The sequence below is a fragment of the Deltaproteobacteria bacterium genome (assembly GCA_019308995.1).
Classification (GTDB): Bacteria; Desulfobacterota; Desulfarculia; order Adiutricales; family JAFDHD01; genus JAFDHD01.
Genome location: JAFDHD010000030.1, coordinates 1 through 42,886, shown reverse-complemented (window position 1 = coordinate 42,886; position 42,886 = coordinate 1). Strand labels below are relative to the sequence as shown.

At 50.8% G+C, this 42,886-nt stretch carries 33 protein-coding genes, 1 tRNA gene and 2 pseudogenes; 27 read left to right on the top strand and 9 right to left on the bottom strand.

The features are described 5' to 3' along the window. Positions 1 to 234 precede the first annotated feature (234 nt). A complete protein-coding gene (locus JRI95_07330) occupies positions 235 to 684 on the top strand; it encodes a tyrosine-type recombinase/integrase (GenBank protein ID MBW2061362.1) in 450 nt (149 codons plus the stop codon). Between the two features lie 48 nt (positions 685 to 732). Continuing rightward, positions 733 to 1,104 (top strand): tyrosine-type recombinase/integrase, encoded by a 372-nt coding sequence (locus JRI95_07325; protein MBW2061361.1) that lies wholly within the window; start codon positions 733 to 735, stop codon positions 1,102 to 1,104. 14 nt (positions 1,105 to 1,118) lie between these two features. Here the strand turns inward: JRI95_07325 and JRI95_07320 are convergent. Continuing rightward, positions 1,119 to 1,194, bottom strand: a tRNA-Phe gene (locus tag JRI95_07320). 546 nt (positions 1,195 to 1,740) lie between these two features. On the opposite strand from JRI95_07320, the gene JRI95_07315 reads away from it, so the two are divergent. Continuing rightward, the gene (locus tag JRI95_07315; GenBank protein ID MBW2061360.1) at positions 1,741 to 2,070 is read left to right on the top strand and encodes a hypothetical protein; all 330 of its coding nucleotides are present in this window, start codon (positions 1,741 to 1,743) and stop codon (positions 2,068 to 2,070) included. A gap of 216 nt (positions 2,071 to 2,286) precedes the next feature. Here JRI95_07315 and JRI95_07310 read toward each other — a convergent pair whose 3' ends face one another. Next, on the bottom strand, positions 2,287 to 3,027 hold the full coding sequence (locus JRI95_07310; GenBank protein ID MBW2061359.1) for a lytic transglycosylase domain-containing protein: 741 nt from the start codon (positions 3,025 to 3,027) through the stop codon (positions 2,287 to 2,289). Between the two features lie 295 nt (positions 3,028 to 3,322). On the opposite strand from JRI95_07310, the gene JRI95_07305 reads away from it, so the two are divergent. The 3 genes from JRI95_07305 (at position 3,323) to JRI95_07295 (ending at position 8,636) form a co-directional block, all read left to right on the top strand. Next, a complete protein-coding gene (locus JRI95_07305; protein MBW2061358.1) occupies positions 3,323 to 3,823 on the top strand; it encodes a plasmid pRiA4b ORF-3 family protein in 501 nt (166 codons plus the stop codon). 261 nt (positions 3,824 to 4,084) lie between these two features. Next, positions 4,085 to 6,922 (top strand): excinuclease ABC subunit UvrA, encoded by a 2,838-nt coding sequence (gene uvrA / locus JRI95_07300; protein MBW2061357.1) that lies wholly within the window; start codon positions 4,085 to 4,087, stop codon positions 6,920 to 6,922. A gap of 421 nt (positions 6,923 to 7,343) precedes the next feature. Further along, positions 7,344 to 8,636, top strand: coding sequence for an MFS transporter (locus tag JRI95_07295; GenBank protein ID MBW2061356.1), 1,293 nt, complete (start codon positions 7,344 to 7,346; stop codon positions 8,634 to 8,636). A gap of 104 nt (positions 8,637 to 8,740) precedes the next feature. On the opposite strand, the gene JRI95_07290 is transcribed toward JRI95_07295, so the two are convergent. Beyond that, on the bottom strand, positions 8,741 to 9,349 hold the full coding sequence (locus tag JRI95_07290) for a tetratricopeptide repeat protein (GenBank protein ID MBW2061355.1): 609 nt from the start codon (positions 9,347 to 9,349) through the stop codon (positions 8,741 to 8,743). Positions 9,350 to 9,574: 225 nt separating this feature from the next. Here JRI95_07290 and JRI95_07285 point away from each other — a divergent pair, with 225 nt between their 5' ends. Continuing rightward, entirely contained in the window at positions 9,575 to 11,224 is a 1,650-nt protein-coding gene (locus JRI95_07285; GenBank protein MBW2061354.1) for an NAD+ synthase, read from the top strand. 30 nt (positions 11,225 to 11,254) lie between these two features. After that, the gene (locus JRI95_07280; GenBank protein ID MBW2061353.1) at positions 11,255 to 13,021 is read left to right on the top strand and encodes a M3 family oligoendopeptidase; all 1,767 of its coding nucleotides are present in this window, start codon (positions 11,255 to 11,257) and stop codon (positions 13,019 to 13,021) included. Positions 13,022 to 13,656: 635 nt separating this feature from the next. Here JRI95_07280 and JRI95_07275 read toward each other — a convergent pair. From JRI95_07275 to JRI95_07265, 3 genes are read right to left on the bottom strand one after another with little or no spacing between them, the layout of a single operon-like run. Continuing rightward, positions 13,657 to 16,698 carry a CoB--CoM heterodisulfide reductase iron-sulfur subunit A family protein gene (locus tag JRI95_07275; GenBank protein MBW2061352.1) on the bottom strand — a complete coding sequence of 1,014 codons (3,042 nt, stop codon included), beginning with the start codon at positions 16,696 to 16,698 and terminating at the stop codon, positions 13,657 to 13,659. Further along, positions 16,695 to 17,549 (bottom strand): disulfide reductase, encoded by an 855-nt coding sequence (locus tag JRI95_07270; protein MBW2061351.1) that lies wholly within the window; start codon positions 17,547 to 17,549, stop codon positions 16,695 to 16,697. The genes JRI95_07275 and JRI95_07270 overlap by 4 nt, the downstream gene beginning before the upstream one ends. Positions 17,550 to 17,581: 32 nt before the next feature. Continuing rightward, entirely contained in the window at positions 17,582 to 18,208 is a 627-nt protein-coding gene (locus JRI95_07265) for a 4Fe-4S dicluster domain-containing protein (GenBank protein MBW2061350.1), read from the bottom strand. A gap of 842 nt (positions 18,209 to 19,050) precedes the next feature. Here JRI95_07265 and JRI95_07260 point away from each other — a divergent pair. From JRI95_07260 to JRI95_07180, 17 genes and pseudogenes are all read left to right on the top strand, one after another. Further along, positions 19,051 to 20,442 carry an aspartate aminotransferase family protein gene (locus tag JRI95_07260; GenBank protein MBW2061349.1) on the top strand — a complete coding sequence of 464 codons (1,392 nt, stop codon included), beginning with the start codon at positions 19,051 to 19,053 and terminating at the stop codon, positions 20,440 to 20,442. A 218-nt stretch (positions 20,443 to 20,660) separates the two neighbouring features. Then, on the top strand, positions 20,661 to 21,437 hold the full coding sequence (locus JRI95_07255; protein MBW2061348.1) for an SDR family NAD(P)-dependent oxidoreductase: 777 nt from the start codon (positions 20,661 to 20,663) through the stop codon (positions 21,435 to 21,437). Between the two features lie 89 nt (positions 21,438 to 21,526). Beyond that, positions 21,527 to 22,387 carry a 3-keto-5-aminohexanoate cleavage protein gene (locus tag JRI95_07250; GenBank protein MBW2061347.1) on the top strand — a complete coding sequence of 287 codons (861 nt, stop codon included), beginning with the start codon at positions 21,527 to 21,529 and terminating at the stop codon, positions 22,385 to 22,387. Between the two features lie 197 nt (positions 22,388 to 22,584). Beyond that, positions 22,585 to 24,159 carry an ABC transporter substrate-binding protein gene (locus JRI95_07245; protein MBW2061346.1) on the top strand — a complete coding sequence of 525 codons (1,575 nt, stop codon included), beginning with the start codon at positions 22,585 to 22,587 and terminating at the stop codon, positions 24,157 to 24,159. A 67-nt stretch (positions 24,160 to 24,226) separates the two neighbouring features. Then, on the top strand, positions 24,227 to 25,171 hold the full coding sequence (locus JRI95_07240; GenBank protein MBW2061345.1) for an ABC transporter permease: 945 nt from the start codon (positions 24,227 to 24,229) through the stop codon (positions 25,169 to 25,171). A gap of 27 nt (positions 25,172 to 25,198) precedes the next feature. Continuing rightward, a complete protein-coding gene (locus tag JRI95_07235; protein MBW2061344.1) occupies positions 25,199 to 25,348 on the top strand; it encodes a hypothetical protein in 150 nt (49 codons plus the stop codon). Between the two features lie 463 nt (positions 25,349 to 25,811). Next, positions 25,812 to 26,366, top strand: a complete 555-nt coding sequence (locus tag JRI95_07230; protein MBW2061343.1) for a PadR family transcriptional regulator — start codon at positions 25,812 to 25,814, stop codon at positions 26,364 to 26,366. Between the two features lie 286 nt (positions 26,367 to 26,652). Continuing rightward, complete coding sequence (gene oah, locus JRI95_07225) at positions 26,653 to 27,789, top strand: 6-oxocyclohex-1-ene-1-carbonyl-CoA hydratase (protein MBW2061342.1); 1,137 nt, start codon at positions 26,653 to 26,655, stop codon at positions 27,787 to 27,789. 70 nt (positions 27,790 to 27,859) lie between these two features. Next, positions 27,860 to 28,633 (top strand): enoyl-CoA hydratase/isomerase family protein, encoded by a 774-nt coding sequence (locus JRI95_07220; protein MBW2061341.1) that lies wholly within the window; start codon positions 27,860 to 27,862, stop codon positions 28,631 to 28,633. A 71-nt stretch (positions 28,634 to 28,704) separates the two neighbouring features. Next, a complete protein-coding gene (gene bzdN, locus JRI95_07215) occupies positions 28,705 to 29,820 on the top strand; it encodes a benzoyl-CoA reductase, bzd-type, subunit N (protein ID MBW2061340.1) in 1,116 nt (371 codons plus the stop codon). 49 nt (positions 29,821 to 29,869) lie between these two features. Further along, a pseudogene (bzdO, locus tag JRI95_07210) lies at positions 29,870 to 31,177 on the top strand (benzoyl-CoA reductase, bzd-type, subunit O). A 101-nt stretch (positions 31,178 to 31,278) separates the two neighbouring features. Continuing rightward, positions 31,279 to 32,046 (top strand): CoA activase, encoded by a 768-nt coding sequence (locus JRI95_07205; protein ID MBW2061339.1) that lies wholly within the window; start codon positions 31,279 to 31,281, stop codon positions 32,044 to 32,046. A 55-nt stretch (positions 32,047 to 32,101) separates the two neighbouring features. Then, positions 32,102 to 32,971: pseudogene (bzdQ, locus tag JRI95_07200) on the top strand (benzoyl-CoA reductase, bzd-type, subunit Q). 33 nt (positions 32,972 to 33,004) lie between these two features. Next, positions 33,005 to 33,292: a 4Fe-4S binding protein gene (locus JRI95_07195; GenBank protein MBW2061338.1), complete on the top strand. Its 288-nt coding sequence runs from the start codon at positions 33,005 to 33,007 to the stop codon at positions 33,290 to 33,292. A gap of 24 nt (positions 33,293 to 33,316) precedes the next feature. Then, positions 33,317 to 35,824: an FAD-dependent oxidoreductase gene (locus tag JRI95_07190; protein ID MBW2061337.1), complete on the top strand. Its 2,508-nt coding sequence runs from the start codon at positions 33,317 to 33,319 to the stop codon at positions 35,822 to 35,824. 28 nt (positions 35,825 to 35,852) lie between these two features. Further along, entirely contained in the window at positions 35,853 to 36,962 is a 1,110-nt protein-coding gene (gene had / locus JRI95_07185; protein ID MBW2061336.1) for a 6-hydroxycyclohex-1-ene-1-carbonyl-CoA dehydrogenase, read from the top strand. A gap of 362 nt (positions 36,963 to 37,324) precedes the next feature. Beyond that, positions 37,325 to 37,837, top strand: coding sequence for a transposase (locus tag JRI95_07180; protein ID MBW2061335.1), 513 nt, complete (start codon positions 37,325 to 37,327; stop codon positions 37,835 to 37,837). A 207-nt stretch (positions 37,838 to 38,044) separates the two neighbouring features. Here the strand turns inward: JRI95_07180 and JRI95_07175 are convergent, their stop codons facing one another. From JRI95_07175 to JRI95_07165, 3 genes are read right to left on the bottom strand one after another with little or no spacing between them, the layout of a single operon-like run. Then, entirely contained in the window at positions 38,045 to 39,598 is a 1,554-nt protein-coding gene (locus tag JRI95_07175; GenBank protein ID MBW2061334.1) for a polyamine aminopropyltransferase, read from the bottom strand. Next, positions 39,591 to 40,436 (bottom strand): DUF350 domain-containing protein, encoded by an 846-nt coding sequence (locus JRI95_07170; GenBank protein ID MBW2061333.1) that lies wholly within the window; start codon positions 40,434 to 40,436, stop codon positions 39,591 to 39,593. Before JRI95_07170 ends, JRI95_07175 begins: the two co-directional genes overlap by 8 nt. 3 nt (positions 40,437 to 40,439) lie before the next feature. Beyond that, a complete protein-coding gene (locus JRI95_07165; GenBank protein MBW2061332.1) occupies positions 40,440 to 41,126 on the bottom strand; it encodes a hypothetical protein in 687 nt (228 codons plus the stop codon). Between the two features lie 425 nt (positions 41,127 to 41,551). On the opposite strand from JRI95_07165, the gene speD reads away from it, so the two are divergent. Together speD and JRI95_07155 are read left to right on the top strand one after the other, a co-directional pair. Continuing rightward, a complete protein-coding gene (gene speD, locus JRI95_07160) occupies positions 41,552 to 41,932 on the top strand; it encodes an adenosylmethionine decarboxylase (protein MBW2061331.1) in 381 nt (126 codons plus the stop codon). Between the two features lie 25 nt (positions 41,933 to 41,957). Next, positions 41,958 to 42,509, top strand: a complete 552-nt coding sequence (locus JRI95_07155) for a rhomboid family intramembrane serine protease (protein MBW2061330.1) — start codon at positions 41,958 to 41,960, stop codon at positions 42,507 to 42,509. The last annotated feature ends 377 nt before the right edge of the window (positions 42,510 to 42,886 follow it).

The window sequence follows — 42,886 nt, the reverse complement described above, 5'->3', positions numbered from 1 at the left end:
AAGCTTATTGTGTGATGTAATCATTTATTACATGCCTACAATTATCAGGCCATTTCGGCACTAATTATCCGTTATTATTAGCTTTATTCAATTTGATCGGGGTGAACTTCCGTTAGAGACTATGCGTCACTTTGGCTAAATGGATATGTTGCAGCGGCCCTGAAATACTCTACCTGCAATGGCTACAAAGGAATATTGAATCGCTATTTATTGCCTCAGTTCGGGAATAGAGCCTTGAAGTCGATTACGCGAGAAGAAGTAAAGAATTTTCTCTTCAAGAAAATTAATGAGGGATTAAGCCCTGGCACAGTAAGGAACATCAAGGCTGCTATTTCCGGGCTTTTCACTCAGGCCTTGGAAGATGGTCATGTTGATTCAAACCCTGCATCTAGGTTGGGCAGAATATTTAAATCCAAGGACCAATTGCTCGACAAGGGTATTTCTCCGTTCTCGGCACAAGAACTCGAAGTCTACTTAAAAACATGTCATGAGAATAACCCTGAGTATTATCCTCTTTTCTTAACCTTAGCCAGGACAGGAATGAGGCTTGGTGAGGTCTTAGGCTTACAGTGGAGGGATATTGATTTCGCTGGAAAGTTCATAGAAGTCAGAAGGGGATGGGTTGAAAACCGGCTTACTACACCTAAAAGCGGTAAAACCAGGCGTGTTGAAATGACACCGTAACTCTCTCAAGTTTTAAAAGCTCTTCGTGTTCAGAGAAAAAAGCAAGCTTTGGGCAAGGGATGGAAAGAAGTTCCTGAATGGGTTTTTATCAATCAAGATGGGCATCCCCTGGATGGTGGAAATCTCAGGGGCCGAATTCATTACAAGGTCTGTGAAAAGGCTGGCCTTCGCAGGGTTAGGATACATGATTTAAGGCATTCCTATGCGACCATCAGGATCACCGCCGGTCACAACATAGCGGATATATCACGTCAACTTGGATATTCTTCAATAAAAATAACCGTGGATACATACTACCATTGGCTGCCAAATCAGACGAGAAACGAGGTCGCCGAACTGGACAGATTAGGTGCAGAATCCGCAACAATCCGCAACCTATCCGCAACCGAACAAAACAAGGAGCCAGCCAATGTCAGCTAACTCCTTGAAATTACTGGTGCCGAGGGACGGAATTGAACCGCCGACACAGGGATTTTCAGTCCCCTGCTCTACCGACTGAGCTACCTCGGCGCCTGAGGATTTCAACGTCGCTCAATTTATTTTAAGTCCTGCTATTTGTCAAGAAAAGAATCTGTTCCCCATCTCATTTGCTTTGCATTTCACCTCTTATATTCAAGCCTTGGATGGAGACGGGCTTGATAAAGGTTTCTTGCTCCTTAGTGTAATTTTTTTTAAGCGCGGGCCGTCCTGAGAGCTGGTCCATGTTTTAGGTCTGCTCCTTGGCGGCTGCTTTTTATTCTTGCGTTTTTTCCCTGATAGGGCTTTTATAAGTAATACTGGGTAATCAATCGGTTCCCAAAATAGCTTGATAATTAAAGCTGATTGTTTTAAGCCTGATTGAAAAATCTCGAGGCGGTGTGTATAATCGGTGCAACTACTAAAAGAAATGGTGTGATAGTTCTCAAGGTGTTTCATTAGCCATTGAGGTGTCTTACCTGTTAAAAACTCATGTTACAGAAATTGAGAGCACTGGATGCACGAGTTGGAAACAGAGTAAAAGGTTTAAACCTAGCAGGCGGGCAGACAATGAAGGGAGCCGCATAAAGGGAGAAAGAAATGCCAAAACGAAGGATTGTGGATTCATCGAAGCTGATTGAGGCTGTGGAAACAGGTCAACTTGATAAGAAGATTATCTCCAAGTTTGGCCTTAAGACCTCCAGACGACCCAGGTCTCATTCAAAAAACGATCTTACAAAAAAAGGAAAGGCCAGGGGCGGCTATACACGGCGGAAAAAAACGGCTTCCGAAATAAGCGAAACAATCAAGATCAATAAGCGCAACAGCCTTATTGTTCCGCGAGAAATAGTTCAGGGTTTAGGCTATGTCGAAGGTGACGTGTTTTATGTTCGGAAGACCAAATCTGGAATTCACTTTAAAAAGGCATAAATCTTGTGATCCGGACGCCACCCTTAAACCCGCATCCTGCCATGATCGCCTTCCCCATGGAGTTTTTTGATTGAGGAAGGAGTTATCTACAAACCTTCTTTGCCTCTTATAAAAACCATCCTTAGCCTGCGCCGGCTAGAGCAGATGCAGTGCTAATATTTATAGTTAATGATGCGGAGGAATCCGTTTCATAAAATAAGCGGTCACTAAAAAAAACTAGGCTTTGGCCACAGCGGTGAATTGTCGGAAGAAGCGTTGGACGCGCTTGAGGTAGGTCCGGGTTTCTTCAGGCAGGGAGCCTTGCGAGCGATCCAGATTGCCGGGTCCCCAGTTATAGGCGGCCAGGGCTTGGCTCAGATCTCCGGAGTATCGGTCGAGCATCTGTCTCAGGTAACGGCACCCGCCCTCAATATTCTGGACTGGATCAAAGGTATCCATCACGCCCAGCTCCCTGGCGGTGCCGGGCATGAGTTGCATCAGCCCCCTGGCGCCTTTCTTTGACTCGGTCATGGGATTAAAATCAGACTCAGCCTTTATAACAGCCCTGACCAGGTTGGAATCCAGATCGTTTCTCCTGGCCGCCTGTTCGATCAGGGCGTCAAAATCCTGTCCTGAAAGCTTAAGAACTGACGCCTGGGACTCAGTCAGTGAAGTCTCGCCTTTAACAGAGGCTGTATCCTCCGGACTCATGGAAGCCGAGGCCTCCTCCAAAGGCTTGATAAGTTCGACCAGATGGAGCCACCATGCTGAACCGACCCAATTTAAGGGGATTAAACCCGAGGCATCTCTGGTAGAAGTGTCGCTCAAGTCCTGAAGAAGGGTCAGGTTCATCTGGAGGCGATGAATCGCCGCCAGGGTCCTGATTGCTTCTAATTCCTGCTTTTTTTGTGGAGATGAGGGCTTGGTTTTCCCCTCAAGCAGCCTGATCCGGGCCAATACCTCCTCAAACGAGGTCATTTTTAAGGCAGAGGAGTGCGTCTTGATCTTATCCTGGCCTTTGAAAGGCCAGAAAAGTCCCAGATGGTGGATATCGGAAAGAGACATAACTTATGGCTTAAAAATTTCCTTAAAGATCTCTTCCAAATATACATGCAAGAGCTTTGCCAGGACGCCTGCAGGGTTTCTTGACCAGCCAGCCATGTTTGTATATTCTTATAACGGTTGGCCTTCTTGTTCAAATTGAATAATAGAAATAATGAAGCGGGTACAAATATGAGCCTGACTCATTGCTTTTTTCCAGGAGGACTTTGACATGAAGCGTGAGATTTTTACTTTTAAAGTGGCATTACAAGACGAGAAGAGAATCTGGCGAAGGATCGCCGTGGGCTCTGACCAAACACTAGACCATCTGCACCAGGCCATTTTCGAGGCCTTTGACCGATTCGATCCTCATCTCTATTCCTTTTACTTCCCCAAGCCTGGAGCCAAGGGGCGGGCGAGAATCCGCGATGCTTCCGAGTATACCTCTCCCGATGGCCCAGAAGAACTTGCCTCTTGGGGTGGTAAACCGATTAAGAACGCGGCCAAGACTCGGATCAGCAGTCTTGATTTGAAACCTGGTCAGACCTTTCATTATTTGTTCGATTTCGGGGACAGTTGGTGGCATGAAATCAAGGTTGAGCAGACCGACGAGACTCCGGAAAAAAGCCGCCGCTACCCCCATATGCTTGAAAAACGTGGCGATTCTCCGCCTCAGTATGTGTATCCAGATGACGACTATGAAGATGATTACGAAGACGAGGACGAAGAATAGGACGTGGCCCGCGTCTAAACCGGCTCCGCCGGCTAAATAAAACTGTTCAACTCCTACATAGGCTTGAACCCCAAAAAAAATATTTAAAGTCATACCTCCATTTACTTGAAACCATAGATTTGGAAGCTCGCGCTTTCCTAAATAATCTAATTCGGCCTCATTCATTTGCCTTGAAATAGACCCATTGGGGTGGCATACTTAAAAATTCGATTGGGGTTAAGTAAAGGAGGTTTGAAAAACCGGGTGCCTCGAACTGGTTCCATACAAGCTGAGCCGCAGGATCAGATTATTATCCGCGGCGCCAGGGAGCACAACCTCAAGAATATTAATGTGGATATCCCCAGGAATGCCCTGGTCGTTATCACTGGATTGTCCGGCTCTGGTAAATCTACCCTGGCCTTTGACACCATTTACGCCGAAGGCCAGCGCCGCTATGTGGAATCCCTTTCGGCCTATGCCCGGCAGTTTTTGGAACAGATGGACAAACCGGATGTGGACTTCATCGAGGGCCTCTCCCCGGCCATCTCCATCGAACAGAAGACAGCCAGCAAGAACCCGCGCTCGACCGTGGGCACGGTCACCGAAATTTACGACTACCTGCGTCTGCTTTTCGCCCGGGTCGGTCATCCCCATTGTTATAACTGCGGCCGCGAGATCACCTCGCAGACCGTTCAAGAAATCGTGGACCAGGTTTCAACCTTGAAAGAGGGCTCCAGGGTGATGATCATGGCGCCTCTGGTCGCGGGACGCAAGGGTGAGCATGCCAAGCTACTGGATCAGCTCCGTAAGGATGGATTCCTTCGGGTTCGTGTCAATGGGGAGATTCGTGACCTGAGCGAAGAGATCAAGCTGGACAAAAAGAAAAAGCATAACCTGGAGCTGGTTGTGGACCGGCTGGTAGTTAAAGAAGGGGTGAGCCGGCGGCTGACCGATTCGGTCGAGCTGGCGCTACGCACCTCAGGAGGCACGGTGCTGGCTGCCGTTGTCGGTCAGGAGGAGCTTTTTTTTAGCGAGCATCTGGCCTGTGATGTTTGCGGCATCAGCTACCCTGAAGTGACACCCCAGATGTTCTCCTTTAACAATCCCCAGGGGGCCTGCCCGACCTGTGACGGGTTAGGCACAAAGATGTATTTCGATCCGGAACTGATTGTCCCCAATCCGGAGTTATCCGTGCGAGAAGGGGCGTTAGCGCCCCATTCTAATACCTCTTCGGTTTACTTCTTTCAGCTCATGGACGCTCTGGCCGATCATTACTCATTTGATATCTATACTCCCTTTAAGAAGCTTCCGAATCAGGTCAAGAAGGTTTTACTTTACGGCTCAGACGATGAAGAAATCCGTTTTTACTTCGAGAGGGATGACCGCCGCTATTTTTTCCGGCGTCCTTTTGAAGGGATTATCACCAGGCTGGAAAGGCGTTACCGCGAGACGAGTTCAGCCCGCATCCGCGAGGAGATTGAGCAATACATGAACTATCAGCCCTGTCCGAAATGCAAGGGGGCCAGGCTGCGCCGGGAAAGTCTGGCCATAAAGGTTGGCGGGCTGAACATCAGCCAGGTCACCGGCTTCTCGGTGACTGAGGCACGTAAGTTCTTTGAAGAACTGATACTTTCAGACCGGGAAATGGAGATTGCACGCCGCGTCATAAAAGAGATCCGGGAACGCCTGGAGTTCCTGACCAATGTCGGCCTGGATTATTTGACCATTGACCGCGCCTCAGCCAGCCTGTCCGGCGGTGAAGGGCAACGCATCCGCCTGGCGACGCAGATCGGCTCCCGGCTGGTCGGGGTGATCTATATCCTGGACGAACCATCCATCGGCCTGCATCAGCGCGATAACATGCGCCTGCTGAGCACCTTGAAAAGGATGCGTGACCTGGGCAACACCGTCCTGATCGTTGAGCATGACGCTGAAACCATCCTGGCGGCTGACCATGTCCTGGATATGGGGCCCGGGGCCGGGATAAAGGGCGGTGAGATTGTTTTTACCGGTTCACCAAAAAAGCTGCTTAAAAGTAAAGAATCCCTGACCGGACAGTATCTTTCAGGACGTCAAAAAATCATGATCCCGGCAAAAAGACGCCAGTCAGATAACGGTGAAATCATCCTCAAGAAAGCCTCGGAACACAACCTCCAGAATATTGACGTTCATATACCCCTGGGCACCTTGACCTGTGTCACCGGTGTCTCCGGTTCAGGCAAATCCACCCTGGTCGTCGAAACCCTATACAAAACCCTGGCCCAGCACCTTTACCGCTCCAAGGACAGAGCCGGGAAGGTCGAAAAAATTAGGGGTCTTGAGTATATTGACAAGGTTATTGATATTGATCAGAGCCCCATCGGTCGAACTCCTCGCTCCAACCCGGCAACCTATACCGGTGTCTTTACTTTTATCCGTGATCTCTTCGCCCGGCTTCCCACCGCAAAGGCTAGAGGGTACAAACCCGGGAGATTCTCTTTCAATGTTAAGGGCGGGCGGTGTGAAGCCTGTCAGGGCGATGGGATCATCAAGATCGAGATGCATTTCCTGCCCGATGTTTATGTCACCTGCGAGGTCTGTAAGGGAAGCCGATACAACCGCGATACCCTGGAAATCCTTTACCGTGGCGCCTCCATCGCTGATGTCCTGGATATGACCGTTAACGAGGCCTGGGAGTTTTTCAAAAACATCCCGGCCGTCAAGAACAAGCTGACCACTATCAGAGATGTGGGGCTGGGTTATATCAAATTAGGGCAGCCGGCCACAACGCTTTCCGGCGGCGAGGCTCAGCGCATCAAGCTCAGCCGGGAGCTTTCCAAGCGCAGCACCGGCCGGACCCTGTACATTCTGGACGAACCGACCACCGGCCTGCATTTTGATGACATTAAAAAACTCCTTAATGTTCTTAACCGGCTGGTGGATCAAGGCAATACCGTCGTCATTATAGAACACAACCTGGACGTGATTAAATGCGCTGACCATATCATTGACCTCGGACCCGAGGGAGGGGATTTAGGCGGCCGGGTCATTGCCTTCGGCACGCCAGAGGAGGTGGCCTGCATGAACCAGTCCTATACCGGCCAGTTCCTGAAGAAGGTTTTAAAGATTGCCGAGAAATAACTTGTAACTTTAAAACAGAAAATCAGGAAGTCAACCAGGATTAAAAAATTGGTTCTTTGAAAAAATCTGTGGGTTGTCAAACCATGTTTTTATCTCCGGAGCGCCGGCCGGTCTGTGGCGGCGCAATTCCGACGAGCTTTTTAGAGCGGATGGCAAAAATACGTTCCGATTGAAAAGGTCTGAGATTGATAATCATATAAGAGGCACCTCCTGTGCATACCAAACTGGTATCTATAATGGTCCGAATGTCGGGAAGTTGTAGGGAAACCAGACGACCTGATTGACCCTGGATTCTGATACCAGGAACCCAAAAGGAAAATAATTATGACAATCGCTATGAATTTAATGAATGAAGGATAATCCCCTGACTCAGGCTGGTTTAAAAAGCAGGTCAGGCTGCCAAGCATGAAGGAAGGCGCATATGACTGGAAACACTGAGGCTGCTCATAAGAACCCCGGTTTTTACGGCTGGGTGGCGCTGGCCGGGGCGACGCTGGTGTACTTCACCGCCAGCGGCACCTTCTTTTACTCATACGGGGTTTTTCTTCCAGCCATGTGTCATGAGTACGGCTGGAGCCGAGCCGTGGTCGGAGGCGCGCTCTCTGTGGCGATGCTGGCTTTTGGGCTGCCCGGTCCAATCATCGGGGCCTCGATCGCCAGATTCGGACCCAGGACGAACATTGTCTGCGGCAATCTGCTTGCCGCCTTCGGCCTGTTCGGAATGTCCATGGCAACACGAGTATGGCAGATCTACCTGTTTTACGGGGTCCTGACAGGCCTGGGAGCCGGTTTTGGACTGTATTTGGCCTGTACCACGGTCGTCAACAACTGGTTCGTCCGGAGGCGATCACTAGGCATGGGGATTGTCACATCTGCCGGAGGTTTAGGCGGCTTTGCCTTCCCGCCCCTGACGGCCTGGCTGATTGCCAGTTTCGGTTTGCAGATGGCCTGGCTGATCCTGGCAATGATACAACTCATTGGCGCGGCACTCATCGGGGGCCTGATTCTGATCAGGAACAGGCCGGAGGACATGGGACAGGCGGCGGACGGTATATCGAACGTATCGGCCAGTGAGATCCAAGAGGAGGCCGGTCATGTCTCCCGGGTTTATCAAAGCCCTGTGGACTGGCGAATCGGGCAGGCCGTACGAAACCACGTCTTCTGGTTAATCACAATCTGGTGTGCCGCCAACTTCCTGGCCATCGGCACGGTGGCAGCCCACCAGGCGGCTTATCTCAAGGATATTGGTTTTTCACCCATGATAGCGGCCACGGCTCTGGCCCTTGTTCCGGGAATGAGTATCTTCGGGCGGCTGGCCTTTGGCCTGTTAGGGGTTAGATTTGAAGTGAGGCTTTTAGCGGTTGTCTGCTTTGTGGTACAGGCGATAGCGCTGTTTATTCTGCTTTCCGCCAGGAGCTTGTTCCTAATCTATATCTACTCTGCGCTCTTTGGCGTCAGCTATGGGGCATTGGTTACAGCCCTGCCGACCTTCATCGGCGCATACTATGGACGTCTTCATTATACCCAGATCCTGGGCCTGATGTTTCCCCTGGCCATTATCGCTCAGGCCCTGGGCCCGGTCATGGCCGGGGCGATCAATGATGCCATGGGAACCTACTTCCCGGCCTTTGCGATCATAACCGGCTTCAGTGTCGTGGGGCTTGTCTGCGCCGTCCTGGCTTCTCCCCCCAGACACCCTGACCTGGTTAGGTGAGTTAACTAGAGTCGGAAACCGGCGTTTCAGGCGTGGGCCGAGGTCCTGACCCGATTTTTTTCTTCAAAGGCCTTCCTGTCTCGCACCCCCATGCCTCAGGGGTTTTATTCCCTGCTTCGTTGCTGCCTGATTGTTTTTATATATGACCAGGGGGAGCGAAAAAAATCGGGGATGGCTGACTTCCAGCTCGATCTGGCTTTAGCTGGAATTTTCAATGATTTTCGAGCTGGCGCGAATGGGGCCGCCGCCATGAACTCCTCTTCCTCCTTGCCCATTAAAGAGGCCAGTAAGGTCCAGGTCTCCCGGTACAGCTCCTTATCCGGTCTTATGTGGATGGCTTTTTCGATATCGCGCCACGCCTTTTTATACTCACCCTTATATGTGTGACAATCACCCCGGAAATAGTAGGCATGGGCATACTCCGGTCTCAGCCTGATCGCTTCTGTGAAATCCTCGATGGCATGATTGCAGTCACCCTGTTCGGCCCAGGCCTCTCCTCTCAGGAGATACAGAACTGATAAGTTCTTGCGGTTCAGGGTATCTGTTTCGATGATTTTGGTGTAAAGCTTGATGGCCTCATCGAAATCGTTGCTGACATGCGCTTCGAAGGCGACCTCTAGGTCATCAAGAACCTCATAGGCCCAGGTTGGCCCGGCCAAAAAAAGAAGAATTATCCATGGCAAAAGGAAATGTATTTTTCTTGAGTCACGCATCTGAGAGTCATTCCCCACTTTAATTGAGACATATCACAAATGAAGTCTGCTTTCAATACGAGGTCTCTTTAAGGAATTTTCCCAATAATTTAATTTATAAAAACTATTCATGAGCATTGCCAGCGCAGCAGGGGGGTTGTAACTTCTCTCAAAAGAAAACTCGACAACAGACGGCAATGTGGATAATATTTCAAGATCAAAATATATTGAAAGGGAAGCAGCGCCATGAAAGTTTCTTTGGCCCAGCTGAACCCGATTGTCGGAGATATCACGGGTAATCTCGCCAAGGCGAAAAAGGCATTATCTCAATCCAAACAGGATCACCCGGATTTACTGATCTTTCCTGAATTATTCCTGGTGGGCTATCCGCCTCAGGATTTGGTGGAGCGTGACTGGTTTATTGGGCAGGAACAAAAGGCCGTGGCTGAACTGATAAGGGTTTCCGGTCAGTACCCTGAAACGGGTATCCTGATCGGATCGGCTCAACCCTGGGAAGGGGAGGCCGGGAAAGGGCTTTACAATTCCGCCTTACTGATTCATCGGGGAAAGATCGTTTTTCAGCAGCCCAAGAGCCTGCTGCCGACTTATGATGTTTTTGATGAGGCGCGGTACTTTGATCCAGCAAAGGAGATCGAACCTGTTACTTTCAAGGATGAAAGACTTGGTATAACTGTTTGCGAAGATGCGTGGACTGACCCTGAATTATGGGCGCCGGGAAAATTCTATTCTTTAAATCCAGTTGAGGTTCTGATTCAGAAAGGCGCCACCCTGCTGATCAATATCTCGGCCTCACCGTTTGAGCTAGGTAAAGAAGAAGTCAGGTACCGTGTTATGCGCAACCATGTCCTCAAACTGAAGGTTCCGCTTGTTTATGTTAACCAGGTCGGCGGGAATGACGAACTCATCTTTGACGGCCGCAGCTTCTGCCTTAACCATGAAGGAGAGCCCCTGAGCGTCTTTCCTGCTTTTAAAGAGCATGTGGAGACGATAGACATGAATGGTGAGGCCATGACCAGGGGATTTGCGCCCCTGGATAGAATCCAGTCTGTATATGAGGCCCTGGCCTTGGGTACGCGGGACTATGTAATAAAAAGCGGATTTTCCAAGGCCATTGTCGGCCTTTCCGGTGGTATTGACTCAGCGGTCACGCTGTGTCTGGCCGCAGAGGCGCTGGGGCCGGAAAACGTCCTCAGTCTGTCCATGCCTTCTCAGTATTCCTCCAGGGAGAGTATGGAGGATGCAGAGCAACTGGCCGCCAACCTGGGAGTGGAAATCAAGATCATTCCGATTGGTAGTATATTTGAATCCTATCTCGATAGCTGGGAAGAACATTTCTCAGGCAGGGCACCGGACGTGACTGAAGAGAACATCCAGGCCAGAATACGAGGCAATATCCTGATGGCCTTTTCCAACAAGTTTGGCTACTTCGTGCTTGCGACCGGAAATAAAAGCGAACTGGCTCTGGGCTACTGCACCCTGTACGGCGATATGTGCGGCGGGCTGGGAGTTATTTCCGACGTTCCTAAAACCATGGTCTATGAGCTGGCGCACTTTATTAACCAAAAGTCCGAGGTCATTCCCCGCCGGTGCATTGAAAAAGCGCCCTCCGCAGAATTGAAGCCCAATCAGCGGGACGAGGATACCCTTCCGCCTTATGAACTCCTGGATCAGATGTTGTTTTATTACATCGAGGAAGGATATTCCATCGAGCGCATCGTTGATCAGGGCCTTGACCTCGACATGGTAAAGTGGGTTATCAAAACCATGAACCGCAACGAGTTCAAACGAAAGCAGGCCGCCCCTGGCCTGAAGGTCACATCAAAGGCCTTCGGGATTGGCCGGAAGATGCCGATTGTGGCCAGGCATGATCTTTAGGCTGTGAGCACAAATGAAAGAAGGTAAGCCATGGGAAAAGTTTCTACGAACAAGGTTTCTGAGATAAAAAGGCCCGCCTCGGAATTTCCACGCCGTTTTCTGCCCGAGGAGATTGATCTGGCGGATTGGGGGAAAATCGAGCCTTTCTACCAGGACCTTCTTGACCGGGAGCCGGGCTCGGTTTCAGAACTGGTAAAATGGCTGCTTGACTTAAGTGAACTCCAGGCCGCTCTGGGTGAAGAAGGCTCCAGGCGGTACATCGCCATGACATGCGCCACGGATGACGAAGAGATCAAGAAGGCATACATGCACTTCGTGGAACATATCGAGCCTGGGATGAAGACGCGGGGGAATGAACTCGATAATAAATTTATAAACAACCCTCATCTGAGAGAGCTGGACCAATTCAAATACGAGATATTGATCCGGGATATTAGAAATCATCTCGAGATCTTCCGTGAAGAAAACGTACCGCTCCAGACCGAACTGGCCAAGTTATCTCAGGAATATATGAGTATTCAGGGAGCCATGACGGTTGAATTTCAAGATCAGGAAAGGACCCTGCAGCAGATGCTCGTCTTTCTTGAGGAGCCGGACCGGGATATCCGCAGGCAGTCGTGGGAACTGGTGAGCGAAAGAAGGCTTCAGGATGCAGATAAACTGAACAACCTTTACGACAAAATGCTCGGGCTCCGACAGCAGGCGGCTGAAAACGCCGGCTTTGACAATTACATTGAATTTCGTTTCAAAGAATTGGAACGCTTTGATTACACGCCTCAAGATTGTTTAAGGTTCCATGACGCCGTGGAGAAGTGCGTCATGCCCGCGTATAATGAATCGCTCGGGAGGCAGAGGAAGACCCTGGGCCTGAGTACGCTCCGCCCTTACGACCTCGCGGTTGACCCTTACAGCCGCCCTCCTCTCAAGCCATTTTCCAATCCAGAAGAGCTGTCCTCAGGCTGCGTGAAGATATTTGAAAAGGTTGATCCTGACCTCGGAAAGATCTTTGAAAAGATGAAAGATGACGGCCTACTGGACCTTGCCAGCCATAAAGGCAAGGCGCCGGGGGGGTATCAGTCCGCGCTGGAGGAGGTTCGGCTGCCTTTTATCTTCATGAACGCCGCCGGACTCAACCGGGACGTGTACACCCTGCTGCATGAAGGCGGGCATGCCTTCCATTCATTTGCGTCACGGGAGGAGCCGCTTCTCCATTACAGGCACGCGCCCATGGAATTCTGCGAGGTGGCCTCCATGGGTATGGAATTGATTGCCTCGAACTACCTGGAGGAGTTTTACAACCAGGCCGAGGCCGCCCGGGCGCGCAAAAAAAATCTCGAAGACCTGCTCTTCCTCTTCCCCTGGATTGCAACCATTGACGCCTTTCAGCACTGGCTTTATTCACATCCAGGACATTCGACTCAAGAACGGACCGACTGCTGGCTGGCCCTGATGGAGAGATTCGGGGGCGATGTGGACTATTCCGGCTATGAGGAGGGCTTGAAAACCGCCTGGCAGCGCCAGCTGCATCTCTTCGAGGTTCCATTTTATTATATCGAGTATGGCATCGCCCAACTGGGGGCCTTGCAAATCTGGCGAAAGGCCAAGTCAGACCTGAAGAAGACCATTGCTGATTATAAGGCCGGACTGGCCCTGGGCGGGAGCAGGCCGCTTCTGGAACTTTTCACGGCCGCTGGAATCAAGTTTGATTTTTCAGAGGAGACACTTGGCCCACTTATTGACGATGTGGTGGCTGAAATCGAGGAGCTGGCCAGGTTGGAGAAGAAAGAAGGGCCGTGATCGACGGCTTCGGTTGGGTTTGCATCGCTGTAACCTTAGCCACGTGGAGTGCACTTTGCGTATCGAATAGAATCCATGCCCTTAATTAATGGTGCCAGCACATTCTGCATTCTGCTACTAATTTTTTGACATTTAAAAACAACAGAAAATTAGTATAGCGCCCCCTTGATTCAACTTAAGGCCATTTGTTCAGGGAAAGATTAGAGATAGAACCAAATTTAACCCTCTTTACCTCCTTATCTTAATGATCCGGTGCCTCTTCAGGTTTTGTGGATGGGTTGATAAACTGCCCCCAGCCAGTCTTTATGGTCCTTGTCCTGGGACTCACCATCGCTGTAACTTGCGGTTAAATAAAAACCCCTATTTTCTGGTCCTTTGGCAAATCCTTAATTTTTATTCTGGCCATTTTCGCTCCCTCTTGTTTTAGATTAGTGCTGTAATTTTTGGATGACCTAAAATATAACTACCTTAATTAATATGATCTATTTTGGACTGTTTTGTCAAAGATTATTTTATCGGGAATGTACTTTCAAAACCGGCCTATTTTTAAAGGAGCCTCAACTAAAGAGGGCGGAGGAACAGATATAGATGTCCCCTGATTTTTGAAAGGGGGCTTAGGGGGAATTACAGGGCAATCAGGCGGTCAAGACGTGGGTCTTGGCCAAAATCTGTTCATCGGTCGCATGCTGAAGGCTGATGGCCTTGCCTGGGCATTCGGAGACGCAGGCCCCGCAGCCCTGGCACAGGGCGGGCTCGATCTCGGCGTGATCGTGAGGCCCGATGCGCGGCACGCCGTAAGGACAGGTGCGCACGCAGGTGAGGCAGACGGCGCACTTACTCGGGTCCACCACGGCCACCATCCCCCCAACCTCAATCGTGGCTTTAGCCAAAACGATGGCCGCCTTGGCCGCGGCCGCTTTGGCCTGGGCCACAGACTCCTCCAGGAACTTGGGGCCGTGAGCCAGCCCGGCCATGAAAAAGCCGCTGTTGGTAAAGTCCACCGGCCTTAACTTGAGATGGGCCTCCATAAAAAAGCCATCAGTGTCAAGATCAACTTTCAAGGTCTCGGTCAGGCGATGCGCATCCTCCTGGGGTCTAACCGCGGCCGAGAGCACGAGCCGGTCGGCGCGCAAGGCAATCGGCGCCCTCAAAATTTGGTCAAACACCATGATCTTAAGACCGTGGCTCCCGGAAGCAACCTCCGGGGGCTGATCCGGTTCATAACGAATAAAACGGACGCCCTTATCCCGGGCCTCCCGGTAATAGAGCTCCTTGAGGGAGAAGGTGCGCATGTCCCGAAAGAGGATCGTCACCTCGACTTCAGGGTTGAGTTCTTTGATTCGCAGGGCGTTGGCCACGGCGGCGGAGCAGCAGATGCGGCTGCAGTATGGATGCTCATCGTCACGGGAACCCACACACTGGATCATCACCACATCTGACACCCCGGCCAGGGCATCCGGGTCATTATAAAGGGCTTCATTAAGAGCCAGCTGCGTCAGAACGCGGTCATCCTGTCCGGCCAGGTATTCTGTCGGCTGGTACTCCTGACCGCCGGTGGTTACGATAAAAGCGCCGTGCTGAACCGTCACCGCATCGCCTTTGGTTTTCAGCTCCGAGGCAAATTGACCGACGTGGCCGGAGATCGAGGCGACTTCGGCGCCGAGGTGAACCTCTATCAGGTTGTGTTTCAGAACCTTTTCCTTAAGCTCCGCCAGAAAGGATGGCACATCGAAGCCTTCCAGGGTTCGGGTCAGCCTTCTGGCAATACCCCCGAGTTCGTCGGTTCTTTCGACCAGGTGCGCCGGGAACCCCTGCTCGGCCAGGCTTAAGGCCGCTGTCATGCCAGCCACGCCGCCGCCGATAATCAGGGCGGATTGTTTCACCTCCACTGGAAGCTTATGCAGGGGCTGGAGCAGGGCCGCCCGGGCCACCGACATCTTGATCAACTCTTTGGCCTTGGCCGTGGCGGCTTCTGGATCCTGAGCGTGGACCCAGGAGCATTGATCGCGAATATTAGCCAGTTCGAAAAGGTAGGGATTAAGTCCTGCCTGACGCAGGGTATGTTGAAAAAGGGCCTCATGAGTCCGGGGCGAGCAGGAGGCGACCACGACCCGATTCAGGTTATGTTCCTTGATGAGGCTGGCAATCTTTTCATGAGAGTCCGTGGCGCACGCAAAGAGGAGGTTCTCAGCATATTCGACATAAGGCAGCTCCTTGGCAAACTCGACCGCGTCCGGAACATCTACCACCCCGGCAATGTTGGTCCCGCAGTGGCAGATAAAGACCCCAATCCGCGGCGGCTCACCTGAAACGTCCCGCTCCTGAGGCATCTCAGGCAGAATGACTTCAGAGCCGCGGGCTTCTGCCAGAACGGCGGCCACCTCGGCCGCGGCCCCGCTCGCCTGCATCACCGTATCGGGTATGTCACGGGGAGCCTGAAAGACACCGCAGGCGAAAACGCCTTCACGGCTGGTTCGTAAAGGGTTGAGTCCTTGCATGGCCGCGAAACCGAACCGATCCGTCTCCACGCCTAGGGCCTCAACTAGGTCCCGGGCGGCGGCCCTGGGTTCCATGCCCAGAGAAAGAATGACCATGTCAAAGGTCTCTTTTACTTCCCGGTCGGTCTCATCCAAATACTGAATCTTAAGATTCTGGGTGGCCGGGTCCTCGATAACGCGCGAGATCATGGACCGGACATACCGTACCCCGTGCTGATCCTTGGCCCGTTCGTAATACCGGTCAAAGCCTTTACCTTGAGCACGGACGTCCATGTGGAAGATGGTTACATCCAGCCCTTCCACATGCTCTTTAGCCAGGATAGCCTGCTTGGCGGCGTACATACAGCAGACATAAGAGCAGTAGTCACGTCCCAGGGAAGGGTCCCTGGAACCGACGCACTGTATCCAGGCTATTCTTTTGGGGATACCGTCATCCGAAGGCCTCTCGATTTTCCCGGTCGTGGGACCGGTGGCGGAGAGGACGCGTTCGAATTCCAGACTGCTCAGGACATTGGCATAGCGGCCGTAACCCAATTCCGGGCGAACACTGCCATGAACCACGTCATAACCCGGCGCCAGGATTACAGCGCCTATGTCCAGGGTTATGATTCGTTCCTTTTGATTGAAGTCAATGGCGTCGCTCTGGCAGAATTTTTCGCACGCCCGGCATCGTCCCTTAAGAAAATAGATGCAATTATCCTCGTCTATGGAATAGATTAAAGGAACGGCCTGGGGATATCGAAGAAAGGCTGCTTTGCGTAGAGATAGACCCTGGTTGAATTCATCCGGAACCTTTTTAGGACACTTATCGGCACATATCCCGCAGCCAACACATTTACTCGGGTCAACATACCGCGGCTCTATCCTCACCGTAGCCTGAAACCGGCCTGGCTCTCCGGTCAGCTCGGTCAGTTTGGCCAGGGTCAGGATTTCGATATTATTATGACGAGCTATCTCAACCAGCTTGGGTGAAATCATGCAGGTGGAACAGTCATTGGTCGGGAAGGTTTTGTCCAGCATGGACATCCGGCCGCCGATGGAAGGTGAACCTTCGACTAGGTAAACGTAAAAACCCTGTTCACCCAGGTCCAAGGCGGCCTGTATTCCCGCAATCCCGCCACCGACCACCATGACGGCTCCGGAAAGTTTTTCCTCTGTTTTATCTATGTGCTCAGTCATAAACGTTCCTGAATGTCTTTGGACAAATTTATCTCACTCAACAAAGCCTTGGGACTGACCATGTGCCGCCGCAGCCAGACAGGCGCATCATTTTTGCCCAGAGCCAATCCCATAAGCTCGGTGAAGTAGAAGACCGGCAGGTAAATCTCCTGGCCCATCTCGGCCGCTATCTCTTTCTGATTCAGGTCCAGGTTGCTCTGACACATCTGGCAGCCGGTGACAAAGCAGTTGGCCCCGGCCTCAATAGCCCGGCGATACAAGTCGGTGACCATTTCGAAATGGATATCCGGTCGGGCTATGGCATGGGAAGCCCCGCAGCAGTCGGTCTTAAAGGACCAATCCTTAACATCGGCTCCAAGGGCGGCCAGAAGATTATCCAGCCCCATGGGGTTCTCATAGTCCGGATGCCCGGTTATCTTGGGCGGTCTTTGACCCTGACAGCCGTAATAGCAGACCGGTTTAAGCCCTTCCAGATCAAGGACCTTTTTTGCTTCAGCCAGTTCAATAAATTCCGGGCTGGTAAGATAGGTATTCAGTTCCACCACCTCCACACGCTCGTAATCGGTCCCGAGACGGGCGATTTCAGGAATAACGAGACTGTGGCCCTTGATCAACTCGGCCTGGGCGACCTTGAGACGGTTATAGCAGAGCGCGCAAGGCACAACCAGGGGCTGAGGCAAGTCTAGGCTCAGGCCCAGGTTCCTGGCGGCCAGGTTGAGGGTAATGCGGTGATTGAGGCTGTGGCCGGACGAGGCCCCGCAGCAGTTCCAGTCCGGGAGCTCGACGAGCTTAATATCAAGGAGGTCGGCCGCTACGGCTATGGAGTCAAAGTAATCCCGGGCCGATCCCATCAAAGAGCAACCGGGATAGTAACTGACTTCTTTCACGACGATTTCCCTTCTTCTCGAAATAACTCTTTGAGCCACTTCCGGTCTTTGTTTCTGTCTGGCAGAAGCCTTAACCGCCCCCGCTTGAACATGGCCCAGCCTAACCGGGCGTCCTTGACGGCCTTTTTCGGATCGGTAAAATCACCGCTTTTGAACATATAACGGGTCATGAGTGAACCTTCAAAAACCCGGCCCCAGGTCTTGATCTCGCTCATAAAAATCTGGTGAAACTGAAGGACCCTCTTCTGACTGACCGGACGCCTCTCACGGGCCACGGTTTCCTTAAGATAGTCCATCATCCTGGGCAGGTCTACATCATTGGGACAGCGAGTGACACAAGTCTGGCAGGAGGAGCAGACCCAAATCGTTTCACAGTCTTTGAGCTGATCCACCATGCCAAGCTGGACATAGCGCACCACCTGATAGGGATGCAGGTCCATAGCAAAGGCGACCGGGCATCCGTTGCTGCATTTTTTACACCCGTAACAGGCAGATATATTTACACCGCTTTCGGCCTCAGCTTTCTTAAGGAAATCACTACTAGGTTCGATAGGCTTGGAGTCCAGGGCCTCAACCTGGCCGTCATCCAGGCTCTCAGCAGATGCCATTGGTTTATGTGCCATATTTCTTCCTTCAAAACACTTTACGTCCGGCCTATCCTTAACCTTGGATATGGATTAAGCCAGCAGGGTCTGGTTACCAGGTCTGTTTAAATCAATGACCATTAAATTTCTTTTCCCCTTCTGTGTTTCCCTTCTAATGTTAAATTTCCATATTTTTTTATACCTTGCAAGTCAATTTTCATAGTAAGCGGTCAATATTCCCAGCGGGATAATGGTAAAGACGATCTGAACTCCGATTTGAAGCGACAACAAGCCTTTACAAGCGCAGTATCCAAATTTCATAGAAAATTCACGCTGATTCCCCTGTGATTTATCATTAATCACCATTACCTTTCAATCTTTGGCTTTATTTTTTAGAGGTCCGCCCCGGCGACTATTCCGAATTCCGTTATGGGATATGCACTGTGAACGTGCGGCGATATTGCTTTTTCCAGGGAGTGTTTTTATTCTTCATTTATCTGATCGGCGTTTAATTTTTCCATTTTCTTTATTTTCGGCCTGGCGGCGATTGCATTCACCGCCCGACCGTACAAAACGATATTTTCAGGCGTACTTAAATAAAAACATACAACACTTAATTTATGCCCATCATGTCCAAGTTGTCAAGTGGGGACCAAATTTACCTGTGTAGTTTAAAACATGAGTAACACCAATGATTTTACAAAAGGCGGGATTTCGAGAAAAATTTCTTTTGACACTCTATAAACTTATAGAGTATGGTACTTCTTACTCCCTAGCTTAATTGGCACATAAAGTATCCCGGCCTAGAACCACTTTCAGACCGGGATTATGAAAAGGGATTTTTTTATTTTACTATTACAGCCTAAAAGAGGAGGTTTATCATGAAGAAGCAAGGAGCTGAAAAAATTAAAAAGGACATCCTGGCCCGGTTTGCCAGGATCACCAAACAGGCTAAGAAGCATGACGCTAGAGCCAAAAGACGTCTTCCCGGGGGGGACACCAGAAATGCAAGTTACTATACGCCGTATCCCGCTTATATGGAGAGAGGAAAGGGCTGTTATCTCTATGATTGCGACGGGAATCGGTACATTGATTTTGTTAACAATTACACCTCACTCATACACGGTCACGGCCATGCGGACATCATCAAAGCCACTCAGGCGCAGCTGAAAAAGGGGACCGTACTCTGTTCGCCCGCCGTGGTCACATACCAGCACGCCGAACTTTTATGCAAACGTATTCCATCCGTGGATATGGTGCGTTATGGCAATTCCGGAACAGAGGCCACTCTTTTCGCCACAAGGGCGGCCAGGGCTTTTACCCAAAAAGACATGATCATAAAAATGGATGGGGGTTACCACGGATCACATGACCTGGTCGAGGTCAATATCCGGCCCGGTACACCGGCCAAAGGGATGCCTATAAGGCATTTAGAAGGACCTGGCATACCGAAAAGCGTCTTAAAAGATATCCTGGTGGCGCCCTTCAACGATCTCAACGCCCTTGAAACCCTGCTCAAAAAGTATAAGGAGAAGATCGCCGCGATCATCATGGAGCCGATGATCGGCAGCCTGGGTATGATACCGCCTCAACCCGGGTACCTGAAAGGGGTTAGAAACCTTTGCAACCGATATAACGCTCTTCTTATCTTTGATGAGGTTATGACCTTTCGCCTCAGTACCGGCGGGCTTCAGGCTATTTCCGATGTCGAGCCGGACCTGACCGCCCTGGCAAAGATTATTGGCGGCGGGTTCCCGGTCGGGGCCTTCGGCGGCAGAGCGGAGATCATGGCGCTGTTCGATCCGACTTTTCCCGAGGGTCCCAGGCGCATGGGACATTCAGGCACGTTCAACGGGAATAATATAACCATGGCCGCCGGTATAGCCGCCTTGAAAGCCTATAACAAAAACGCAGTCAATAAAATCAACAGACTGGGAGACAAATTGCGAAAGGGCTTCAACAAGGCCTTTAAAACCGTCGGCATAAAGGGGCAGTGCACCGGTCTCGGGTCTATGACCCAGGTGCACTGGGGGGACAGAAATATTATTACCGCGCAGGACACCTTCAAGGGCATGATTGAATCTCAGGATCTCCAGACATTACTCCACCTTGACATGATGTGCCGCGGTATATTTTCGGCCCCAAGAGGCATGTTTGTTATATCCACCCCTATGACCGAAAAAGAGATAGACAAGGCGGTCAAGGCCTTTGAATTAAGCCTCAAAGTCTTGAAACCTTATGCCGCTGATGTGGCTCCGGGTTTGATTGCTTAAGTAGGATATCCCGGAAAAGAAGATCACCCTTAATGTCAGTGATGATGAACTTAATCCTAGAAAGCAGGAGCCTTTTCGCCATGATCTTCGATTCATGAATTTATATGAAGCAGAAAACCCAAATTGATACCAGGCCGGGCAAACGGCTTTCGGTCTCAAAAAAATTTCGTTTACCGCCTAGTTCGCCTTAAAAACGAATTTTATATAAGGAAAGAGGCGTGATCCAGGAAAACGCAGAAAATGAGGGTCTTCCGCCCCTAAACGCAGTCATAACCGGAGGGACGCGCGGCATCGGCCTGGCCCTGGCCAAGGTCTTGGTCAGACGCGGGGCTGCTGTGGCATTAACTTATCGCAGCAACGAAGCTGCCGCTAATGACGCTTTTAAACGGCTGGAAAAAATCGGGCGGAAAGACAAGAAGATACTCCTAGTTAAAGGCAACGCTGGTGATCCGGACCAGGTTTCCAATAACTACCAGGATATAAAAGAAGAACTCGGGCCGGTTAACGTCCTGGTTAACAACGCTGGGATTATGCCTCCAAAGTCCTTTTTAGAGCTTTCGAATGAGGACTGGGAAGAAACAATTAGGGTTAACTTAAGCGGCGCCTTTTACTGGAGCAAAGAGGTGATTCCGGATATGGTTGAATCCAGTTTCGGACGGATCGTGAATATGGCCTCCATAGCCGCCCGTGGTGGAGGCGTGGTTGGGCCGCATTACGCGGCCTCAAAGGCTGGTCTGGTCGGAATGACTCGGTACGCGGCCCGGGAATTGGGAATTAACGGCATTACAGTGAACGCCATTGCACCGGCTTTCATCGAAGACGCCGGGATTTTCGTGGACATTTCCGAGGCGCGAAGGGCTGAGCTTCTGGCTAAGGTTGAGGTGTCTCGTATTGGCCGTGTAGAGGATGTGGCCCGCGCCTTCGAATACTTGCTCGATTCGCCTTTCGTGACAGGGGTGACCTTGGATGTAAACGGCGGGGCCTTTATGCTGTGAGTTAGAAGTGGGACCTGTAAAACAGAACTGCTAACAAGGCAAACACCACCCTCAAACATTGGGAGTAACCTTCAAATAAGGAGATGTTGATGAGCGACAAGCTAATTATTACTGCTGCTTTGGCCGGAGGAGCCACAACTAAGGAGAACAACCCCAATACACCCTATACACCAGAGGAATTTGCCGAGGAGTCCTATCGCTGTTACCAGGAGGGGGTTAGCATTGTTCACATTCACGCCAAGAACCCAGACACCGGAATGGCTACGGCCGACCTTAAAATCGTCAGGCCGGTCATCGAGGCCATCCGGGACCGTTGTCCGGAAATGGTCATAAATATTTCCACCGGCTCCGGCACAGACCCTGACGAAAGAATCGCCCCCGTCCTTGATCTCAAGCCCGATATGGCCAGCTTGAACGTGAATAGTATGAACTTTGCCTTTGGCAATTATAAAACAGGGGAACTGGCCTTCGAGTTCATTTACCAAAATCCGGTTAAAAAAATTGAGGAATACGGGAAGGCCATGAAAGAGATCGGCGTAAAACCCGAGATAGAGGTGTTCGAGCCGGGTGGCCTGAATAACACCCTTTTTATAAGGAAACAGGGGGACGTCTTTGTAGAACCCATGCACTTTCAGCTGGTATATGGCGTGCTGGGCGGTATGGTCTTCGATCCACTCTTACAGCTCAGCTTGGTGGGCCTCCTGCCGGAGAAGGCCACTTATAGTGTCTGCGGCGTCGGGCCACACCAGATTCCGGCCGCCTTCCAGAGCATCATCAGCGGCGGACATATCCGGATAGGCCTGGAGGACAATACTCGCGTACCCGGCGGAGAGTTAGCCAAGGGAAGCTGGGAACAGGCCGTTTGGGTTAAGGAAATCGCGAGGATCATCGGACGCGAGCTAGCTACTTGCGATGACACCCGAGAACTTTTAGAATTAAGAAAAAAATAAGATGAAAATAGCCATGTTAGGAGCGGGGTCTCTGTTAAGGCCATCACCCCGGATTAGATGCAAGGTATTTACGACCTAATCATTACCTGATTACCGTCTGCCAGCAAAGGGTGATTTCTACGCCTAATCACTGACAGTTTTAGCAGTGATTTTTATATAACTTTTTAACCACATTATCTTCCTAGGGAGGTGGAAAGATGAAAGCATTTAAGTCCGTGGGTTTATTGACGATTTGTTTATTATTGACCTTGATTCTCAGTCTTGGAGTCTGTATGGCGGCCGAGCCGCAATACGGAGGAACATTTCGCTGGCCCATTGTTCAAGAACCTAAATTTTTAGACCCTCCTATGTATGCCATGTCATCTGTTCAACAAATCACATGTAACCTCTACAGCGGCCTCCTGCGCTTCAATGAAGATATGAGCGACGTTCTGCCTGACCTGGCGGAGAGTTGGAGGCAGGTAGATCCTCTCACCTACGAGTTCAAAATTCGCAAGGGCGCTCACTTTCATAACATCCCCCCGGTCAACGGCCGCGAATGCACAGCAGCGGACGTGAAGTACAGCATCGAACGGACCGGCGGGATGTATGGCAAGAAGGCCGAATTCAAACAACGCCACTATTTTGAAGGCAAGTTAACCTCCATTGAAACACCGGACAAATATACGGTCATTTTCAAGACCAAGGACCCCTACCCGGCTTTTATTCAATACCTAGCTTCCCCCATGACCAAGATCGTACCCAAGGAGGCGGTGGATAAATTCGGAGACCTGAAAAGGAAGGCCATCGGGACCGGCCCGTTCATACTCAAGGAATTTGTGCGCGGCTCTCATTTGACCATGGTAAAAAATCCAAACTATTTCAAGAAAGGACTTCCTTATTTGGATGCGATCCATATGAAGGTCCTGCCGGATCCCACGACCGTTATGGCCCAGTTTATCGCTGGAGATCAGGACGTAATAAGCTTATATTACTGGCAGATTCCAACAATCAAAAAGGAGGTCCCCAACGTTATTATTACCAAAAAGGCGGGGGTGAATTCATGGATGCTAAGAACGCCCCCACAGGTTGACTGTGACAAGCCTCTCGCCCCGCCTTTTAATGATATCAGGGTCAAGCAAGCCATCTCTCATGCCATTGATAAAAAGAAATTGTTGAAGCTGGCTCTCGACAATCACGGTGATATCTTGATTTCCCACATCGCCAACTTTCCGCCTTATCACCTGGGTTTGGAAGATCAAATTGAATACAACCCTGAAAAGTCTAAAAAGCTCCTGGCCCAGGCTGGCTATCCTAAGGGATTCTCAGTCGAGATGCTCACCTGGAACGCGCCCTATATGCTCAAACCAGCTCAGGTCCTCATTGAAATGCTCAAAGAGGTCGGGATTAAAGTCAACCTGAAGGTCCTCGAGATGGCGCAATACTTCACCCGGGCCTACCATTTTAAATACGACATGGCACTGCACGTAGGTTCCAGCGGGATTGACCCGGAAGAAGCGCTCGTCCCCTATTACGGGAGAGACGCCACCTACTACAAGATGTGCGACAAGGAAATCTGGGATTTAATTGATCAACAGAACAAAGAAGTTGACAAAAAGAAACGCACAGCCCTAATTCATAAAATTCAGCGCAAGCTTCTGGAAGACGCCAATGTCACATTCCTGTATTCGATGAATCGGTATGTTGCTCAGCAGCCCTATGTGCACATGAAGCACTATTACCAGGAATATCAAGTGCTGATTGCAGAGGATCTCTGGATGGAGAAACATTAATTACGGGGTGAGGCCGCTGACTTCAATCGGGGAGGCGGCCTCTCTCTCAACCAGATAGAACATCAATATGAGAAGATACATCATCAAAAGGCTCATTCTGGTTTTGCCCACCCTTTTCATAGTTTTTTCCCTGATTTTTTTAATCATACGTCTCATACCAGGAGACGTGGTGGAGATGATGGTCTTCGAGCAAGGGTTTGCTGACGATACGGAAGAGATCAGAGCCATGCTCGGGCTGGACCAGCCGCTCTACAAACAGTACTACAAGTACATAAAAGGCATCTTTAGCCTGGACCTGGGGACCTCCCTTTGGAGTGGGGAGCCTGTTATCAATGAACTTTCCAGACGGCTGCCCGTCAGCTTTCAGTTGGCCTGCATGGCCATTTTCTGGGCCTTTGTGACAGGCATCCTTTTCGGCGTGATTTCTGCCTTGAAACAAGATAAGCCCTTGGATTATATCGTACGAACCATCGGAATCGGTGGTCTGTCCATACCCGACTTCTGGCTCGCCATCCTCATTGTGGTTTTTGGCGCCATCTTGTTTAAATGGGTGCCGCCAACAAACTATATTCCTTTCACCCGGAATCCGCTGGGTAATATTTCCCAATTCATCGTGCCATCCCTGGTCCTGTCGCTGTATATGTCGGCCAGCATCATGCGAATGACTCGAACGATGATGCTGGAGGTCATGCGGGAGGATTACATCCGAACAGCCATCGCCAAGGGGCTCTCGGTCAGAGTTATGATCATCCGTCACGCCCTGAAGAATGCGCTGATACCGGTCGTAAGCATCATGGGTCTCCAGCTTGCCTTTTTAATCGGAGGCACCATCATTATGGAGCAAATCTTTGTCCTGCCTGGTATGGGGAAGTATCTTCTAAACGCCATCACCTGGCGTGATTATCCTGTGATCCAGGGAATCAACCTCTTCATCTCCACACTGATTATCACGATCAATCTCATCGTGGATTTGATCTATGGACTCTTAGACCCGAGGATTCGTTACCAGTAGGATTGAAGATATAGCAAACATACTATAATGCGGCATGATGGTGTCAGAGGCATGTTTGTTATATCCACCCCGATGACCGAAAAAGAGATAGACAAGGCGGTCAAGGCCTTTGAGTCAAGCCTCGAAGTTCTGAAGCCTTATGCCGCTGAGGCGGCTCCGGGTTTGATTGCAGGTTGAGATCAGGTTTAAACTTAATCGTCAGCGACTGTCAGAAGTCTTTGCCATCTGCCCATGTGCTTTGATTTGGAAAAATTAGAGGCGGATGTAGCTCTGCGGTCTTAGCGATCTCCGCGGTAAGAAGCAGAGCTCGTGCATGCGAGGATACAGCTTCACCGCAAAGAACACAGAGGACGCAGAGAAAGCAGAACCCGCTTTCCTGGCGTGAGAAGTATCTTCACCCTTCCAGAAAAAGGACTTGACAAAGCCAGGGATTGTAGTTAAAAGGATATTAGTCGCAAAGAAACTAGTTAGTGATGGTCAGACTGCTTCTTCACAGATGGTATCCCGATTTAAAGTCAGCGATCATGAGCCTGACCGGATGGTTGGCGATCTGCCTTGCCTCTTAACCTAGAATAAAAATTTGAAATTAGAAGATTAATCTTCTCCTGGGAATAATCAGTCAGCCATAGGACAGATTTGAATGAAATATGAACTCATGGTCATGGGATTTCTTATGGACCGGCCTATGTATGGTTATCAGCTTATCCAGGAAGTGAAGATTCATCGTATGGATTCCTGGGCTAAGATCAGCCCACCCATGGTTTACAAAACCTTGGCCAAACTCCACCAAAATAAAATGATTAAATCTCACACCGAAAGAGAAGGCCTGATGCCTGAGCGGAAGGTTTACAGGATGACTTCCCGGGGAAGTGAGCGGCTGGCCTCTCTGGTGGAGAGGTCCCTCATGGATAAAAACCTGACCCACGACCTGTCCAACCTTGGTTATTTTTTCATTTTTGCCTTGTCCAGAGATAAGGCCCTCGAATGTTTGAAACAAAAACAGATTCTTCTGGAGAGGGCTATCAAGAGCATGGAGAGAAGGCTGGAGGACTTCAAAGGCAAGACGCCGCTGAACCGGTTAATGGTCATCGAGAAGGACCTGGATCGTTTTAAAAGCGAGTTGTCTCAGTTAAAACAAATGATCGTAAAGGTGTCTGATTGCAAGGAATGGAAGGCTGAAGCCTTCTTTGAATAAAATCTCAGCCACGCATTTTATAACGCCGGTACCGTGCCGGCGGGTTGGAGTAATTGGAGCTTTAGTTTAGTAAATCATCCAAAAGGAGGAGAGTAAACTACCACCGACCTTGTCGGTGGCTTTAGAGTGCGGTAAGACTTCGGACAATGTCCTCCGTCTTGCCTGAAATGGAAAGATCTCTGATCTATATTTTTATCTCGCCAACAATGTTGGCTCGCTATAAGAGTGGGACCTCCGCCCCCACACCCCACCACTGACAATGTCAGTGGATTTGGGCTAAATTAAAATGAGTTTAGATTGGCTTGTGAGGGATAATGAAATAAAAGATCATCAACTGTTTGGGGAGGAACATTTCGGAACCGAGCCGCCTTGCATTAGTTACGAAAAAAAACCCTTGATAAACATGGACACCGGCGAGACCGTGGACGGTCTGAATACTGCCTGGATCACTTTGAACAACGCCGCCCAATACAATTCTTACACCACTGAGATGTGCAAGGGCGTCATCGCCGGGATGCACAAAGCTTCCATGGAAAGGGACGTGGTGGCCATCATTTTCACCGCGGTCGGGGACCGTGCCTTTTGCACCGGCGGCAATACCAAGGAGTATGCCGAATATTATTCCAAACGGCCCCTTGAATACTCACAGTACATGGACCTGTTTTCAGGGATGGTTGACGGCATTCTCAAGGCCCGGAAGCCGGTCATCTGCCGCAGCAACGGTATGAGGATCGGCGGGGGCCAGGAGGTCGGCCAGGCCTGCGATTTTACCGTGGCCGCGGATACGGCCGGCTTCGGACAGGTGGGCACGCGGCATGGTTCGAGCCCAACCGGCGGGTCAACGGATTTTCTGCCTTGGAACCTCAGTATGGAACAGGCCATGTGGCAGGCCGTTTCAAACGAGATGTGGAGCGCATACAAGGCGGAAAGGCTGGGCATGATCACCAAGGCCATTCCAGTTAAGAAAAACGAAAAAGGTGAATGGGTCAGAGATCCGCGAGTTATCACCGACCAGTATGTAAAGGATGGTGAGATCGTTTATGGAGAGTTTAAAAAAGGAGAAGAGTTCCGAGCGGCCCTGAGCGAGCTGAAGGGTCTTAAAACCGATTGGACCCTTTTGGACGAATATGTCAGCCAGATGGTCTGGACCCTGACTAATACCACTTTCATCTGCCTAATGAACACCATCGAAAGCGTTCGGACTAAGAAAAAGTTCTTCTGGGATCATTTGAAGAGCAGCCAGATTTACTATCTGGCGGCTAATATGAACTCGGAGGCCTATGTCGGCTTCAACGCCTTCAACACCCAGGAACTTACCGGAAGCAGGAACATAGACTACATAACATACAGACAGCTTTTAGCCGAGGGCCGCACTTTTGACGACGAGTTTGCCGAAGCCATTCTGCCCAAACCCAAGGCTTAAATATTTGAAGGCCTGTTTTTCATTATGGATTCCAAGGTAAAAAAACACCGGCAAATAGGAGGTTCGGCTAATGGGGTTACCATATCAGCACATAAAATTAGAACTTGAAGAAGACCTGGCCCGTTTGATTCTCAACCGGCCGCCTCTCAACTGGCTCAACATCGAGATGATGGAAGAGATAAATCAGGCCCTGGAATCCCTGGCTGACAAAAGCTTGCTAAAACTGCTGGTCATCCAGGCCGAGGGGAAGGCCTTTTCCGTCGGGGTAGAGGTGGAAGATCACATGGATGGCAAGGCACCCAGGATGATTGAAGTTTTTCACCGAATATTCCGCCTTCTCGATTCTTTGGGCCTGCCAACCCTGGCCCTGGTAAATGGGTCGGCCTTGGGTGGCGGGTGCGAGGTGGCCACTTACTGTGACATGGTTCTGGCCTCGGAAAAGGCCAAGTTCGGTCAGCCTGAAATACAGGTCGGGGTCTTCCCTCCCATTGCCGCCTTGGCTTTTCCAAGAATGATCGGACAAAAAAAGGCCATTGAACTAATTCTCTTAGGTGAAACTATTAGTTCCCGTGAAGCCCTTGAGATCGGTTTAATAAACAGGGTCTTTCCGGTCGAGAGTTTTGAAGAAGAGGCCGAGGCGTTTATAGCGAAAATGAGGGCTCATTCACCAGTAGTCCTTCGGATGGCTAAAAAGGCTGGGATCGAGGGTTGGGATACGGGTGTCGAGGATGGGCTGAGGCGTATCGAGGACATATACATGAAAGAACTAATGGTCACCGAAGACGCCAATGAAGGCCTGAAGGCTTTTTTGGAAAAGAGAAAAGCGAAGTGGAAGGGCAGATAGATATTTATGCCCTTTGACCATAGAGGGGTCTTTGAAACACGCTTCTGGGGGCGAAAGGATGGGTAATTGAAATGTTTCGGAAATGGACTGAAAACCGCCATGAATATGCAAAAAACTGGAAGGAAAAAACCGGGGGGAAAGTGTTGGGTTACTTCTGCACGTACGTTCCGGAAGAGATCCTGTATGCGGCCGACATCCTCCCGGTCAGGATATTAGGAAGTCACGAACCGCAGAGTCTTACCGAACCCCATATATTTGCCATGTATTGTCCCTTCTGCCGGGACTGCCTGGCTCAAGGACTTAAGGGACGGTTCGATTATCTTGACGGAATCATGATTTCCCAGTCATGCCTTCATATCAGACAGGCCTTTACCAGTTGGCAGCTGCATATTCCAGTACCTTACGGTTATTACCTGCCCATGCCTCATCACATCCAGAGTCCTAGAGCCCTGCCTTTTTTTACCGCTGAACTGGTCCGGTTTAAAGAATCAGTCGAGAAATGGACCGGAAGGTCTATCAGCGATGATGACTTGCAGAAAGGTATTGAAATCGTCAATAACAACAGACGGCTCATGGAACAATTCTACCTGACCCACCAGGACCCAAATCCAAAGACCACCGGACTCGAATCCATGTATATGGTCCTTTCCGGCCAGATGGTGGATAAGCAGGAACACAGCCGTGTTCTTGAGGACGTTCTGGCTGAGCTGCCTGATAGAGATTCTGACAATGAGGACAAAACGCGTCTGATGATCCTGGGTAGCGAGAACGATGACACGGCCTTTATCGAGATGGTCGAATCCTTGAATGCCATTTTTGTCATTGATGATCACTGCACCGGCAGCCGGTATTTCCTGGGACAAACGGCCACGGATGGGAATCCGCTCGAGGCAATCGCGGACCGGTATATTCAAAGGCCGCCCTGCCCGACCAAGGACTGGCCGGAAAGAAGACGGAAGGACCATACGCTTAATCTGGCCAAGACATATAACGTCGCTGGAGCCATACTGGCGCAGCAGAAATTTTGCGACCCGCATGAACTGGATTTTCCCATTCTGAAAAAGACGCTGGAGGAAAATGGCATCAAAACCCTTACCCTGGAGTTTGATGTTACAGTGCCGATCGGCCAGTTCAAGGTCCGGGTTGAAGCCTTTCTCGAAATACTCTGGGAGGAAGACTTGTTCTAAAAGGTTAGTTACATTAATTATTATTATCTAATTCAGGTGGGGGAAGATCATGACCAAATATAAATCCGAGCCTTTGAAGCTTTGGAGCAAGGCCAAGGAGCTTCGAGAGGAGTACTATCGAAACTACGCTCAAGCTAAAGAAAAAGGCGGCCTGAGGTGGGTCGGCGGGGCCTGGACCTTTGACGCGGTCCCGGCCGGTCTGGGTGACGATGTTTTCAGCCTTACCAGCGAGCCCTACGGAGCAAGCGTGGCCTTTAACCGAAAATTTGCCACTGAATGCCAGGAAGCCATTGAAAAACTCGGCTACGCCAGAGACCTATGCTCTTATATGAGAAGTTACTGGGGCTCGATCGTTTTAAATAAATACGCCTTCGGCGGGCCCTTTCCCAGGCCGGATTTTATCTGGCAGGACCATATCTGTTGCAGCCACGCCAAATGGTACCAGACCGTGAGGGACCTGGAAGGGGACATACCCATGTACTGCGTGGATGTGGCCGTAGGCCCTTACCCACCGTTCGGGGAGATGACCGAAGAAAAGATTGATTACGTGGCTGGTCAGCTTCTGGACGGTATCTGATGGCTGCAAAAAGTAACCGGCCGCACTTTCGATGACGAGAAATTCATCGAAGCGGTTATGAATGACTGCCGCAGTACGCATTGGTGGGCCCGCATCAGCCAGTTTAATGAAAGCATCCCGGCGCCATTGGATGAAAAAAGCATGTATTCCCTTTACGTTTTGGCCACGCTTCAAAAATCCTGGAAAGAGGTGGCCGATTTCTACGAAGAACTATACGAAGACGTGAAGGATCGGGTCGAAAGGGGTATAGCCGCCGTGGCTAATGAACGGTGCCGCGTCATGTCCGATACACAACCGCCTTGGGGCTTCTTAAAGATATTCCGCTATATGGAGAAATTCGGATGTGTCTCTGTCGGGTCGCTTTACACCTGGGGATTGGAAGGCATGTGGGTTTATGACGCGGAGGAAGGCAGTTTGACCCCCCGGCCCATGCCTCAAGAAAGCCCCCGTTCCCGGGAGGAAGCCTGCCGGCTGCTGGCGGACTGGCACCTGCAAAAGCCGGAATATCAGCATTTCTACTCCCCGAAGTATAAAAGCGATCTGATGATCGCCATTGCCAGGCAGGCCAAACTTGATGGCGTATTACTTCATTATAATCGGGGATGCGAGGGCCTTAGCCTTGGTATCGCTGAGAATCGCCTGGCCCTTCAGGAGGCGGGTTTCCCAGTCATGATTTTTGAAGGAAACATGGGCGATGAGAGAGAATTCGATGAGGCCCAGACCCTCCAGCGTATTGATACCTTCATGGAGACCCTGGATTTGAAGAAACTGAGGGATTGACCCGCGTTCTTCCTTGAAGCAAGGGATATGGGGAAATATTAAAAGAGACATCATTAAGGATTTTCTTTAAAATTTGGTAGGTGATAAGGAGGATTAACCTCATGATTACGGCAGGGATAGACTGCGGGGCTAAGACCGTTAAAGTCGTTATTTTGAAAGACGGTCAAATCCTAGGAAAAAGTCTGGTCCTGGCTGGGATTGACGCCGTCGAGGCCAGTGAAAAAGCCTACGCCGAGGCTATGGACCAGGCCGGTTTTAAATGGATAGACATCGAAAATGTTGTAGCTACCGGTGCGGGAAAAAATGAAGTCAAATTCAAGAACGATACGGCCACTGAAGTGGGAGCGGGTGCTCGCGGCGGAGTTTGTCTCTTCCCGGCCGCGCGGATCGTGATTGACGTGGGGGCCGAAGAGGGCCGTGCGGTCAGGGTTAATGAGAAGGGAAAGGTGGTAGATTTCGCCATCAATGAGAAATGCGCGGCCGGGTCCGGGGCCTTTACTGAGGCCATGGCCAGGGCCCTGGAAGTCAGTCTTGAAGAGATGGGACCTTTATCTTTGAAGGCTACGCAGGCCGTTCCCATGAACGCTCAGTGCGCTGTCTTTGCCGAATCGGAGCTGGTGACTCTTATCCATGCCAAGACCCCCAAGCCGGATATGGCCCGGGCCATTCATGACGCCATTGCCGATCGGATCGTCTCCATGGTTCGCCGCGTCGGTATCGAGTCTGAGGTGGTCTTGATCGGCGGAGTGGCCAAAAACGTTGGATTTGTTGATTCGCTCAACCGGGAACTGGGCCAGGAGATAAACATACCTGAGGAACCCGAGTTCGTTGGGGCCTTGGGCGCGGCGCTGATAGCCGCTGATCAATAAGTAGTTATAGTTTTTATGGAGATAGTCGTCTCAACAAATAAGAGAGGGAAATAAGATGGCTGAAGAATATTGGCGATAGACGGAATCAAGATGGACGGCCCCTGATAAAGACTGGAGGGACGGCGATATTATCACCGCAGGGGTTGATGTCGGTTCGGTCAGTACGCAGACGGTGGTAATGGTGGACGGCGAACTCTATTGCTACTCGAATATGCGTACCGGATCGAACAGCCCTGACAGCGCCAATCGGGCCATGTATTGGGCCTTGGAAGATACTGAGCTGGACATCAAACGGATTCAATATACAGTGGGCACCGGTTACGGCCGGGTCAACGTTCCTTTTGCCCAGAAGGCCATTACTGAAATAGCCTGCCACGCTCGTGGGGCCAACTTCATGTACGGTCCATCGGTCAAAACGGTCATGGACATGGGCGGTCAGGACTGTAAGGCCATTCATTGCGACCATAGGGGTAAGGTGCTGGATTTTCTCATGAACGATAAATGCGCGGCCGGTACGGGCCGGGGCATGGAGGTTTTTGCCGATCTGCTCAATGTTCCCATAAATGAGATCGGGGATCAGTCTTTTGAGGTGGAAGAGGAGCCTGAACCTGTTTCGAGCACCTGCGTGGTTTTTGCAAAATCCGAGGCTTCAGGTCTCTTAAGGCAAGGCTGGCCCAAAAAAAAGGTGATAGCCGCTTATTGTTTGGCCATGGCCCATCGAATCGTAACCCTTTTGGAAAGGGTCGGTGTTGAAAAGGATTTTGCCATAACCGGCGGCATTGCCAAAAACATTGGAGTCATTAAAAGGCTGGAAAAAGAACTCGGTTTAGAGACTTTGAAGACCGAACTGGATACGCAGATTGCCGGCGCCATTGGCGGCGCTCTTTTTGGAAAAGCCCTGGTCGAAAAGGCACGCAAGAAATAAACGCCGGCGCATCGGCGTCTGGAGGAGGTCGGCATGATTGCCCATTATGGATATAAGGACGGGTCGGGCGAATATTTCATCATTATTGACACCGACCTCTGCGACGGGTGCGGGGATTGTGAAAAGGCCTGCCCTTACGGAGTCCTTGAAACCGGAGAGGACCCCAACGACCCTTTCAGAGAAGAGCCGGTGGTTATGGTCAGTGAGGGGCACAGGAGAAAGATCAAATATAGTTGTTCACCCTGTAAGCCGGTTTCTGACCGGCCGGTTCTGCCTTGTATCGAAGCTTGCAAACCCGGGGCTTTGCGGCATTCCTGGTAAGGAATACAAGCCGAATCATTATTCATGAATGATTTAAGCATAACCATAAACAATACTAGAGTTCAGGTTCAGCAAGGCGACAGCATTCTTCTAGCCGCCCAAAGGTTGGGTATATATATACCCAGCCTCTGCTCTCATCCGGACCTGCCCCCTTCCCGCTCTCTGAAACCAGTGGATAAAATCTATCAAGGAAGCCAGGCCTTTGAAAATGAACGCCCAAACGAAAGTTTTCAGGGATGCCGCCTCTGCCTGGTGGAATTAGAAAAAGACGGTGAGATAGTTCAGGCATGCGACACGATAGTGCAAAACGGGATGTCAATCCTGACCGATACCGAGCGGGTCAAAGAAATTCGCGAGAACAACCTGATGAGCATAATGGCCAAGCATCCCCACGCCTGCCTGACCTGTGCTCAGAGGGAAGGATGCACCAGAGAAACCTGCTCGATAAATGTGCCGGTTGAGGAACGATGCTGCGACAAATTCGGAAACTGTGAGCTTCAGAAAGTGGCTGAATATATCGGTATCAAGGCGGAAACCCCGAGGTGGGCGCCGACTTCGATGCCGGTCTTGGATCAGGACCCTCTGTTTGCACGCGATTATAACCTCTGCATCGGCTGCACCCGGTGTGTCAGGGTGTGCGGAGATCTGAGAGGCGTTGAAGCCCTGGGCGCTGTCTTAAATTCCGAGGGTGAGGTCATTGTCGGGACATCAGCCTCTACTTTAGCTCAATCCGGATGCAAATTCTGTACGGCTTGTGTTGAAGTCTGCCCGACGGGTGCTTTGATGGACAAAGGTTTACCGGCCGGGAAAAAAAATGAGGTCTTAGTACCTTGCGTAGCCGCCTGCCCGGCTGGAATAGATATACCGGCTTATGTACGTTTGATCAAGCAAGGTAAATTTACAGAGGCCGCAAAAGTAATCAGAGAAAAAGTCCCTTTCCCCAATGTTTTGGGGGCGATCTGTGCCCATCCGTGTGAGGAGGTCTGCCGCAGGGGGAGTGTCAATGAACCGGTTGCTATCTGTGCTCTTAAACGATTTACCCTAGAGAATGAGACCGGATTTGGGAAAGATAAAAGGTCCAAGCCCGATTCGACTGGAAATAAGGCGGCCGTAATCGGTTCAGGCCCGGCCGGTCTTACGGCAGCCTTTTACCTGCAAAACAAGGGTCACCAGGTCACGGTCTTTGAGGCCCAATCTGAGCTGGGTGGAATGATGCTGTTCGGTATTCCCAGATACAGATTACCTAAGGACATACTGGCCAGAGATATAGAAGCCATTATTAAAACAGGGATCGAGGTTCGGGTTAACACCTCAGTTGGCAGTGACCTAACATGGGCAGATTTACAGCAGTCGGGTTTTAATGCTGTTTTCATTTCGGTCGGAGCTCAAGTAAGCCAGCGTCTGGCGATTGAAGGGTTGGAGTTAGACGGGGTCCGGTGGGCAATCGAATTCCTTAAAGAGGTCAATCTGGGTCGGCCGATGGAGTTAAAAGGGGAAGTTGTAGTTATCGGCGGGGGGAATACGGCCATTGATGCGGCCATGACCGCCTTGAGGCTGGGCGCGACATCAGCTCGATTAATCTGCCTCGAATCCAGAGAAGAAATGCCGGCCCATTCATGGGAGTGCGATGACGCTCTGGCCGAAGGTGTAGTATTTCACAATAGCTGGGGCCTGAAACGCCTTTTAGGGAAAGATGGACGTGTAACCGGGTTGGAACTGAAAAAATGTACATCCGTCTTTGATAAAAAAGGACGATTTGCACCGGTTTATGACGAGGCTGAAACCCGGACCGTTGAAGCGGATACGGTTTTAATGGCAATTGGACAGACCACAGAGCTTGCCTTTCTGGATGAACCCGGGATTAAACTTGATTATCAGGGTATGATCCAGGTGGATCCGGATACCATGCAGACAAATGAGTCAAGTGTTTTTGCCGGTGGGGACGTGACTCGTGTGCCCGGCTCGGTAATTGACGCCGTGGCCGCGGGCCGGAGGGCCGCTTCCTCGATTGATCGGTACTTAGGTGGCGACGGGGTAATAGATGAAGTTTTTTTTGAAAGAGTCGGTTCACAGCCAAAACTGGGCCGGGAGGATGATTTTGCCATCTGGCCCAGGGTTAAATCCCCTTACCTGAGTGCTGAAGCCCGGAGTTCATCCTTTGATCGGATAGATCTGGGTTTTAATAAGGAAATGGCCGTGGAGGAGGCTGGCCGATGCCTCAGCTGTGATCTTCGATTGGCCATTCAATCGGCCCCGCTCCCGCCGGAAAAATGGCATGTATTCGACAAAGAAGGCATAAACGAGGTTCCGGATATGGAAGGTGTCTATCTGCTGGCCGATGAGGAGAAACAGATATTTTCCATAAAAGGGGTTTTAAACCTGAGGTCGGCCCTGGAGGAGGAATTGTTAGCGGATTCAAGGGCCTGTTTTTTCCAGTTCGAAAAAGATAAGATGTATACTAAAAGGGAAACAGAGTACATGCAGATATACGGCCTCGCCGCTGGCGGGGATGATTTGGACGATCTTTTTTAACCGCGTTTTTTCTTAAGAGGGGAAAACCATGACGAATGTACCGCAAAAGATTCAGGCCTGGCAGATGATCCGGCCGTGGTCTAAAAACAAGGAGACCGGGGAAGTTATAGAGGGAAAGTTAGCCCGAGTCGAACTTCCCGTGCCTGAATTAAAAGAAGGAGAGGCACTGGTCCGGATTGCGGGTTGTGGGCTGTGCCATACTGATTTAGGCTACTTTTATGAGAGTGTAAGAACGGTGAACGAGCCACCGCTGGTCCTGGGCCATGAAATCAGCGGTACCGTGGTTGCCGGTCCAAAAGAAGCCATGGGTAAAGACGTCCTTATACCGGCGGTGCTTCCGTGCAATGACTGCCCCATTTGCGCCATGGGCAGGGGGAACCGTTGTCTGGCCCAACAGATGCCGGGAAACAGCATGGGAGCTCAAGGGGGGTTCGCCAGCCATATAGTGGTTCCCTTCAGGGATTTATGCGTTATCGAGGATCTGAAAGGGAAACCGCTGTCCCATTATTCGGTGGTGGCCGATGCGGCTACCACCCCCTATCAAGCGGCCGTTCGAGCGGACCTGACTGAAGGAGACCTGGCCGTGATCATTGGCTGCGCCGGCGGGGTCGGTATCTATATGACCCAAACCGCATCGGCCTTGGAGGCAAAATGCGTTATCGGTATTGAACTCGGGGCCGAAAAGCTCGAGCGGGCTAAAAAATTTGGTACGAATTTTGGGATTGACTCCACTGGAAAGACGCCTCGTGATATTCAAAGCGAGTTCAGAGAAATTTGCAAGGCCAATGGGCTGCCTCATAATTACGGCTGGAAAATATTCGAAGTGACCGGTTCCGGGGCTGGCCAGGCCATTGCCCTTCAGCTATTGTCTTTCATCGGTAAATTAATTGTTGTCGGTTTTGGCCTGCAAAAGAACGAATACAGCATATCCAGGCTCATGGCCTTCGACGCCGAGATGATCGGCACATGGGGCTGCCTGCCTAAATATTATCCGAAAGTCCTCGAATTGGTCCAAACGGGGAAAATTGAAATAGATTCCCTATTGGAAACAAGACCCATGAGCACGATTCAGGAGGCCTTTGAACAAGCCCACAGCGGAATGCTCGAAAGGAGAATTGTCCTCGAACCTGATTTTTAAACCATACATAATCGTCCCTGAAAAAACGCATAAAGTATCTCGACTGTGTCGTTCGGAACATTGCGCCTTTCGAATCCGGGGCTCCATCCACGAGTATGTGAGGAGTGAGGGAAAAAAGAATATCAGTTTTAACCCGCTAATTTTTTTCATGGGATTAATAATGGGCTAAGATATCTACCTCGTATCAATAAATTGTATGGGATTGGGAGATATTGCAGCGATCGCAGATTTTCTACCCGATACCATCACTGCTAGATATTGTGATCTTCGAGGGTGGCCCATACGATCCTTAAAGGATCGTGTGGGCGCCGCAGGCGCAAGAAGTCCTGCCTTTTGCGTGTATTATCTGCTATGATTTGTGTATGGCTGACAGAAAAATTTACGAAGAGGAAGGTCAGGCGCATTACCTAACATTTTCTTGTTATCGACGAAGAAAGCTTCTGAATGACGATATTCACAAGAAAATTGTCATTGGAGTGCTTAGTTCTCAGTTAACCCTACAGGAAGGAGAATGCTTTGGTTTCGTGGTGATGCCTGATCATGTACATGCCATCGTCTGCTTCCCCATAATAAATCGCATCAGTCATTTTATGAAACAATGGAAACAAATGTCTTCCCGACAAATCAAAAACAATATGAAAATGCATTATACTTCTTATACCTCAGATTTCGATGTAAATGACCCGGCCTGGCAGCGCCGATATTACGATTTCAATCTTTACACCGAAAAGAAGCTGGTAGAGAAACTAAAGTATATGCACGAAAATCCGGTAAGAGGGGGATTGGTGGACAGGCCGGAAGACTGGCAATTTAGCTCCGCGCCATTTTATTTGTCGGGACAATCGTGTGGAGTAAAAATCCAGCCCCCGGAATGACTTCTTGCGCCTGCGGCGTGCACACAACTCTGACGAGTTGTATGCATCACCCCTAGCGGAGGTATTGCTGGAAAAAAGCCTAGAATGTCTGGGGCACCCGGTGCCTGACCTGCATGAACTTCCTAGCCCCGCCGCATCCAGGTCCGCTCTATTTTTTTTCATTCCTTTTGATGTGAATTATGACCTTTATGTCATTAGCCTTGGTCCTCAGTAAGCCCCCCAGGTTCCGGCGAGGTAATAGCGCATCAGGACGGGGTTGCTCTTGGTGTTGATCTTTATCTTTTCCGCCTCAGGCCCGTCAAGAACGCCCTTGCCAAAGTGAGCCATGGAGATCATGGCGTTGGTGTTGAAAAATCTGGTGTCCAGACCGTTAAAGTCCTCCATCAAGACACGCCTTCTCAAGGCGGGCGCCTTGATATCTTCGCGCCTGGCCCCCAGGACCCAGGCCCACTCGCCCATGGTCGGAACCTGGTTGTGATAAGGCAGCACGCTGAACCCGGCCGCTTCAATCGTTTTCATGATGCATAAAAAGGCCTGCCGGGCAAAATAAGGACTGGTGGCCTGCGCCGCCAGCATGCCGCCGCCCTTGAGGTGCCGGTGCGCCAGCCGGTAAAAATTCAGGGAGTAAACGTGCATCAGGTCAATGGTGTCAGGATCGGGCAGGTCAATGAAAATCAGGTCGTACAGCTCGGCATCCTCCCTTAAAAAAACGGCCGCATCCTGATTGATAACCTTGACCCGGGGGTCGTTCATGGCGCCCTGATTGATCTCCACCAGGACCGGATGAGTTTGCGCCATCTTCGTTATGGCCGGGTCCAGGTCCACCAGGGTCACTGACGTGACTTCCGGATATTTGAGCACCTCCCTGAGAGCAAGCCCGTCCCCGCCGCCCAGGATCAGGACCCTGTCCCTGCCAGCGGCCAGTTTCATGGCCGGATGCACCAGCGGCTCGTGATACTTTTCTTCATCGTAAGTGCTGAACTGCTCCTGCCCGTTAATGAAGAGCCAGTAATGCTTTTTCCACTGTGTAATCACGATCTTCTGGTAGACCGTTTGTTTGGCGAAGATGACCTTGTCGCGATACTGCCGCTGTTCTCCGAACAGGATAATCGGTTTGGCCAGAACTCCAAGGGTGATCAGGGCCGCGCAGGTTATGGCAAAGGCGGACACCAGGACCTTCTTCCGGCTGAGAAGCCCAAAAAAGCTAAAGAGAAGCAGGGCCGCCACCAAAAAGTTGATCGCCCCCAGCGCGATGGGAGTATAGGTCAGGCCCAGATGAGGCAAGGCAAAGAAGGCGAAAAGAAGGCCGCCTACAAGCGCGCCGTAGTAATCCTTTTCCATGACCCCGGCGATGTTGGAGCGCAGCTCCTCATAGGCCTGGTTCAGCCGGGTCACCAGGGGAATCTCCAGGCCGATAAGCAGGCCGATGACAAAGGCCTGGGTATAAATCATCAACCTGGCGTAAACCGTATAGGCCACCAGTCCGTATGCCAGGGCGGCTGAGGAGGCGCACAGCAGGGACAAACTGAATTCGATGATAATAAAGGCGTCCAGCAGTCGGTGGCGAAAGACCGCACTGAGGCGGCTGCCCAGCCCCATGGCAAAGAACATCAGGGACATGACTATGGTCCACTGGAAGATAGCGTTGCCAACGATATAGGTTGCCAGGGTGGAAAGAACGAATTCGGCCACGATGCCCGCGCAGCCGGTGGCAAAGACGGATATCTTGAGAACGGTGCTTACACCGCGAGGGCTAGACACACCAGTAAATGATAAAGGCGGCGGCAATATAGGAAAACGCCTCAATATAGGCGGCGCCTAGATTGGGCTTTTCCTGAGCGGCAATCTCATCCGAAAGCTTGACCGCAGGAAGAAGAACCCTGTCGGTCAGCAGACGTATGACAGGCAGCAGGATGAGGCCGACGATGATAAAGGCCAGATAGTTCAGCAGGCTTTGAGACCAGGACGTGAAATCACCTTCCCCGGCCAACCCAACAACAACCCCGATGGCGATGAGCGCCCCGGCAAAGCTCACGCCAGCCGCCACGTTATCCCGCTCGATCTCCGCGTGAATATCATAGGGCGTGATGAGGTTATACAGGAGTCCGGCCAGGATCAGGATAATCTGCCCGATGGCCCAGAAGATGAGGACGGTCCATATCGAACCACCCTCACCCGTCACCGCGCCATAGATGATCAAACCCGAGGCCACGCTGACACCGGCCGAAACCGCTCCGGTTCCCTGATTATGATCCCTGATAAGCTCGTCGCTGATATGGAATTTATATAGAATAAACTTGTCGCATAAGAACCAGGAGATATTAAGCAGAATGATGCCTAAAACTCCGTAAATGCAAAGGTCAAGCAAGTCTTCCAGGATGCCGCTGCTCGGGCCGACAACGGTCCCGCCAATAGCGAGGACCAGCCCGAAGTAGTAGCCGACCACGGCCAGAGCCAGGGCGGCGTTGTCCTTTTCGACCAGCTCGTAGCTCAGCCTGTATTCTCGGTGCAGCAGGTCGTTGACCACCTTGCCGATATAGAACAGGACATAAAAACCAATGATGAAAATTACTGCTAGAAGTAAGCTGTCCAGGGTCATGGCCTATTTCCCCCAACTCGTGCTTCGGCTGCGGTAACCGGCTCTGGATCGGCCGGTGCGCTGGTTTACCCGATTTGAAAATGAGGCCTTTTTAGCCTGGGCTTTGGCCGTCTGCCGGGCGTAAAAATTGGGCTTCTGCCTCTTGGTGATGGTCCCTTTGGTTCCGAATTCATTGTTTCGCCCGTAATAGGGGCGATTCCGGGTGCGGTAATCCCGGTAGGTATTATAATCGTTCCGAAAGACGCGGTGCCCGCCTAACATGTGCGAAAGAAAGGCATACTGTCCGTAAAAGACCCAGAAGGAGTTTCCGCCGCTGTCGCGACGCCAGTTGCCATAACGATCGTCGCCCACGTAATGGTAGCCCGGCGGTCCGGTCGAGGCGTCAAACTCCCCTTTCTTTTTCGCCGCCAGGGTCATGCCCAGGAAGTTTGCGTTTCGGCGGTAGTAATCTTGAGGCACCTTCATCCAGTCGGTCGTCCAGGACCGTTCCTGCTGGACGATACGGTACTTGTGGTAATAGTTTTTAAAGAAGGCGCCTCTTTCCTCCATGTCGTCCAGGATGATCGCATAGGTGGGCACGTCCCTGAACTCTTTTTTAATGAGATCAATGGGAAGCTGCTTTCCTGCGCAGCCATGGAGGAATGAGGCGGCCAGTATCAAGGCCAAGGCATAATGGCAAAAGCGAAACATGTATTCATTTCCTTATGTTTGATCTGAGGTTTGAAAACCACCGTCTCGGAATTGAAAAAAGAACGTCATCCAAGGAAAACATGCATTAAAACATGGCTCAGTATTTCAGATTCACAAATGGTTGTCAACTTGAAAGGTTTGGAAATGAACAGCTTCAGATATCTTTATTTTCATAAAATTGCAGCCAGGGGAGACGGGATAAACCAGATCTTTGTTCTCAGGAAAGTCGAAGGCCAGCCTTGCAGGCCTCCCTGACGATATTAATCATGATTTGTGTTAGGGAGCCTCGCACCCTGACCTAGACCTGAAAAAAAATACTCATTGCAAAATGCCATGTATTTATCTATCCTGCGTGTAAGCAAGGCCGTCCCGTCCGACTGGAAGAGACCTGGCCTCTTTAAATCTTATGAAAGAGGATCGCTAAAGTGAAAGGATTGGGCAAGCATCTGGTTGTGGAGCTGTTTGGCTGTGACAGCGCCAAAATAAGCGACATGAAGGTCATAGAAAAACACCTGCTGGAAGCGGTCAACCTTTCCGGGGCCACCATTGTCCAGCCCTTCTTCCACCAGTTCCCGCCCAACGGGGTCAGCGGCATCGTGGTCGTGGCCGAATCCCATTTCTCCATCCACACCTGGCCGGAATTTGGATACGCCGCCCTGGACATCTTTACCTGCGGCGACCTGACCGAAGGCCGGAAGGCCGTGGAGTACCTGAAAAAGCACCTCAAGGTTAAAAGCTGCTCTATCATGGAGCTTGAGCGAGGACCGGCCGGACCTGCTATCATCCGTGCCGAGGGCCAGGGCTGAGCCGCCAGCCCTTCTATGATGAAACATGAAAGTTAATGAAAGCCTTACCACCGCCCTCATAGCTGTGGCCGTTCTATGGTTTATCTTTTTTGCAGGCTATTTTGCACCGGTTGATCTTCGGCTGTATGGTATCCGCCCGCGTCAGACCAACGGCCTGATCGGCGTTCTTCTCTGGCCTTTTCTGCATGTCAATCTCCAGCACCTCATGGCCAATAGTTTTGCCTTCTTCTGCCTGCTTTTTCTGTCGCTGTCCTTTAGCAAACTCCTGACGATCAAGGCGCTGGTCATCATTACCCTCCTGGGAGGCGCTGCGGTCTGGACATTCGGGAGCGCTCACACCATTCATATCGGCGCCAGCGGAATCATTTTTGGTCTGCTTGGTTTCCTGATTTTTCTGGGAATCTTTCGCCGGGAGTGGAAGGCCCTGATTATATCCCTGTTGGTCTTTCTTCTTTATGGAGGGCTGCTCGTGACCCTGCTCATCCGGATTCCGGGGGTTAGCTGGTCCGGCCACTTTTTCGGGTTCGCGGCCGGCGTGATTGCGGCCTGGGTGACCCGCCCTGGCCGGAGGGCCTGACTCAGAAGACCCTTTTTTTATTGAAAGAGATTCCTTCAGAACGTCTCCCTCCCCCTCATTAAGGCAATTGCCAAGAAAGTTTCAATAGGCACTGAAGCCGCAGCCAAAAGGAATATAATTACGGTAATCACTCAAGCCTTGTAGGTCAGGGTGGCTCGCGCAGCGGGTCTGCCTGACAACATTAACCATGCTTTGTATCAGAGAGTTTCGTGCTTTGCTTCATGTAAGGCCTGGCAGGCTGGAAAGCCTACCCTACTTCCTCCGAGCCAATTGCGTTGTATGTAACCGGTTGAAATTGGGAGTCATCGAGGAGTGGTAAAATTAATTTTACCCCAAATATTCATACAGAGAGGGTATTTTTAAGGGATTTAAAGTTG

Bases quoted from the DNA above. Each gene is read 5' to 3' on its own strand.
- JRI95_07315 (MBW2061360.1), top strand. From the start codon at position 1,741: ATGCCAAAACGAAGGATTGTGGATTCATCGAAGCTGATTGAGGCTGTG.
- JRI95_07310 (MBW2061359.1), bottom strand. From the start codon at position 3,027: ATGACCTCGTTTGAGGAGGTATTGGCCCGGATCAGGCTGCTTGAGGGG.
- JRI95_07305 (MBW2061358.1), top strand. From the start codon at position 3,323: ATGAAGCGTGAGATTTTTACTTTTAAAGTGGCATTACAAGACGAGAAG.
- JRI95_07295 (MBW2061356.1), top strand. From the start codon at position 7,344: ATGACTGGAAACACTGAGGCTGCTCATAAGAACCCCGGTTTTTACGGC.
- JRI95_07290 (MBW2061355.1), bottom strand. From the start codon at position 9,349: ATGCGTGACTCAAGAAAAATACATTTCCTTTTGCCATGGATAATTCTT.
- JRI95_07285 (MBW2061354.1), top strand. From the start codon at position 9,575: ATGAAAGTTTCTTTGGCCCAGCTGAACCCGATTGTCGGAGATATCACG.
- JRI95_07280 (MBW2061353.1), top strand. From the start codon at position 11,255: ATGGGAAAAGTTTCTACGAACAAGGTTTCTGAGATAAAAAGGCCCGCC.
- JRI95_07275 (MBW2061352.1), bottom strand. From the start codon at position 16,698: ATGACTGAGCACATAGATAAAACAGAGGAAAAACTTTCCGGAGCCGTC.
- JRI95_07270 (MBW2061351.1), bottom strand. From the start codon at position 17,549: ATGGGATCGGCCCGGGATTACTTTGACTCCATAGCCGTAGCGGCCGAC.
- JRI95_07265 (MBW2061350.1), bottom strand. From the start codon at position 18,208: ATGGCACATAAACCAATGGCATCTGCTGAGAGCCTGGATGACGGCCAG.
- JRI95_07260 (MBW2061349.1), top strand. From the start codon at position 19,051: ATGAAGAAGCAAGGAGCTGAAAAAATTAAAAAGGACATCCTGGCCCGG.
- JRI95_07250 (MBW2061347.1), top strand. From the start codon at position 21,527: ATGAGCGACAAGCTAATTATTACTGCTGCTTTGGCCGGAGGAGCCACA.
- JRI95_07245 (MBW2061346.1), top strand. From the start codon at position 22,585: ATGAAAGCATTTAAGTCCGTGGGTTTATTGACGATTTGTTTATTATTG.
- JRI95_07240 (MBW2061345.1), top strand. From the start codon at position 24,227: ATGAGAAGATACATCATCAAAAGGCTCATTCTGGTTTTGCCCACCCTT.
- JRI95_07235 (MBW2061344.1), top strand. From the start codon at position 25,199: ATGCGGCATGATGGTGTCAGAGGCATGTTTGTTATATCCACCCCGATG.
- JRI95_07230 (MBW2061343.1), top strand. From the start codon at position 25,812: ATGAAATATGAACTCATGGTCATGGGATTTCTTATGGACCGGCCTATG.
- oah (MBW2061342.1), top strand. From the start codon at position 26,653: ATGAGTTTAGATTGGCTTGTGAGGGATAATGAAATAAAAGATCATCAA.
- JRI95_07220 (MBW2061341.1), top strand. From the start codon at position 27,860: ATGGGGTTACCATATCAGCACATAAAATTAGAACTTGAAGAAGACCTG.
- bzdN (MBW2061340.1), top strand. From the start codon at position 28,705: ATGTTTCGGAAATGGACTGAAAACCGCCATGAATATGCAAAAAACTGG.
- JRI95_07205 (MBW2061339.1), top strand. From the start codon at position 31,279: ATGATTACGGCAGGGATAGACTGCGGGGCTAAGACCGTTAAAGTCGTT.
- JRI95_07195 (MBW2061338.1), top strand. From the start codon at position 33,005: ATGATTGCCCATTATGGATATAAGGACGGGTCGGGCGAATATTTCATC.
- JRI95_07190 (MBW2061337.1), top strand. From the start codon at position 33,317: ATGAATGATTTAAGCATAACCATAAACAATACTAGAGTTCAGGTTCAG.
- had (MBW2061336.1), top strand. From the start codon at position 35,853: ATGACGAATGTACCGCAAAAGATTCAGGCCTGGCAGATGATCCGGCCG.
- JRI95_07180 (MBW2061335.1), top strand. From the start codon at position 37,325: ATGGCTGACAGAAAAATTTACGAAGAGGAAGGTCAGGCGCATTACCTA.
- JRI95_07170 (MBW2061333.1), bottom strand. From the start codon at position 40,436: ATGACCCTGGACAGCTTACTTCTAGCAGTAATTTTCATCATTGGTTTT.
- JRI95_07165 (MBW2061332.1), bottom strand. From the start codon at position 41,126: ATGTTTCGCTTTTGCCATTATGCCTTGGCCTTGATACTGGCCGCCTCA.
- JRI95_07155 (MBW2061330.1), top strand. From the start codon at position 41,958: ATGAAAGTTAATGAAAGCCTTACCACCGCCCTCATAGCTGTGGCCGTT.